This window comes from Mesorhizobium sp. M0058 (genome assembly GCF_040323095.1).
Taxonomy (GTDB): Bacteria; Pseudomonadota; Alphaproteobacteria; order Rhizobiales; family Rhizobiaceae; genus Mesorhizobium.
In genome coordinates, this window is record NZ_JAMYUQ010000001.1 from 334,760 (window position 1) to 390,928 (window position 56,169).

The window sequence follows — 56,169 nt, forward strand, 5'->3', positions numbered from 1 at the left end:
ATCGGCCTTCCCAGCTGCCGGGGCGGCCTTCTTCGGGACGGCGGCGGGCTTTGAAGCAGCGGCTTTGGGCGCGGCCTTGGCGGCGGCAGGTTTGCTGGCCGCTGGTTTTGCGGCCGCGGATTTGGCCGCAGCTGGTTTGGCCGCGGCGGGTTTGGCGGGGGCCGGTTTCGCGGCCGGGGCGGACTTGGCCTTTGCCGCTGTCGATACCAGCGCGGCCGGCGCCGAACTTGAAGGCTTGGCGGATGGAGCCGATGTTTCACGCAGCCGGCGTTCGAGATCGGCGCGGGTCTTGCCGCAGGCGTCGAGTTCGCCAGTCAGGCGATCGGCGTCGGCGCGCAGTCTGTCACGCTCGCTGCGGGTGCGGTCGAGATCGCCGCGCAGGCTGTCAAGTTCGCCGCGCAGCCGGCCCCAGATAAACCAGCCAACCAACACACCTACAAGGAACGCCAGGACAATGTAAAAGAAGGTCATCGTCTCTCTCCAGTCGGATCCGTCCGCCGCCGTCCCAAGTCATGACCTTGGCAGATCGGATCATCCAATGTGGTTCGGCGGCTCAGGGAACAGCCGGTCTGTCGTCGAGTGTCGGCGTTCGGCTTTGCCGCCCATTGCCAACCGTCGCTGTCGCATTCGTCAGACCGCTGCCATGGGCCGGGATGCTGTCCGGCCTTAAGCCGCGCGCCCGGCTGAGCTTCGGTCGGAAAGCTATCATACGGCTTCGGGAAAGCTAACGGAAAATTTCGCCGGAGAGTTATTCAAGAACAGGTATTTAGAACAAGAACAGCGCTGCCGTCACATGCATCCCGGCTAAACTGTTCTGCGATTCTGCAAAGTCGAGGCCGCTGCTGAACCTGCCACTCTGCGCCATCGGTCCAATGGGTGCGCGCATTAACTGTCGAGCGCTTCCAACTCGTCGATCAGGCCGCCGATCACGCCAAGCCCGATCTGCCAGAAGGCGGGGTCGGTGGCGTCGAGGCCGAAGGGCGCGAGAAGCTCCGAGTGATGCTTGGTGCCGCCGGCGCGCAACATCTCGAAATACTTATCCTGGAAGCCATGCTCAGCGTTCTGGTAGACCGCGTAGAGCGAGTTCACCAGGCAGTCGCCAAAGGCATAGGCGTAGACGTAGAAGGGGGAGTGGACGAAGTGCGGGATGTAGGTCCAGAAGACCTCATAGCCCTCGCGCAGCTTGATCGCCGGCCCCAGGCTTTCGGCCTGCACCTCGAGCCAGAACTGGCCGAGCTTGTCGGAGGTCAGTTCGCCGTTCTTGCGCTCTGCATGCACCTTGCGCTCGAACTCGTAGAAGGCGATCTGGCGCACGACCGTGTTGATCATGTCCTCGACCTTCTGGGCGAGCATCGCCTTGCGCTCGCGCTTGTCGGTGGTCTGGTCGAGCAGCGAACGGAAGGTCAGCATCTCGCCGAATACCGAGGCCGTCTCGGCCAAAGTCAGCGGCGTCGAAGCCATCAGGGCGCCCTGGCCGCCGGCCAGCACCTGATGCACGCCGTGGCCGAGTTCATGCGCCAGCGTCATCACATCGCGCGGCTTGCCCATGTAGTTGAGCAGCACGTAAGGGTGCGCCGAAGGCACGGTCGGATGGGCGAAGGCGCCGGGCGATTTGCCGGGCCTGACCGGCGCGTCGATCCAGTTGCGGTCGAAGAAGACGCGGGCGATCTCGGCCATATCAGGTGAAAAGCGCTGATAGGCCGACAGCACGGTGTTCCTGGCGTCGTCCCAAGGGATCACGGCCTGCGGCGTCTCGGGCAAGGGGGCGTTGCGGTCCCAGTGGTTCATCAGCTCCATGCCGAGCCAGCGCGCCTTCATCGCGTAGTAGCGATGCGACAGGCGCGGATAGGCTTCGCGCACGGCCGACGCCAGCGCATCGACCACGCTGCGCTCGACACGGTTGGCGAGATGGCGTGAATCGGCGATGTCCTCGAAGCCGCGCCAGCGGTCGGAAATCTCCTTGTCCTTGGCCAGCGTGTTGGTGATCAGCGTGAAGGTGCGCAGGCTCTTGCGGAAGGTTGCGGCCAGCGCTTCGGAGGCGCGGCGGCGGACCTCCCCATCGGCGTCCTGGAGGCGGTTCAGCGCCGGCTCCAGCGTCAGTTCCTCGCCGTCTATGTCGAAGCGCAGATCGGTCATCGTCTCGTCGAACAGCCGGTTCCAGGCACCGCGTCCGGTGATCGATTTCTCATGGAACAGCTGCTCGACCCGGTCCTCGAGCTGGTAGGGCTTGTCCATTCTGAGGTCGAGCACCCAGGGGCGGTAATGGGCAAAGCCGGCGTCGGCGGCGAGGGCTGCTTCGAGCGCCTTGTCGTCGATCAGGTTCAGCTCCAGCGCGAAGAACAAAAGATGCGCGCTGGCGTCGGTCATCTTCTCCTGGATGTCGCCATAGAGCTTTGCGCGCTGCGGATCGGCGGTGTTGCCGGCATAGATCAGGCCGGCATAGGAGACGATGCGGCCGATCAGTTCCTCCAGCGCCTCATAGGCTGTCAGCGCCTCGCCAAGCCTGCCGGCGCTGCCGCGCTCGGCCTCCGCAGCCAGCGTGCCCTTCCAGCGGTTCTCGAAGGCGACGGCATCGGCCGCCGCCTTGGCAAGGTCGCGCTTCAGTTCGGGCGCCTCCATGCCGGAATAAAGATCGGCGAGATTCCATTCCGGCAGGTCGCCGAGTTCCGCCGCGCCCTGACCGGACGCTACCGCCGCAAGCTGCCGACCGAGAATCCTGCTCATCAACAATTACCTTCTGGAATCAAGGGGAAAGGACAAGCCGGTCAAATCCTAAGGAATTCGTTCACCGGGTTTTTTGAAACCTTGTTTAGAACCCTGTGCCAAGATGATCCATGGGAATTTCCCAGGCGGGCAACTCAAATCAGTCATGACAGGTTCCATTCTTATAGTCGATGACGATCCCGTGCAGCGCCGGCTGCTCGAGGCGGCGGTGACGAAATTTGGCCACAGCGCCATCGTTGCCGATGGCGGCGAGGCCGGTCTGAGCGCGCTTGACGGACCCAATGCGAGGGATATTTCGGCAGTCATCCTCGACCTTGTCATGCCGGGCCTAGACGGCATCGGCGTGCTGAAGGCGATGCGCGAGCGCGGCATCACTGTTCCCGTCATCGTGCAGACTGCGCAGGGCGGCATCGAAACGGTGGTTTCGGCGATGCGCCACGGCGCTTTCGATTTTGTCGTCAAGCCGGCGTCTCCCGACCGGCTGCAGACCGCGATCGGCAACGCGCTCAAGGTCGAGGCGGTCGAGGACGAGGTCAAGCGCACGTCGCGGCGTCGGGGCGGCCACCTGACATTCAAGGACATGATTACGCACAGCCCGGCGATGGACCGGGTGATCCGCCTCGGCCAGAAGGCCGCGGCCTCCAACATCCCGATCCTGATCGAGGGCGAATCGGGCGTCGGCAAGGAATTGGTGGCGCGCGCCATCCAGGGCAGCGGCGAACGCCGCACAAAGCCGTTCGTCACCGTCAATTGCGGCGCCATCCCCGACAATCTGGTCGAATCGATCCTGTTCGGTCACGAAAAAGGTTCGTTCACCGGCGCCACCGAAAAGCACACCGGCAAGTTCGTCGAGGCGCATTCGGGCACCCTGTTCCTGGATGAGATCGGCGACCTGCCGCTCGACGTGCAGGTCAAGCTGTTGCGCGCCGTGCAGGATGGCGAGGTCGATCCGGTCGGCGGCCGTTCCACCGTCAGGGTCGACATCAGGCTGATCTCGGCCACGCACCGCAACCTTCTGCAGCAGGTCAAGGACGGCAAGTTTCGCGAGGACCTGTTCTACCGGCTCAACGTTTACCCGATCGTCGTGCCGCCGCTGCGCGACCGCCGCGACGACATCCCCTATCTGGTCAAGCATTTCATGGACAAGGTGGCGCCGGCGGGCAATCGCCTGCACGGCATCTCGGATGCCGCACTGGCCATGCTGCAGGCCTATGATTGGCCGGGAAACATCAGGCAGCTGGAAAATGCCGTTTTCAGGGCCTCGGTGCTTGCCGAAGGCGATGTGCTCACGACTGACGAATTTCCGCAGATCCGGGCGCAGGTCGACGGCACCGTCAATCTCGACGCCGATGCGTCCTTGTCGGACCCCGGCATGGCCTTGAGCACCGGATCGCAAGGCGATGGCGCGCAGACTGACGACGCCGGTACTGCAGCTGCCGAGCCCGCCCCTCCGGCGAGGCTGCTTCAGCGTTTCGGCACGCTGCGGGCGCTGGACGAGCGTGGCAATGTGCGTGCGCTGGCCGATGTCGAACTCGAAATGATCAAGCTCGCCATCGACCATTATAACGGCCAGATGAGCGAGGTCGCACGGCGTCTCGGCATCGGCCGCTCGACGCTCTACCGCAAGCTCAAGGAATACGGCATCGACCCGGAAACCGGCCGCCTCGACCGCCTTGCCTCCTGAACGCCGAATTCCACAGCTTGCCAACGCAAGGCCGGGACCAGCTTGCCATGCCACATCCGGCGCTGCATAAGGGTTGGGGCGGGAATATGGCTGATGCGGACAGCGTTGTTCACGCATTAAGGCCAGCGGTAACAGATCGTGTAGCGGGAAAAGGCTGAATCTTGATCTAAACCAGCAGTTTACCAAGAAATCCTGTGTATTATTTTTGACGGAATATCGCCACGGTGTTACCGCATTTCGGCTTCAATAAGCGATGATTAACCATTAGGATCGATATTCGGATGTGAGAACCACGCATCCGTTTGGACAAATCCGGGGACAAACGGCAGCCTGCAAGGCCTTTTGATTTGAACAAAGTCGAACGACACAGAAACGGGCGGCGAGATCACATGGGCGTCTGGCCGAGATGGCTGGCAGCGTTGATCGTTGCGTTCGCTTTCCTCGCCGCAACTGCTGCCGGCGCCAGCGCTGAAACGCGCTCGCTCAAGCTCTATCACCTCCACACGCACGAAAAGGCCGAGATCGTCTACAAGCGCAATGGCCGCTACGATCCGGCAGGCCTCAGGAAGATCAACATCATCCTGCGCGACTGGCGTCGCAACGAACCGACCAAGATGGATCCGCGCCTGCTCGATCTGGTGTGGGAAGCTTACCGGCAGGCCGGCGCCACCGACTACATTCAGGTCGTTTGCGGCTATCGCTCGCCGTCGACCAATTCGATGCTGCGCAGCCGCAGCCGCGGTGTCGCCAAGGAAAGCCAGCATATGCTGGGCAAGGCGATGGACTTCTACATTCCGGGTGTGCCGCTGAAAAAGCTGCGCAACATCGGCCTGAAGATGCAGGGCGGCGGCGTCGGCTACTATCCGTCGTCGGGTTCGCCCTTTGTCCACATGGACGTCGGCAATGTGCGGCATTGGCCAGGCATCAGCCGCCAGGAACTGGTCAGCCTGTTCCCCAATGGCAAGACGCTGCATGTGCCGAGCGACGGCAGGCCGTTGCCGGGTTATGACCAAGCGCTCGCCTCCTACAAGGCGCGCAAGGGCGCCGGTTCTCCTGCCATCATGATGGCCAGCGCAGGCGGCAGCACCAAGAAATCCGGTGGCTTCCTGTCCGCGTTCTTTGGCGGTGGCGGTGAAGACGAAGCCGACGACAGCGCCGATGTCGCTACCGCCGCGCCGCCGCCGAGAAGCGTGAAGCCGGTGCTGGCTGCCACGAGCAACAACAACAGCAATCTGCCTGGCATCGCGATCGTGTCGCCGCAGAACGCCAAGCGCGCCAACATTCCGCAGCTTGCCGACGACAGCGCTGACGATGCGGAGCCGCAGGACACGCCGGAGACGATCATCGCCGCGCTGCCCGCCAAGGAAGTGCCGCTGCCCGCTTTCGCACCGCGGCCGAAGGCCGATGTCGGCGCGCAACAACCTGAGACCGTGCCGTTCGGCGTGGCCGATGCCACCACCGAACAGACGGTGGCGACGGCGCAGGCGCCGGCCAATGTGCCGTTCGGCACGGCCGATGCGAGCAATGCCGACCAGGGGGCCGATCAAGCTGCCGCTCCGGCGCAGGTCGCGGTCAACGTCCCGTTGCCGACCTGGCGTCCCGACCGCTCTTCGCCGCCGGCTGAGCTTGCGCCGCAGGACAAGGGCGTTCTGCTGGCGCTGGCCGATACGGCTGCCCACAAGCAGACCGCAACCGACGCGTTCTCGGTGCTGCCGTCGCAGCGTCCGGACGAGGTCAAGGCGGTTCTCGAACAGGCCAGCGCCGCCGATACAGCCGGTGCTACCGACGACTATCAGGTTGCGTCGCTTGAGCCGCGCTCGGCGTTCAACGATCCGTCAGGTGTCGATGCCGCATCGCCGCGCGGCGCTATTGCTGCCCGTCCCGCCGGTACCGATCCAGCCTCGGTGATCGGCGCCGGCGTCAAGACGACACGCAAGGAAGCCAGGGCTTCGGCCCGCGACCTGAAGCCAGGACCGAAGGCAGTGGTGGTGGCGGCCGAACCGCAGGCGGCCCGCTGGGCGCTGAGCAGCGGCGACAACATCGCCACCGTTTCCAGCCCGACGACAGCGCCGCGCTATGCCTACAACATCGTGCATACGCCGCCGAGCGAGGTCTACACCGCAGGCTTCCAGGCGGACAACCAGATGGCCGATGCCAACCGCTTCACCGGCAATGCCGTAAAATTCCTTTCGGTCGCCCGCTTCCAGACGAAGTAAGGGCGTGACCGGGGCGTTATCGACTCGAAGCCGCGCTGGGCAACCTGTGCGGCTTTTGTTTTTAGCGAGATCTCGAGCACTGGCTTCCATCGCCACAGAATGCTAACCACCAAGCTGCATTCCCGCTTCGTCTAATGGTAGGACAGCGCCCTTTGAAGGCGTGAATCGAGGTTCGAGCCCTTGAGCGGGAACCAAAATCTCAACGCGTAGCAAACCCGGTCGGCGCAGCTGGCGGGTTTTTGTGCCGAGTGCAATTCCGGGAACACTGTGATTTTCCCGGGAAAGCGCGGAGCGCTTCCCTTGGGATTGCGCAAAGATAAAGTAGCGGAGGTTATTTTCCGAGCTTGCTCGCGCTCTGTGCGAGCGCCTCGATCTCATCCCACTTGCCGGCCTTGACCAACTCGTCCGGCGCCACCCACGAGCCGCCGACGCAGATAACGTTGGACAGGCTGAGATAGTCGGCGGCGTTCTTGGCCGAGATGCCGCCGGTCGGGCAGAATTTCACGTCGGCCAGCGGCGAGGCAAAGGCCTTCAGCGAGGCGATGCCGCCGGATTGTTCGGCCGGGAAGAATTTCAGGAACCGCAGGCCGGCCTCGCGGGCAGCCATGATCTCGCCGGGCGTGATGGCGCCGGGCAGCAAGGGAACGTCGCTGTCCTTGGCCGCCGCCAGCAACTCGCGCGTGATGCCGGGGCTGACGATGAACTTCGAGCCAGCCGCCGCTGCCTGGTCGAACTGCTTGGCATCGAGAATTGTGCCGGCGCCGACAATGGCGCCCTCGACCTCACCGGCCACGCGGCGGATCGCTTCCAGCGCATCGGCGGTTCTCAACGTGATCTCGACCGCCGGCAGGCCGCCGGCGGCCAGCGCCCGGGCGAGCGGGACGGCGTCCGCGACATTGGCGATCTTCAGCACCGGAATGACCGGCTGGCCATTGAGCAGCGACAGGAGCTTTTCGGTCTTGCTGGGCATTGGCTTTTCTCTCCCTGGGTGATTTCAACCGATTAGCAGAAGGCCGATTCCGAGTCCACGAAACCCGGCCTGCCGCGATGTCACATGTCGGCCAACGAGCCTGCGGGCGAATACCGACGAAGTGTCTTTAGCTCTGCCTTGAATCCGCTTTGACCACGGTCTAGTGGCTTGGCGATGACCAACCATGAACCCGTGCGCGTCGCCGCGCTCTACAAATTTGCGAGGCTGGGCGACTTCGACGCGCTGCGGGTCTTGCGCACGCCGCTTGCCGCCTTCTGCTGCGGGCGCGGCATCAAGGGCACGCTGCTTCTGGCGCAGGAGGGCATTAACGGCACGGTCGCCGGCAGCGAAGCCGACATAGCCGACCTGATCGCTTATCTCGAGGCCATCGAGGGTCTTGCCGATCTCGAGGTCAAATACAGCACTGCCGCCGAAACGCCGTTCCATCGCATGAAGGTGCGGCTGAAGCGCGAGATCGTCACCATGGGCGTCGAAGACCTCGACCCGGCGACGGGTGCGGGGACCTATGTCGCGCCGGCCGACTGGAACGCGCTGATCTCGGACCCCGGCACCATCGTCATCGACACACGCAACGCGTACGAAGTGTCGATCGGGACGTTCGAGGGCGCGGTGGACCCGCGCACGTCGAGCTTTCGCGAATTCCCGGCCTGGGTGGAAAAACACCGCGACCAACTCGACGGCCGCAAGGTTGCGATGTTCTGCACCGGCGGCATCCGCTGCGAAAAGGCGACGGCCTATGTGAAGTCGCTCGGCTTCGAGGATGTGTTCCATCTCAAGGGCGGCATCCTCAGATATCTTGAAGAGGTGCCGGCCGAAGACAGCCTGTGGCAGGGCGAGTGTTTCGTCTTCGACGAGCGGGTCTCGGTGTCGCATGGGTTGACCGAAGGCGAGGCCGAACTCTGCCGCGCCTGCCGGCATCCGCTGACGCCGGAGAACCGGCTGTCGCCGCATTTTTCCACCGGCGTGTCATGCCCGCATTGCTACGAGGCACGCTCGGATGAGGATCGCACCCGCTATGCCGAGCGCCAGCGCCAGGTCGAACTTGCGCAGGCGCAGGGCAGGGGACATATCGGCAGTTAAGTGCCGCCGACGCCCTGACTGGATCACCACACGACAGAATAGCGGTCGATCACCCACAGCCATGTGCCGTCGGCCTGCCGGCGCGCGACCTCTGAGGTTATCGAGCCGTCGGCAAGCCTGGTCGACGTCAACGCGAGGTCGCCGTTAATGGCCGCCGGGCGCTGCTCGCCGCGCTGGAATTTTCGCCAGCTCGCGGCAAAGGCTTCGAACAAAGCGCGGATCGCCTCATGGCCACGCGTCAATTCGGCTGCTCCGGTGTCGATGACGGCATCGGGTTCGAACAGCGCTACCATGCCCTCAATGTCTCCCGCCCATTGCCGATCAATTAGCAGGCGCTCCAGATCCTGGGGATCTCGTGCTTGGTCGCGGTCTGGCTGATCGGTCACGGCAAAACTCCTCCCTCGCCGACGTTGCGGCGACACTAACCGAAGCCGAGGCGGGTTTCGACACATCGAATTTGATTTGCGGCATTGCCGGCGCCGATAGCAAAGCGCCGGTCCGTCATTGTAATGTCAACAATCGGGACCTACGTCTGCAACGTCCAAAACCTGCCCGTCCACGTTGGCGCGGGCCCTTTTCTGGAGGCACCATGTTCGACCCCAAGAAGCTTCTCGACGATCTGCTCGGCTCGCAAGTTCCCGGCACAACCGGCACCGTTCGCGACAAGGCCGGGCAGGCTGTGCAGATGGCCAAGGACAATCCGCTGGCCGCCGGTGCGCTGGCCGCGGTGCTGCTTGGAACCGGCACGGGACGGCAGGTCACCGGCACGGCCGTGAAGCTCGGCGGACTGGCTGCGATCGGCGGTCTCGCCTACAAGGCCTACCAGAATTACAAGGCCGGCAATGCACCCGAGCAGGCGCCGGCGGCCGGCCAGCCGGAATTGCTGCCGCCGCCCGCCGACACCGGCTTTCATCCTTCACAGGCGCCACAGGGGGAGGACGAGTTCACGCTGACCCTGGTGCGGGCGATGATCTCGGCGGCCAAGGCCGATGGCCATGTCGATGACGCGGAACGCCAAAAGATCGCCGGCAAGCTCAGTCTGGCCGGCATCGGCACGGAAGCGGAAAAGTTTCTGATGGCCGAGCTGGACAGCCCGCTCGACCTCGATACGCTGGTCGCAGGCGCCAAGACCGATGAGCAGAGGCTCGAGCTCTACACGGCGTCCCGACTGACGATCGACCCCGATACGCGCGCCGAACGCGGCTATCTCGACCTGCTCGCCGGCCGGCTCGGCCTGCCGGATGCGCTCGTCGATCATGTCGAGGCGACGGTGTCGGCGGCCAAGGTGCCGGTTCCGTCAGGCACGGCGCCGAACCCGCGCTGGTAGACAACGCAGCCGCGGCGGGAAAAGCGTTAACTTCTCGTTTACCGAGGAAGCGCATGATTTTAGTTAGTCGGATCGGCTTTTCCTCCTCCCAAGCCCGGTTCAGATCAGGGGGCGGTCGCCAATGACCGCCCTTTTTGTCGGACCGATCACATAAAGCGCGTGGCGCTTCATGTTTTTGTCCGGATGCATGTCGTTCTCTCAGAACCGGGGCCACTTTTGAGCGACATGCATTAGTGTCCGGCTTGCCATGATCGCCCTCATTTGCGATGGGTCGGTGCATTCGGATGCACCCCGATCTGTGCCGGGGATGCGCGGCGCGCAGGAGCAAAATCCATGACAGCCCTCACAGAGAAAACCGCCATCGTCACCGGCGCCGGCACCGGCATCGGCAAGAGCGTCGCCACGGCGCTGCTCAAGGCGGGCTGGAACACGGTGTTTTGCGGCCGCCGCAAAGCGGTGCTCGACGCCGCCATTACCGAAGCCGGGAAAGCGGACGCCAAGGCGCTGGCAGTTGCCTGCGACATCAGCAAGGCCGGCGAAGTCGATGACCTGTTCGAGACGGTGGCCGCAGCCTTCGGCCGCGTCGACCTGCTCTTCAACAATGCCGGCATGAGCTACAAGTCGACGCCGATCGACGAGATCCCGGTCGAGGTCTGGAACGATATTGTCGGCGTCAATCTCACCGGATCGTTCCTATGCGCCCGCGCCGCCTTCGGCGTCATGCGCAAGCAAAAGCCAATGGGCGGCCGCATCATCAACAATGGCTCTGTGTCGGCCTATGCGCCACGGCCGGGCTCGGTGCCCTACACCGCGACCAAGCACGCCATATCGGGGCTGACCAAGACGCTGGCGCTCGACGGCCGGCCCTATGACATCGCCTGCGGCCAGATCGACATAGGCAACGCGCTGACCGATATGGCGCACGCAATGACGGTCGGCGTGCCGCAGGCCAATGGCACCATCGCCGCCGAAGCGGTGATGGACGTCCAGCGCGTCGCCGACGCCGTCGTCCACATGGCCAGCCTGCCGCTCGATGCCAATGTGCTGTTCATGACGGTGATGGCGACCAAGATGCCGTTCGTGGGGCGTGGGTGAAGAGCCGAAGGCCTACCTCTTCAAAAACGACTCGATCCGCTCCAGCGCGCGCAAGATGTTCTCTTCGGAATTGGCGTAGGAGAGCCTGATGTAGCCTTCGCCGAGAATGCCGAAATCGGGGCCGCCGATCAGCGCCACGCCGGCCTCCTCGAGCAGTGCCGAGGCGAGCTTCTTGGCCTTCCAGCCGGTCTTCGAAACATTCGGGAAGGCATAGAATGCGCCCTTGGGCGTGATGCAGGAGACGCCGGGCAGCGCGTTCAGCCCCTCGACCACGATCTTCCTGCGGTTGTCGAAGGCGCGCATCATCTTGTCGACATCGTCCTGCGGGCCGTCGATGGCGGCGATGCCGGCGAACTGGCTCGGCGCGTTGACGCAGGACCAGCAATTGACCGCCAGCTTGCGCACCTTGTCGTAGAGATGCGCGCCCTTGTCGCCATTCGGCCAGATCGACCAGCCCATGCGCCAGCCGGTCATCGCCCATGTCTTCGACCAGCCGTTGAGCACGATCAGCCGGTCGCGAATTTCCGGAAAATTGAGCAGCGAAAAATGCGTCTCGCCGTCATAGGTCATGACGTCGTAGATTTCGTCGGAGAGGATAGCGACCTGCGGATGCGCTTGCAGCCCCTCCACCAGCTTCTCGATCTCGGCGCGCGGCGTGACGCCGCCGGTCGGGTTGGCCGGTGAGTTGAGGATTAGCAGCCTCGTCTTCGAGGTGATCAGCCCCAGCGTCTCCTCGGCCGAGAAGGCAAAGCCGTTCTCTTCGCGGATCGGCACCGGAATGGGCGCGGCGCCGGTGAACTCGATCATCGAGCGATAGATGGGAAAGCCAGGGTCGGGATAGAGGATCTCGGCGCCGGGTTCGCCGAACATCAGGATCGCCGCGAACATGGTCGGCTTGCCGCCGGGCAGGATCATCACATTTTCCGGCGAGACCTCGACGCCGGTGGTGGCCAGCGTGCGCCGCACCACCGCTTCGCGCGTCGCCAGCAGGCCGTTGGCCGGGGTGTAGCCATGGTGACCGTCGCGCAGCGCCTTGATCGCTGCGTCGACAATGTGCTGCGGCGTTTTGAAGTCGGGCTGGCCGATGCCGAGATTGACGATATCGCGGCCCTGTTGAGCCAGTGCGGTCGCCCGCGCCAGCACGGCAAAGGCGTTTTCCTCGCCGAGGCGGTCGAAGGCCGAAATCGTGTGGAGCATTTTTCCCGTCCGTGTGGTTCTTGCTGTTAGGTCGCGTTTTTGTGAGCGTCTGCTCACAAAAGTCAAACGGATTGGAGTTTTGCGTGTCGGAAAATCTCAAAGATTGGCAAGCGCGTCCGCGGCCCGAGCGCAAGCCCATTGACGGGCGCTATGTCCGGCTCGAACCGCTGAGCGCCGAAAAGCATGGCGACGGCCTTTACGAGGCGTCGTCGGTGCCTGACATTGACGGCCGCTTTGCTTGGCTGCCCGACTACCCGCCGCAAACCCGCGCCGATTTCCAGCCATGGCTGGACAAGGTCGAGGCGAGCGAGGATCCGCTGTTCTTCACCGTCATCGACAAGGCCAGCGGCAAGGCCGCCGGGCGACAGACGCTGATGCGCATCGATCCCACCTATGGCGTCATCGAGATCGGCAACATCTATTGGGGGCCGCTGATCTCGCGCAAGCCGGCAGCGACCGAGGCGCAGTTCCTGTTCATGAAGTATATTTTCGACGGGCTCGGCTATCGCCGCTACGAGTGGAAATGCAACAACCGCAACGAGCCGTCAAAGCGCGCGGCGGAACGGTTCGGCTTCAAGTTCGAGGGCATTTTCCGCCAGCATCTTGTGGTCAAGGGTGAAAACCGCGATACGGCATGGTACTCGATCATCGACAAGGAATGGCCGGCGCTGCGCAAAGCCTATGAGGCATGGCTCGATCCTGCCAATTTCGATGGCGAAGGCCGGCAGAAGCGGCGGCTCGAGGATTTCCGCGCCGAGTTCGGCGCGTAACAGGAGTTTCTTCCGATGGCGCACAGCCATGATCATGGTTTGCATGCTGGGCATGGCGCCGGCCACGTGCATGGCTCGACCGACAAGAAGCGTGTGCTGATCGCAGCCTGCCTGACCGCCGGCTTCATGGTGGCCGAAGGGCTTGGCGGCCTTTTGACGGGATCGCTGGCGCTGCTGGCCGACGCCGGCCACATGCTCGCCGACTCGATTGCGCTTGGCCTTGCCTGGTACGCCTTCCATCTTGGCGGGCGGCCGGCGACGGTGCGCCTCACCTACGGCTTCGGCCGAGTCAAGACGCTGGTTGCCTACACCAACGGCATTGCCATCTTCGCCATTGCGCTGTGGATCGTCTACGAAGCCTGGGGCCGGCTGATGACGCCGGCGCCGGTGCTGGGCGGGCCGATGCTGGTGGTGGCGATCGCCGGCCTTCTGGTAAACTTCGCCTCGTTCTTCGTGCTGCATGGCGGCGACCACGACAGCCTCAACATGCGCGGCGCCATCCTGCATGTGCTGGGCGACCTGCTCGGCTCGGCGGCGGCGATCGTGGCGGCGCTGGTCATACTGGCCACCGGCTGGACGCCGATCGATCCGATCCTGTCGGTGCTGGTCTCCCTGCTGATCCTGTCCACCGCGTGGTCGCTGATGCGCGAAGCCGCCCACGTCCTTCTCGAAGGCGTACCGGCAAGCCTCGACCGCGACCTCATCGCCAAGGACATTGCCGGCACCGTCAAGGGCGTGCGCGAAGTGCATCACATGCATGTCTGGTCGCTCGACGGGTCCAGCAACATGGCGACGCTGCATGCCTGCCTCAACGATGGCGTCGATCCGCACCAGGCGGTCAGCGCCATCAAGAAGCGGCTCGCCGCCGAACACGGCATCAGCCACGCCACGGTTGAACCGGAATTCGGCCAGTGCGCCGACAGCCATGACGAGCACGATCATGACCACGACCATGGTGCGCCACCGCATCACGGCCATTATCACTGACAGGGAATTTCATGGCATTGACATCCGAGTTGACGAGTTCCCGCTGTGGCGGGACGGCATGATGGACCGCGACACGCGAAACGCGCTGATTGCCGCAGCCTGGATCATGCTGCTGTTCGGCATCGCGGCGTTCTATCTGCCGACCGTGATGCTGGCCATCGGCAATGTCTCGACCGTACTTGCCGGCATCGTCGGCATCGCCTTCGTGCTGGCATTCTTTCTGGTGTTCTGGTTGCGGGGCCGCAGCCAGAACAAGGGCAAATAAGAGGCTTTGAAATGCGCATCCTGATTACTGGCGCCGCCGGCATGGTCGGCCGCAAACTTGTCGACCGGCTGGCCAGGGACGGCACGCTCAACGGCCGCAAGATCACCGGGCTCGACCTGCACGATATCGTGCCGCCGCAGGCGCCGGCGATGGACGGCGTCAGCATCGCCACGCATACCGGCGACCTTGCCGACGCCGGTGCTGCCGAGAGCCTGGTCGCCTCACGCCCCGACGTCATGTTCCATCTCGCCGGCATCGTGTCGGGTGAGGCGGAAGCCAATTTCGATCTCGGCTACCGCGTCAATCTCGACGGCACACGGGCGCTGTTCGACGCCGTGCGGCTGGCGGGCTTTTCGCCGCGCCTCGTCTTTACCTCGTCGATCGCGGTGTTCGGCGCGCCGTTCCCGGATGTGATCCCGGACGATTTCCACCCGACGCCGCTGACCTCCTACGGCACGCAGAAGCAGATGAGCGAAGCGCTGCTGGCCGACTATTCCAGGCGCGGCTTCTTCGACGGCATCGGCATAAGGCTGCCGACCATCTGCGTGCGGCCCGGCAAGCCGAACAAGGCGGCGTCAGGTTTCTTCTCCGGCATCATCCGCGAGCCGCTGAGCGGCCACGAGGCGATCCTGCCGGTGCCGCGCTCGGTGCTGCACACCCATGCCAGCCCGCGCTCTGCGGTCGGATTCCTGATCCATGCCGCCGGGCTCGACGGTGCCGCTGTCGGGCCGCGCCGCAACCTCACCATGCCCGGCGTTGCCGTCACCGTCGGCGAGCAGATCGAGGCGCTGGAGCGCACTGCAGGCGCCGAGGTGGCGAGCCTGATCCGTGAGGAGCCCGACGAAACGATCTGGGCGATCGTCAAGGGTTGGCCGACGCGCTTCGAGGCGCGCCGTGCAAGGGACCTCGGCTTCAGCGCCGAAAACAGTTTCGATGAAATCATCCGCGCTCATATCGAGGATGAGCTGGGCGGAGATATCGCGGGTCAGGCCTGACCCGCCGAGGTCACACAGCTCCGGACAGGCTCGCCGACAACAGCAACAGCCCGAACAGGAAGACGAAGGCGGCGCCGCCGATTTCGACGACTGTGTGGATGCGGTTGCCCATGCGGCCGTCGCCGGCGAAATAGACCGCCCAGTTCTTGGCTGTCACCGCGATCGTCGCCAGCGCCGAGACTGTGATGGCGGTGCCGATCGACATCGCCAGCACCGAGAGCAGGCCGCCGAGCCACAGGCCGTTGAGCAGCGCGAAGCTGAGCACAATCAGCGCGCCGGAGCAGGGACGGATGCCGACGGCGGCTACTGCCGACCAGGCCGTGCGCCAGTCGAAGCGATCGCCCGACAGCAGCGCCGGATCGGGCGCATGCGAATGGCCGCATGTGTCGCAGACCTCGCCGGCTGGGTGATCGTGATGAGCGTGGTCGTGATGGGAATGATCGTGCGTGTCGTGGTCGTGCGCGGCGTGATCGTGATGATCATGCGAATGGTCGTGATGCACATGCAAGGCGTGCGAATGCGAATGCGCCGCGTGGCTGTGACCGGCATGCGAATGGCCGCTATGGGAATGACCGGCGTGGGCTGCCGACAAGCTGTAGGCGGGCGCCCTGCCGAACCAGCGCTGGACCGTGAGCCCAAGCTTGCGCCACAGCAGCCAGGCGCCGAACAAAGTGACGAAGACATAGCTCATGATCTCCATGAACCAGGCTGCGTCGGTCATCGAGATCGCGGTGCCGCGCAGGACGAAATAGGCAAGCAGCATCACCAGGATCGCGGTCAGGCCCTGCAGCAGCGCCGAGACGAAGGAGAGCAGGATACCGCGCCTGAGCGCCACTTCATTGGCCACCATGTAGGACGAGATCACCGCCTTGCCGTGGCCGGGGCCGGCGGCGTGGAAAATGCCGTAGGCGAAGGACAGGCCGATCAGCAGCCACATCTTGCTGCCGTCCTCGCGCATTGCTTTCATCGCCGTGGCCAGTGCGCGGTAGAATTCCTGCTGGCGCAGATTGATCCACATCAGGATGTGGGCGAACGGGCCGGTCGTGGGCGCCATGCCGTCATTGACACCGATGCCGAGTGAGCTCTGGGCATGGGCCTGCCCGAGAAAGTGCGTCATCAGCAGGGCAGCGGCCACGAGGCCGAATGCCAAACGCAGGGACGGTTTCATCACCGGATCTATCCTTCTGGCGGGCAATTCAGTTCGAGCTTGGTGGCGAAGATCTTGCTCATGTCGGTGCCTGTCGGGTCGTTGAAGAACGCGTCCGTCAGGGTCTTCTGGTTTTCCTTGATCGCCTCGTCTGGATCAGGCCGGATGACGCTCTTGGTGCAGTTCGAGGGCAGGCCTTCCACCGTGATGTTGCTATCCTCGGTGAAGTCGATCGCTGTGTAGAAGGTTGGATCGTAGACGCCGAAATCGATCTTGCCGGCGAGCTTGATCGGCACCTTGGGTTCGGATTCGAACAGGATGATCAACTGGTCGTTGTCGAAATTGGCCATCAGATGCGGTGGCGGCGTCATAGGCACGTCCTTGCCGTCGACGGTGACGAGCTGGAAATAGTTGAATTCGGCCAGCGAGGCATGAACTGTGTCGGCGACATCCTTCAGCTCCTTGTCGTCAAGCTTCAGGTCGGAGTTCTTGTCGAACTCCATCATCACCGTACTCGAAAACAGATCATCGAAACGCCAGAGGTGACGCAGCGCTTTCACACTTTGGTGATCCGGCGAGAGGATCACGTCGAGGCGGGCCTCGGCGAAGACATGAGGATGCGCGCCAGCCGCTCCGACGGAGGCAAAAGTCGTCGCCAGGGCCGAAGCCAGCATGATTGCGTGCCGTTTCAGATGCATTCTCGGTCGCTGTTCCATCGGCCTCGGAGAGATTTCGAGAGGTTACCAGAAACGGGGCGAAATTGGGACCGCGGCACGGCAGGACCGGCTCAAGCGCTCTCGCGGTTCTTGAACCATTGCACCAGGAAATCGACGAAGACACGGACCTTGGCCGGCAGATAGCGGCGGTGCGGGTAGACGGCGAAAATGCCGCTGCCCGACTGGATGCGGTCGTCGAGCAAGGACACCAGCAGCCCGGATGCGAGGTCGGGTGCGGCGATGAAATCCGGCAGGATGGTGAAGCCCAGACCGGACACGGCGGCGGCTCGCGCGGCCATCGGGCTGTTGACCTCGATCGGACCCGATACGTTGACACTGACAGACTCCTCGCCATCGCCCCTGAAGCGCCAGTTGGCGAGCGAGCGGCCATTGGTGTCGACGATGCAGGGCAAGTTGGCGAGATCCTGCGGGCGCGTCGGCTTGCCGTGCTTGGCGATCAGCTCCGGCGAGGCGCAAAGCTTGATCGAAAACGGCCCCAGGCGGCGGGCGATCAGCGATGAGTTCTCCAGCCGCGAGATGCGCACGGCAAGATCGAAACCTTCCTCGACCAGATCGACAAAGCGGTCGTCGAGATGGATGTCGAGCACGATGTCGGGATGCTGTTTGGCGAAGTCGATGAGCGACTGGCCTATCGGCGCGTCGGCGAAGGTGCGCGCCGCGGAGAGCTTGATCCTGCCGCGCACGTCGCCGGAGGATTCGCGCACGGCGTCGGCTAGGCTGTCGACCTCGCGCACGATTTCCGAAGCGCGGCTGTAATAGGTATGGCCGGCCTCAGTCAACGAGAACTGCCGCGTGGTGCGGTTGAGCAGCAGCGCGCCGAGTTCGTCCTCGAGTTCGCGCACATATTTCGACAGCAGCGCCTTGGAGCGACCGATCTTGCGCGCGGCCGCCGAAAAGCCTTCGGCCTCGACGACGTCGATGAAGGCGCGCATGCGGGTCAGTGTATCCATCATCAGGCCTTTCGTGCCGCATCGAGAATTCGCCGGCCGAGCCGTATCAGGGCAATGTCGCTGCCGGGAGGGCCGAGCAGCGAGAGGCCGAAAGGGGCACCGTCAACCGAGCCCAGCGGCAGGGTGATTTGCGGAAAGCCTGACAGACCCGAAAGGCACAAAAGATGCAAGGCCCTTTCGCGGTAGGCCTGGAGCTGCTGCGGCTCGCTTTTGACCAGAGGTGCGGGGCCTGGAACGGTGGGCAGGACAAGAAACCCGTCCTGGCCGAGCAGCGCGGCTAGCTCGGAGCGGAACGTCAGGCGGCGCACCGCCTCGGCCCGCGCGGTCTTTTCGTCGATCGTGCGGCCAAAACCAAAGCGCTCCTCGACGCCCGGCCCGAGATCGCGCTCGCCAGAAATGATCCAGGCGCCATGCTGCTGCCAGGCCTCGGCGGCCTGGAGGCGGCGAAAGCACCAGTAGAGCTCGTCGGGGAAGGAGGCGAAGCTGTACTCTTCCGGCGCCGGCTCACCGATAAGACTGGCGGCCAGCGCTCTCATCCTGGCATATTCGGCTGCCTCAGCGGGGCCGGCCACGAAAGCGTCCAGCCAGCGGATCGAAAGCGGCCGGGTGAGCGGATACGGATGCGGGTCGCGGCCGAGCAGCAATTTGCCGATCGTCTCATAGGTCTCGATGTCGTCGGCGAACCAGCCGAATGTGTCGAAGCTCGGCGCCAGCTTCATCGTGCCTTCGAGCGAAATGCGGCCATGCGTGGTGCGCAGCCCGATCAATCCGCAAAAGCTCGCCGGGGCGCGGATCGAGCCGCCGGTGTCCGAGCCGGTAGCGATATCGGCAAGCTTGCCGGCCACCGCCGCCGCCGAGCCTGACGAGGAACCGCCGGTGACGCGATCGGGAGCGGCCGGGTTCACCGGAAACGGAAAATGCGCGTTCTGGCCCATCAGCGAGAAAGCGAACTCGTCGGTCTGCGTCTTGCCGATGAAGCGCGCGCCGGCGTCGAGAATCATCTGCACGGCCGGTGCCGTGCTGGACGCGGCATGCGCCTCGTCGAACTTCACCGGATTGCCGCAACCGGTGCGGTAGCCGGCGACGTCGTAAATGTCCTTTACCGCCAGCCTGAGCCCGGCCAGCGGCCCCAGTTCCGCATTGGCGACCGGCATGCGGCGCAGGTCAAGAAAGGCGTTGAGCGGGCCGTGCGTGCCTGGCATCGTTCGATATCCGTATACAGGCCCAGCATTGTTCGATGCCGGAAATTTTACAACCTGGGATACGATTTTTATTGATTGTGAAATCTTTCGATCTTATATCGCGCTTGCCCAAAGTCGCACGTGCCTGTGGGTGTCCGCCGATCCTCGAATGGTGAGGGAAATCGGTAAGGTAACTGGAGCTAACCCCTCCAGTCGGTCTAGCGGCCAACCGCCAGCCCGAGGACACCTTGAAGCAACGACGGTGCGGGCCTTTCTGGTGTTCTGCCGGTCGTCCAAAGACCGGGGTTACTGAAGAGGCACACCTTCATTGCCGGCAGTGCGGACGGGTCTCCCATCCAAGCCAAGGCAGACAAAGCGAACCGAGGCCGGGCAAGGCCAAGGTTCACCGCCGCGAGACGGCGTTTCATGGTTCCGGGGTCTCCACCGGCTGGTTCCATGAACTTCCGTCCCGCCTTTGTTTGACCGCGCGTCGCGAGGCCGAGAGCCCGCGTCCGCAGCCTTATTGCGCGCCGCAAGGCGTTAATGGAGAGACCCCGATGGCCACTCAGCGCATCCTCGACTTCCTCGCCACCCGACGTCCGTCCGGCCCCTGCCTCGTCGTCGACCTCGATGTCGTGCGCGACAATTTTCGCGCCTTCGAAAAGGCGCTGCCCGATTCCCGGATCTACTATGCGGTGAAAGCAAATCCGGCGCCGGAAATCCTGCGCCTGCTTGCTGCGATGGGCTCATCCTTCGACACCGCTTCCGTTGCCGAGGTCGAGATGGCGATGGACGCCGGTGCGCCGGCGGACCGTATCTCCTTCGGCAACACCATCAAGAAGGAGCGTGACATTGCACGCGCCTACCAGCTCGGCATTCGGCTGTTTGCCGTCGATTGCGTCGAGGAAGTCGACAAGATCGCCCGCGTCGCTCCCGGCGCCCGCGTGTTCTGCCGCGTGCTGACCGACGGCGAAGGCGCCGAGTGGCCGCTGTCGCGCAAGTTCGGCTGCGTGCCGGCGATGGCCGTCGACGTGCTGCGCCATGCCAGGACGCTCGGCCTCGACGCCTATGGCGTGTCGTTCCATGTCGGCTCGCAGCAGACCGACCTGACGGCGTGGGACCGTGCGCTGGCCGACGCCAAGAAGGTGTTCGCCACGCTCGCCGATGAAGGCATCGTCCTCAAGATGGTCAATATGGGCGGCGGTTTCCCGACGCGCTATCTGCGTGACGTGCCGGCGGCCCAGGCCTATGGCCAGGCCATCTTCTCGGCGCTGCGCAAGCATTTCGGCAATGCGATCCCTGAGACCATCATCGAGCCGGGTCGCGGCATGGTCGGCAATGCCGGCGTCATCAAGTCGGAAGTCGTGCTGATCTCGAAGAAGGCCGAAAACGACAATGTGCGCTGGGTGTTCCTCGACATCGGCAAGTTCGGCGGTCTGGCCGAGACGATGGACGAGGCGATCCGCTATCCGATCGTCACCCGCCATGACGGTTCGGAGACCGCACCTTGCGTGCTCGCCGGCCCGACCTGCGATTCGGCCGACGTGATGTACGAGAAGACGCCGTATCCGCTGCCTCTGTCGCTGACCATCGGCGACGATGTGCTGATCGAAGGCACCGGCGCCTACACGACCACCTACTCGGCGGTCGCCTTCAACGGCTTCGAGCCTCTCCGATCCTACGTGATCTGACGGCTTCGGCCTTCAGATCACCCCAGGCGGACGTTTGCGTCCGCCCGGGTTCGCCTGTGGAACAAGCTCCGCTCGTGAAGGATCGCGGAAATGGACATTGTAAATTACATTGACGGTGCCGTGGGAATCTCCCCCCTCGAGGGGGAGATGGGCAGGCAGGCCAGAGGGGGTCGTCTCGCGTGAAGCGCCGGCATCCCTCGTCCACGACGCGGTGTCGCGTCAGGTCGTGCCGACCCCCTCTGTCGCCTTCGGCGACATCTCCCCCTCGAGGGGGGAGAGTGCCCGCGCCATTGTTGTCGTCGCCGAAATTGCGGCAGACATTGCATCGCGTGAAGCGTTGCTCGATCGCGCCATGGGGCCGATGCGGCGCAAGAAATCGTCGGAGAAGCTGCGGCGTGGCCGCCGGCCTTCCGAAGGCCTCGCCTTCGTGGCGCGTGATGCGGCGGGCGCGGTGATCGGCACTGTGCGGCTGTGGGATGTAAGGCTGGGCGAGGGCGGCCCGGCGGCGCTCCTACTCGGGCCGCTCGCCGTCGATCCGGCGCTGAAGAACGCCGGCATCGGCTCAGCGCTGATGCGCCACGCTTTGGCCGAGGCCGCGCGTCTCGGCCATGCCGCGGTGCTGCTGGTCGGCGATGCGCCTTATTACGGTCGCTTCGGCTTTTCGGCGGAGAAGACCGGCGCGCTAGCCATGCCTGGTCCGTACGAGCGGCACCGCTTGCTGGCGTTGGAGCTGATCGAGGGTGCGCTCGACGGCGCGCATGGCACGCTGAGGGCTGCAGGTCGCAAGCTCAAGGCACAGAGGCTGTCGCTGGCCGCCTGATTGTCCAAAAACAAACGCCGCCGGTCCTTTGCATTTCAGCGAGGGCGGCGTTTTGTTTTTGCGAAGGGCTCAGCCGATCAGCTGGCTGAGCGCCATGGCGACCGACATATCGCCTTCGACCTTTATCTTGCCGGACATGAACGCCATGGTCGGATTGAGGTCGCCGGCGATCAGCGAATCCAGATCGTCGAGCGACAGCTTGATGGTGCAGTCGGTCGGCGCATCGGTGTTTGAGACGGTCGCGCCATCGATGACGATGACGCCGTCGGTGCCGGTGTCGAACTTCACGGAATGTTCGAACCCGGCGCTCGCCACGCGCGACCTCATCTTCTCGGCAATGTCCTGAACGCTCATGACTGTTCTCCTGGTCTCGTTGCGTTTTGCCGCGCTTCAGTGACCGGCCTCCGCCGAAGTCGCTGTCTCGCGCGTACCGCGATCCTGGTCGCTTGGCGCATATAGCTTCGAGTTGACGTAAACGTCAACGCGCGATGCGTCATCTCGTTTCAGTCGGAAGGAATGCGGCAGAGACATTCACCCTGCGATGAAGGTTAGTGTTCAGCAGCGGACTTCGCCGCCTCGGCCTGGGCCGATTCCGCCGGGGCCGGTTCGGTCGGCGTGGCCGGATCCTTGCGGCGGCGCATGGCGTTGTCGCGGATTTCGTCCTTGGTCAGGAAGTTGACCTGGTCGATCAGCACTTCATGCACCAGGTCGGCGCCGACGCGCGCGTTGACGGTGTCGCGTATGGCCTTGCGGAAGGCATCGAGATCGATGGTTTCCTTCTTGGTGAAGTCGATCTGAGGATTGGAGTAGAGATAGGAATAGACCTGATCGGTCATCAGGGCTTCGGCCGGAATCGACATCTTCTTTATCTCGGCCGGCTCGACCGTGTAGACGAGCTTGGTGAGGAAATAGCCGTCGATCTTGGAATCGCGGATCAGCGGCACCGAGATGATGTCGGTCTTGACGTAGTCGAGGCCACCCAGCATCGGTTTCGGCGTCTCGCCGACGCCGCGCTCACCGGCCGCCTGGAACGAATAGAACACGGCGCCCAGCGTGGCGGCGCAGATCCAGATCGCGGCGGCGATGAATTTGATCACCGGTTGTTCCCGCCTGGTGCCGAGATCATCAGCTCGCCCAACCGAATTCGCCGGCCGAATAGGTGCCGTCGGCTTCGGCGCGCTGAATGGCGTTCTTCAACAGCGTGGCGACTTCGTTGACCGCGTTGAGGTGGGCGAGGATTGCAGCCTCGTTTTTCGCGAGCTTCTGGCGCAGCCGCGCCAGACTGTCGCGATGCTGTTCCAGGAATTCGATCTCGTTGGCGCCCTTCATGGCGCGGGTCAGCTCATAGAGGTAGCGGCTCTTGCGGGCGTTGGAGGCCTTGAGGTCATAGCTGGTGTCGTTCTTCAAACCGGCCGTCTCTTCCTCGACCGCTTCCTCGATGCGGCCGATGATGGCGGCAAGGTTGCCCGGCCGTGCAAACGGGATCGGCGCTTCGGACGTACGCGCCGGCAGGTTGGAAGAGTATTTTGAAAAATCGGCCATTGAAAATCCTGGTCTAGATCTTGATTTCGGTTTTGATGGTCGTCTCGTCGCCGGTCATCGACCGTGCGGCCTTGCGCTGCAATTCCTCGACCAGCGAGGTGGACAGCCGGGTCTGCTGGTCGATCTCGGTCTTGTGCGGCCCGGTTGACACCGGGCCGATCGGCACGGTGCGCTTGCCGTCCTTGTAGTGGTCGGCGAGCAGCGATTTGGCGATGCCGATCCCGCCGCGCTCGGCCATGACGTCGGCGACACGCTCGGCAAGCTGCGATTTCCACATGTCGCCGGCCAGCCCCTTGCCGTAGACGCCCTCGGTGTCCTTGGGCAGCATGTTTTGGATGAAGGTCTGCAAGACCATCGCCTCGAACTTCTTGAACTTGCTGGCGGGATCGGCATTTGCGGCGGCCGTGTCGGCGGTAGCGCGCGACAGGATCGAGCCGGCATCGACCGAAGCAGCCATGTCGACAGAAAAATTACCGCCAACGCCGTTGGCCCGCTTGGCCAGCGCGGCACGGGCAGCCTCGATATCCGCCGGGTCGACGGCTCGGGCAACATCGAGAACGATGTCACTGGGTGGAGAAATCGCCAAGAAAGTCCGCCTCTTTGCCGGGTTTCCTGAGCGACCATGCCGCAACAAGCTTGTGGCAGGCTTGCCGGTTTGAAATCCTTCGCCGGATGCTGGGCCATTGCTATCAGCAGCGGCAAGTCCGGCTGGGTCGATGCGATCTGGTCGTTTGCGGTGGGCGCTGCCGGCGTCGCCATGGTCAGATCGTAGGTGGCGTAGGCGCAGAGGCCGAACACGGCGCCGTACACCCAATACAGCCCGCCGCACGGAACGAAACCGAACGCCGTCCGCAAGTGACGCGGCTTTAACTTTCGATTATTCCTGCCCGCGCTTCTGCGCGATCAGATCGAGCCGGTCGCGGTCGGAGCGTTCGCGTTCGTCCTGTCGGCGCACGTCCTTGTAGGCGCGCTCGACCATGTTGGTGCGCGCCGTCGCAGTGGCGATGAGCGTGACCTCCTGCCTGGCGCTTTCCAAGCTCGCTTCCTGCCGGACCAGCGCATTGGCGATGCGGCGATGGTAGAGGTCAGGGAACAGCACCGCCAGCGACTGATCGGCGTCGAAATGCTGGACAAGTTCCCTGGCTTCGGTCTCGGCGGTTGCGGCCGCCGCCAGGAAGGCCGCATGGCGCGTCTCGTGCAGGGCCTTCAGCTGCTCCTGCACCTTGACCAGTTTCTTCAGCCGTTCCTTGCGCGTGCTCATCTCACCTCGCCAGCGTCAGGTCGACAAAGCCGTCGACGAACAGCGACAGCATGGTGCCGATGGCGAAGTAGAAGATGATCATGCCGCCGGCGATGACGAAAGGCAGCGAGATAAAATAGACCGGGATCTGCGGCGTCAGCTTGTTGACGAAGCCGATCGTCAAATTGACGAGAATGGCATAGGCGATGAACGGGCTGCCGAGCCGGATGACCAGGAAGAAGGCGTCCGACACCGTGTCGGTGAGATCGACCAGGGCGGCCTGCGGATTGAAGAAGACGTTGACCGGCGCCACCGTGTAGGAGGCGACCAGAGCGCGGATGATCTCGTGGTCGAAATCGAAGACGAAGAGCAGCAGCAACGCTGAAAACGAGATGATGGCGGCGAGGGCCGCCTGCGGCTCCGGCTCCTCGATGGCGGGGCCGCCGGTGCCGCCATAGCCGATCAGCATGGCGATGGCCGAACCTATGAAGCGCAGCGCCTCCATGTAGAGCCTCGTCATCGCGCCGATCAGCCCGCCGACCAAAAGTTCGGAGATGATCATCGGTGTCAGCACCTGCGGACGCGCATCGACGAAGGGAAAGATCTTGTCCCACAGGAAGGCGAGCAGGCCACCGGTGGCGGCGATCGACACGAACAGCCGGACCTGGACCGGCACGCGGGCGCTGGACAGACCCGGCACCAGCATGAAGCAGGCGCCGATGCGACAGAAGGCGAGGAAGGCGGCGATGACGACGCCTTGCGACAGGATGTTCACGAGATCGTCCCGAGCACCTTGATCTCGACGCCCTTGGCGATTTCGACATGGGAGAGAACGGGAAGCGTCGTGAACAGGCGCTCGATGATCATGCGCACATAAGGCCGCGCATCGGGCGCGGTGACGAGGACAAAACGCTCGCCGGCCTCGAGATGCTTGCGGATCGCCTTGGTCGCGTCCTGGCCGAATTCCTCCAGCTGGCGCGGGTCGATGTCGAATTCGCGCACCTCGCCCTTGGCGTCGCGCTTGAGGCTCTGGTGGAAGGCGAGGTCCCAGCGGTTGCCGAGGCGCAGCACCTTGAGCATGCCGCCCTCGGAGAGATCGCCGCAGATCTGCTGGGCCATGCGGATGCGGACATGCTCGACGATCTGCTCGGTGCGGCGCACATGCGGCGCGATCTCGGCGATAGCCTCGATGATCAAATGCAGGTTGCGGATCGATACGCGTTCGGCCAGCAGCAATTTCAGCACCGCCTGCAGGCCGGGATAGGAGATGTGCGAGGTGCAGATCTCGTCGGCGAGCTTGCGGTATTCCGGATCCTGGCGCTCGAGCAGCGCCTTCATGTCCTTGTAGGACAGAAGCTGCGGCAGGTTGTTGCGGATCACCTCGGACAAATGGGTGAGCAGCACCGACATGTTGTCGGCAAAGGTATAGTTCTCGCGCTTCAGATCCTCGGCGAAGGTTTCGAGCACCGAGAAGGCGCGCATGCCGAAGGCCGGCTCGCGGATTTCCTCGCCGGGAACGTCGGGCAAATCCCGGTTCCCCAGCAGCACCATGATCTCGCCGACGCGCATCTGGTATTCGGCGACGACGGTGCCGTGGACCTTGATCTGATAGCTTTTCGGCGGGATGCCGAAATCGTCGGCGACGCGCACTTCCGGCACGACGAAGCCGTATTGCGTGGCAAATTTCTTGCGCATCTTGGCCATGCGGAACACCAGTTCCTGATGCGACACCAGCAGCCGCGTCGACAGCTGCTTGCCGATCAGAAGCTCGATCTCGGCGGTGGTCAGCGAAGCCTTGACCGAGTTCTTCTCTTCCTCGACTTTGTTCGCCTTCTCCAGATCCTTGATCGCTTCGGCGGCGGCAGCCTCGCGGTTGGCGCGCATCGGGATGACGTAGCCAAGACCGGCCATGCCTGCAGCCAGCGTGAAGAACGGGAAGAACGGCAGGCCGGGCATCAGGCCGAGCAGGACGAGCAGCGAGGCCGCGACATAGAGCGCGCGCGGATGCGCGCCGAGCTGGCCGAACACCGCCTGGTTGGTCGAGCCGCGCGTGCCGCCCTTGGACACCAGCAGGCCGGCGGCGAGCGAAACGATAAGCGCCGGGATCTGGGTGACCAGGCCGTCGCCGACCGACAGCTTGATGAAGACATCGGCGGCTTCGCCCATGCCCATGCCGTGCCTGATGTAGCCGATGGCGATGCCGCCGACGATGTTGATGGCGGTGATGATGAGGCCGGCAATGGCATCGCCGCGCACGAATTTCGAGGCGCCGTCCATCGAGCCGAAGAAGGACGATTCTTCCTCGAGTTCTCTGCGGCGCAGTTGCGCTGTCTTGTCGTCGATCATGCCGGCGGACAGGTCGGCGTCGATCGACATCTGCTTGCCGGGGATAGCGTCGAGGGTAAAGCGGGCGCCGACTTCGGCAATACGGGTGGCGCCCTTGGTGATGACGATGAAGTTGACTACGATCAGGATCATGAAGACGATCAGGCCGATGACGAAATCGCTGGCCATCACCAGTTTGGAGAAGCCGGCGATGACATAGCCGGCGGCGTGCGTGCCCTCATTGCCATGCGACAGGATCATGCGCGTGGTGGCGATGTTGAGCGACAGCCGCAACATGGTGGCGATGAGCAGCACGGTCGGGAAGGACGAGAAATCGAGCGGCCGCTGGATCCACAGCGCCACCATCAGGATCAGCACCGACAATGCGATCGAGAAGGCGAGGCCGATGTCGATGAGGAAGGCCGGGATCGGGAGGAACAGCACGGCCAGGATGATGACGATGCCGATGGCGAAGAAGACATCGCGGCCGTTCTTGGCCACTGTTCCTGTCGCTAAGCTTTCGCTGACTGCCATGTCGTCCCCAATCACAAGCCTGCCGAGCACGCGACAGCCCTTCGAGCCTAACCGGTCAAGCTTGCGCGAGGGTGGGAGGACTGGTTAGTTGCCAGGACGACAGAGGCCTTGAGGAGAGAGATCATGCTGGTGATCATCGGCACCATTCGCTTGCCGGCGGAACGGCTCGACGAGGCAAGGCCGGCCATGCGGCGCATGATACTGGGCAGCTGGGCGGAGCCCGGCTGCATCGAATACTCCTACGCGCAGGACGTGCTCGACGCCGGGCTCATCCATGTAATCGAGGTGTGGAGCGACAGGGCCGCGCTCGACGCGCATTCCGCTCGCCTCACATCGCCGATTGGCGGGCGAGCTGGGCATCGCTCGGCATAGGCGAGCGCAACCTCATGCTCTACGAGGCCGGCGAGCCGAAGCCGATCTGAGGACCGGGCACAGTCAAGAAGGCGTAGGCCCAAGAAAGTCTAGCAGGCGTTGACCTGTCTGCAGGACCATCCGCCGCCATCGGTATCGTGGCAGTCTTCATAGCTGCCGTAGCAGGTGTTCGTCGAATTGCGATACCAAGGGTAGCCGCCAGGACAGCAAACATCTTGTTGTGCAGTCTGGATAAATTCCTTTGCCGGCCGGCTTTGGTTTTCCGGATTGCCTTCCGCCAAAAAAAGAGACATCGGGTGTGACACAACAGACCTAACCGGCATATCCATGCTTGAATTGCTCACCGCAGACGAGCTCAAAAAAATCATGCCAACAGCTAATGAAAAAAATCCCCGCGCACTCATCTTCTCCTCCTTGAGGGAAATGGAGACGGGCAAAAATAACACAGCTGCGTCGATTGCGTAAGCGATCGCTCATATACCTCGACACGCTCGCGGGGAATTGAAGCGGGGCGGCAAGCCTGACTGCGCCTCAGCGCCAGAATGGCGCCGCAAGCAGCCGGCATTATGTCGGCGTGCTGATCGTCGCCGAACTGCACAGCGATCCGTTCGATGGTGAGACGCCGGTGCTGGCGCCGGCCAAATTCCGGCATGCGGTGCTGGTGCCGACCATGAACGTCCAGTCCACCGCCGAAACCATCCAGCGCGCCGTCGCGGAGGAACTGGCGGTGGTCGAGAATTTCGACAACCGGGCCGTTGTCGGGCTTTTGACCGAGGGCCATCTGATACGGCGCTACGCCGAGGAACTCGACAAGGCGCGGCGCGACCTGTCGGGCGAAGACTAGGCCTCGGCCGGCATCTTAAATGTCCCTACTCGGCGCTTGCCACGTGTACAGTGTCACTGTACAAATTGTTCAGTGGGAGAAAAAGACGGGATGAGCACCGACCAGGCTCCGGTCAAGAATGGCGTCGCCTCGACGGCGACGCATGCCCATCAGATGCTGGGCCAGCGGCTGAAGAGCCTGCGTCTCGGCCGGCGGCTTTCGCTGCGCGAACTCGCCGAGCTGACCGGGACCAGCGCCAGCTTCATCAGCCAGCTCGAGCGCGGCCTGACCGGCGCCAGCACCGCCTCGCTCAACCAGATGGCCTCGGCGCTTGGGGTGAGCGTGGCGATGCTGTTCGAGGATAGTGCCGCCGGGCAGCGCGGGGTCTTGCTGCGCAGCGAGCGGCCGAGCCTGCCGCCCAGCGACGGCTGCCGCAAGATGCTGCTCTCGCGTCCCCCTTTAAGCGACATGGAAGTCTATGTCGGCGAGTTCGAAATCGGCGGCTCGACCGGCCCAGCGCTCTACACCCATGGCGACGCGCACGAGATGCTCGTCGTGCTGCGCGGCATCGTCGAGGTTTCGCTCGGCGATGTCAGGCATGTGCTGGAAGAGGGCGACAGCATCGAATACGCGACATCGACAGCACATCGCTCAGAGAACATCGGCAGTGGCCGAGCCGAGGTGATGTGGATCATTGCGCCACCGACTTCGGTGCGCGCCGAACTCGATCAATACAGGGCCTGGAAACCGCTCGCAGCCAGGTAGGTTCAATCCATGCGGGTCAAATGGGAGAACAATAATCATGCTGAAAACAAGGCATCTTGGCCTTGGCGCCGTGCTGGCGCTCGGCGTTCTGGCAACCGCAGCGTTCGCGCAGGAAAAGCCTGTCGCGGGTGAGGTCAAGGAAGGCTCGCTCAAGGGCAAGACGCTGACGCTCGTCTCCTATGGCGGCATCTACCAGGACGGCCAGGCCGCCGCGCTCAAGGAGTTCGTCGAAAAGTCCGGCGCCACGCTGCTCAATGACGGGCCGACAGAGATCGCCAAGCTGCAGGCGCAGGTCGAATCCGGCAACGTCACCTGGCACGTCGTCGACACCGCCGACCTGCCGCCTTACGTCTATTGCGGCAAGCTGTTCCAGAAGCTTGATTTCAGCAAGCTTGACGTCTCCAAGGTGCCCGAGGGCCAGGTCGGCGAATGCTCGGTGCCGGCCATGAACTACGGCGTCGTGCTGATGTACAACAAGGAGAAGTATGGGGATAACCCGCCCAAGAACTGGGCCGATTTCTTCGACACGGCAAAATTCCCCGGCACGCGCGCGCTCGACGGTTCGGGCGACCCGACGGGCGGCCTGCTGGAGCAGGCGTTGAAGGCGTCTGGCGGCGACCCGAAGGCGATGACGGCGGCCGACATCGACAAGGCCATCGATGTCATCCGCAAGCTCGGTCCCGACACGATCTATTGGAAGACCGGCGCTGAGTCGCAGCAGCTTGCCGAATCTGGCGAAGCCGACATGCTGATGATGTGGACCGGACGTGCCATGACGGCGGTGAAGAACGGCGCCAAATATGCGCCGGCCTGGCAGGACTGGCTGGTGGTGATGGACCAGATGACCATTCCGGTCGGCGTCAAGGATACGGATGCGGCTTATGCGCTGCTCAATGCCTATCTCGGCAAGGGGGCGCAGGAGATCCTGGCGCAGCAGACCTCCTATACGCCGATCAACAATGACGCGCAGCCCAAGGTCGATGCGTCGGTCGCCGCCTTCCTGACCAACACGCCCGAGCGCCAGAAGCAGGGTTACAAGCAGAACATCAAGTTCTGGGTCGAGAACTTCCCGGTGGCGCAGGAGAAGTGGTCGGCGCTGATGGCAGGCAACTGAACAGCCAAGTGAGAGCCAGGCCGTGAGCGCGTCCGAACCCATCGCCCAACCCGCCGCCCATGCGCGGCCGGGTCGGGCATGGCGGCCGTTCGCGCTCACGGCGCCGGCGCTCATCCTGCTCGTCGCGGTGATCGGGTATCCGCTGCTCACCATCGTGCTGCGCAGCCTGTCGGAACCTGAGTGGGGGCTGCAGAACTATGCCTGGTTCTTCGGCGCGCCGGTCAACCTGACAGTGCTGCAGCGGACTTTCGTCATTTCGGCCTGGGTGACGCTGGTCTGCGTCATCGCGGCCTATCCCTATGCCTATCTGATGACCGCGGTCGGGCCGCTCGTCCGGCTGGTGCTTGTGCTTTGCGTGCTGATCCCGTTCTGGGTGAGTGGTGTGGTGCGAACGCTGTCATGGGTGATCCTGCTGCAGGATTCGGGCGTCATCAATTCGTTGCTGCGCTCGGTCGGGTTCGGCGGCGTCAAGCTGATCCGCACCCAGACCGGCGTGGTCATCGGCATGGCGCAGGTGCTGTTGCCGTTCATGATCCTGCCGCTCTATTCCGTGATGCAAGGCATCGACCTCAGGCTGATGCGTGCGGCGCAAAGCCTCGGTGCGCGGCCGTCGCGCGCGTTCTTCACCGTCTATCTGCCGCTGTCGCTGCCCGGCGTCTATGCCGGCGCGATCATCGTCTTCATCCTGTCGCTCGGCTTCTACATCACGCCGGCTTTGCTCGGCGGCCCGCGCTCGACCATGCTGTCGACGCTGGTGCAGACGCAGGTGCTCAGCCTGCTGCAATGGGGCAGGGGCGGCGCCATGGGCGTCGTTCTGCTGGTCACCACCTTCGTGCTGCTGGCGCTGGCAGCACCCGTGATGCGGTCCAGTCATCGGGAAGCGGGGCGGCGCTGATGGAGATGAAGCCGCTCACCCGCGTTCTTCTCGGGCTCGTCTGCCTGCTGGTGGCGATATGGCTGGTGGCGCCGACGCTGGTCGTGGTGCCGATGTCGTTCAACGAAAACAAATCGCTGGCGTTTCCGCCGCAAGGCTTTTCCTGGCAGTGGTACCAGAATTTCGCCACCAATCCGGACTGGTCGAACAGCTTCCTGAACTCGCTGAAAGTCGCCTCCATCGTTGCCGTCCTGGCAACGGTGCTCGGCACGCTTGCCGCCTTCGGCCTCGACCGCATGAAGGCGCGGCCGGCGAACCTTTTGCGTATGCTGATGCTGACGCCGATGGTGGTGCCGGGCGTGGTGCTGGCGATCGGCATCTATGCCGTCTATCTCGACACGCAGCTCGTCGGGACGCTGCTCGGCTTCGTGCTGGCCCACACCATCCTTGCGCTGCCCTTCGTGCTGATCGCGGTCTCGGCCAGTCTCGAAGTGTTCGACCGCCGGCTGGAGACAGCCGCCGCGAGCCTGGGCGCCAGCGCACTGACCACGTTTCGCACGGTGACGCTGCCGCTGATCGCGCCGGGCGTGCTCTCAGGCCTGCTGTTCGCTTTCGCCACCTCGTTCGACGAGATTGTCGTGTCGCTGTTCATCACGAACCCCTATCTCAAGACATTGCCGGTGCAGATTTTTGCCTCGATCACGCGCGACGCCGATCCGACGGTGGCGGCTGTCGGCACGATCCTGCTTTTCGCGACCACGATCCTGATCGGCGGCGGCATGCTCCTTCTTGGCCGCGAGCGGAAAGGACGCCAATGAATCCGAAGCCGACAAGCAAGGGCGCGGCGATCGATCTCGAAGCGATCAGCAAGGCCTATGGCGGCTTCAAGGCGCTGGACGGCGTGTCGCTGCGCATCGAGCCCGGCGAGTTCATGACGCTGCTCGGCCCCAGCGGCTCGGGCAAGACGACGACGCTCAACGTGATTGCCGGTTTCACCGATGTCACCAGCGGCAAGCTTCTGGTCGGGGAAAAAAGCGTCGTCGGCGTGCCGGCGCACAAGCGCAACATCGGCGTCGTCTTCCAGCATTACGCGCTGTTCCCGCATATGAGCGTCGGCCGCAACGTCGCCTATCCGCTGACGCTTCGCGGCGTCGACCAGGCGACGAGGCAGACACGCGTGGCAAGGGCGCTCGACATGGTCAAGATGGGCGATTTCGCGCATCGCTATCCCAGCGAATTGTCGGGCGGCCAGCAGCAGCGCGTGGCGTTGGCACGCGCCATCGTCTTCGACCCGCCGCTGCTCCTGATGGACGAGCCGCTCGGCGCGCTCGACAAGAAGCTGCGCGAATGGCTTCAGCTCGAGATAAAGCGCATCCATCGCGAACTCGGCACCACCTTCGTCTATGTCACGCACGATCAGGAAGAGGCGCTGGTGCTGTCGGACCGCATCGCCGTGTTCAACCGCGGGCGCATCGAGCAGGTCGGCACCGGCCGCCAGCTCTATGACGAGCCGGCAACGCTGTTCGTCGGCCGCTTCATCGGCGATTCCACCGTGCTGCGCGGCAAGGCGCGCAGCGATGGCAACAGCACCGCGCTGAGCATCGCCGGCGAGACGGTGACGGTACCGCGTAAGCTGTCGGGAGAAGCCAGTCCGGTGATGCTGCTGCGTCCCGAAAAGCTCGCGATCCGAAGAGCCGGCCAAAGTGCTGCCAATGGCGCCAACCGCCTGTCGGGGACGATCGCGGAAGCCATCTATCTCGGCTCGGAATCGAAATACGAAGTTAAGCTCGCCGACGGCTCGGCCGCGATCGTGCGCTCACCACTGACCGGCGAGAGTTTTGGCCTCGGCGACAAGGTCGAGCTCTGCTTCGACGGCACCGACGCCAAGCTGCTGGCGGACGACGCAAGCGCCGACACCACACTCACCTGATTCCATCTGGCCTGATCCCATCTGGCCTGATCCCATCTGAAAGTCATTCCATGCAAGCCAAGCGCAACGGCGACATATCGTTCTGGTATGCGGATCTGGGGGCGGTTCCCGTTCCGCGCCCGCCCTTGCCTGGAAACATCGAGGCCGATGTCGCCATTGTCGGCGCCGGCTATACCGGCCTGTGGACCGCCTACTATCTGAAAAAGGCGAAGCCATCGCTGCGCGTCGTGATCGTCGAGCGCGAATTTGCCGGCTTCGGCGCTTCGGGGCGCAATGGCGGCTGGCTGTCGGGCGGCTTCAGCTGGTCGCGCGAAAAATATCTCAAGACATCGAGCCGGCAAGGCGTGATGGCGATGCAGGCTGCGATGGCAGGCTGCGTTGACGAAGTGATCCGGGTCGCGACCGAGGAAGGCATCGACGCCGACATTCGCCGCGTCGACAACCTGACGGTGGCCACCAACGCAGCGCAGTTGGAGCGCGTGCGCGAAGAATGCGAGACGATCCGTTCCTGGGATGTCGACCCGAACCGCGTCGAGATGCTGAACGCCGCCTCAACGCGCACGCGCATCAACATCCGTAACGTCATGGGCGGCTTCGTCGTCCATGGCCAGGCGCGGGTGCAGCCGGCCAAGCTGGTGCGTGGGCTTGCCGATGCCGTCGAGCGGCTGGGCGTGCCGATCTATGAGAAGACGACGGTGACAAGCATCGCCAAGGGCAGCGTGACAACAGACCGCGGTACGGTGCAGGCGGAGACGATCATCCGCGCGACCGAGGGTTTTACATCAGGCATCCCCGGCGAGGAGCGGACCTGGCTGGCGCTCAACAGCGCGCAGATCGTGACTGAGCCGCTGCCCGCCGACCTGTGGCGCGACATCGGTTGGGAAGGGCACGAACTGCTCGGCAATGCGGCGCATGCCTATTGCTATGCCCAGCGCACGCGTGAGGGACGCATCACGATGGGCGGACGCGGCGTGCCTTATCGCTACGGCTCGCGCACCGACGTCAACGGCCAGACGCAGCAGGCCACGATCGACCAGCTGCACACGATCCTGACGACGCTCTTGCCGCAGACCAAGGGATGCCGCATCGATCACGCCTGGTGCGGCGTGCTCGGCGTGCCGCGCGACTGGTGCACCACGGTCGGCCTCGATCCCGCGACCCGCATCGGCTGGGCCGGCGGCTATGTCGGCCTCGGCGTGTCCAGCTCCAACCTTTCGGGGCGCACGCTGGCTGACCTTGTTCTCGGGGCAAACACCGAGCTGACGAAGCTGCCCTGGGTCAACCGCAAGGTCAGGCCATGGGAACCGGAGCCCTTCCGCTGGCTGGGCGTGCATTCGATGTACCAGCTTTATCGCATTGCCGATGGCCGCGAGGCGGCAGGGCTTGCGCGCACCTCGAAGCTGGCCGCGTTGGCCGACAGCATCACCGGCCACTAAAGCCATTTGTTCTCACGCAATTCCGGGGCAGACCCCTTTCCTGGAATTGCTCTTATCCATGGAGCTAGACTTGATCGATCTTTCGACCTTCCACGATCTCGCCAAGGCCGAGATCGGCGCGTTCTCTCCTAAGCCAAGCTCGATTGAAGGCGATCAGGTCGAGGCCGTGCGCTCGTTCTTTCAATCGCCTGACGGGACTGTCGATGTCGGCATCTGGGAATGCACGCCCGGCCGCTTCACCGCCGATCGTTCGGACTCGTCGGAGATCTGCCACATCATTTCGGGGCGCGTGGAACTGAGCCGCATCGATGGCGAGGTGCGGGAACTCGGTCCGGGCGATCTCCTCGTCCTGCCGCAGGGCTGGAAGGGCGAGTGGCTGATACGCGAGACCACGCGCAAGCTCTACATGATCCAGAGCGCCGGCTGACCGGCGCTACGGCTATGGCGAGCTCAGTGATCGATCGGCCCCTTCGGCGAGACCAGCGCGGTGCCGGCGGTCGTCGGGCGCTCGATCAGGCGGCGCACGCGCGGCGGTTCGTCGCCGCTGTGCAGCGCCCGCACCCGCTCGCCGACGACCGCGTCGGCATGGGTGGCGCGCCGGTTGTGGCGGATGTATTCCAGCCAGGTCGGCGTGTGGTAGTGTTCGATCCAGACTGCGGGATTTTCTAGGTCCCGAGCCAGCGTCCAGTTGCGGGCGCCGTCGCGGCGGCGGATGCGCCCGCGCTCGGCCATGGTGGCGAGGAATTCGGGCACATCTTCGTCGCGGATAATGTACTCTATCATGATGGCGATGGGGCCGCTGCGCGGCTTCAGGTCGAGGCCGAGATGCGGCTCCTTGAAGCGGTTGAGCGGGTCGAGGTTGAGAGTCGTCTGCTGCGGCAGCGGCAGGAACAGGCCGATGGCGCCGCCAACAAGCATCGCGATGGCCGCCGCAATCAGCGCGGTTTCGGCGCCATGCGCATCGGCAACGACGCCCCAGATCCAGCTGCCCAGCGCAATGCCGCCGAAGGTCGCCGTCTGGTAGACCGACAGCACCCGGCCGACGACCCAGCGCGGCGTCGACATCTGCACCGTGACGTTGAAATGCGACAGCGCGATCACCCAGCAGGCGCCGCCGATGAGCAAACCCGCCGCAGTCTGCCAGGCATTGAGGCTGATGGCGGCATTGAAGGCGCAGACGGCAAAGCCGGCGAAGGCCATCCGCACCATCGTCTCGCTGGACAGCAATTGTCTGAGACGCACGCTTATCAGCGCGCCGCCGACGGCGCCGATGCCGAAGGCGCCGAGCATGATGCCGTAGGTCAAGGCATCGCCCTTGACGACGTCGCGCGCCACCAGCGGCAGCAGCGCCAAAACCGCGCCGGCGCTGAAGCCGAAGGCGAAGCCCCTGACCAGCACCTTGCCGATGTTGGGCGACATGGCGACATAGCGCAGGCCGGCGCCCATGGCGGCGCCCAGCGTCTCGCGCGGCAGCGTCGAGACCGGCAGCTCCGGCTTCCAGCGGAAGAGCACGATGATAAGACCTATATAGCTCAGCGCATTGGCGGCGAACGCAGCAGCCGCACCAGCGGCGGCAACGATGATGCCGCCGATCGCCGGGCCGACGCTGCGTGTCAGGTTGAAGCCCAGTGAATTGAGTGCAACCGCGGCCGGCAGCTTGTTGCGCGGCACCATGTCGCCGACCGATGCCTGCCAGGACGGGTTGTTGAGCGCCGTGCCGCTGTCGATCAGGAAGGTGAAGGCAAGCAGCGTCCACGGCGTCATCCAGCCGTTCCAGGTGAACAGCGTTAGAAGTGCAGAGACGACCAGCATGAAGATTTGGGCGATCAGCATCACCTTGCGCCGGTTGAAGCTGTCGGCGATGGCGCCGGCGACGAGTGCAAACAGCATGATCGGCAGAGTGGCCGAGGCCTGGACCAGCGCCACCTGATAGGGCGACGTGGCGATGGTGGTCATCATCCAGGCGGCGCCGACGCCCTGGATCAGGCCACCGAAATTCGACACCAGACTGGCCGACCAGACGGCGCGGAAGATGCCGTGCCGGAACGGCGCCAGCGCCGAAACGCGTTCGCTGTCCGGCTCGTCATCGATCATCAGACCTGTCCCACCTTAACGTGCTGGTTTCGTCCGCCGGGACGACAATCATGGCATCCGTTTGAAATAGAGCACGACATCCAAAAGGGCGAACGCGTCTTCGAAAAAGATCATGATCCAACAACAGGATAGCAAGGCGAAAATACGTCAGCCGGGAAGGGTTCGCTACCCAGAGCGATGTTCTCATTGGTCCACTGCTCGGGCTGTCGGCCGCGCGCGAAGTCAGCTTCTGTCCCGGGCAGCGGTATGCAAGGCTTCGGTCAGCGTGCCTGTCGTCTCGCCGCCGGCGTGAAGGCGCAGGAAAAGCTCCATGCCGACAAGCCGCAGCCTGGACGGTTGCTCGCGCCGGGCCAACTGGACCATGTCCTCCAAATTGGCGGCGGGCCATTTCAAGGCATCGCGCAGGAAACCGCCGCGTAGCAAAGTCTCCGTGCCGGCCGAAAATTGCGACGACATCTCGAAGCCGATCTTGCGCGCATGGACGTTCTGGCGCGGAATATGCTTTTCAGCGACCTTTCGCAAAAGCCATTTTCCTGTCTTGTCGCGGTATTTCTGCCGCCTCGGCAAATGGATGGCGAAGTCGATCAGGCGGTTTTCCAGGAACGGGACCCGCAGTTCCACGGACGCCGCCATGCTCAGCCGGTCGTGCCGGTGCAGGATGTCCTGCAGATGCGAATAGAGGTCGTAGAGGCAACTACCGAGAAAGGCGCGATCGGCGGGCGGCGTCACCGGCTCCAGCCGGTCGAAGATCTCGGTTTGCAGGAAATTCAGCTCCGGCGACAAAGCACGCAGGACCATGCTGCGATCCATTTGTGAGTGGCTTCCAGCCGAGACCTTGTAGGGGGCATGACGCTGTTGCTCGAATCTCCGGTCGAGCGAGCGCTTCGAATGGACCAGGAGCCGGGGCCACGACCAGGAACGCCACTTCTTCATGCTCAAGGCCTGCAATGGGTAGCCGCCAAACAATTCGTCTGCGCCTTCGCCGGTGAGCAGCACCTTGACGCCATCGGCCCGGCATTGTTCAGCAAGCGCCAGCAGCGCGACATGGCTGGCGTGCCAGCCATCGCTTTCAAGATGCCAGATTACCCTTGGCCAAAGTTCGAAAAACCGGTTCCTGTCGACCTGCACCCGGCGCAAGGGCACGCCCACATGGCGGCCGGTGCGTTCGGCGTCTTCGGCCTCGCTGTGACCGAGCTGCGGGTCGACGACATAACCATGGACTTCCGGCCTGAACCGCTTTGCCAGCGCCGTTATCAGGCCGGAATCGACACCGCTGCTGCAGGCGGTGGCAACGCTGGTATCGGCGATGCAGTGAAGTCCGACGCTGTCCTTGAGCAACGCCTCGAGCGTCGCCATCTGTTCAGCATCAGCGGATGCATCGCCGGTAATGCGCGCGGTCTCCAGCACGTCCAGCACATGCCAGAAGCGGCGCTTCTCGATAACGCCATCGGTGATCTTCCACAGGCCGGCGGGCGGCAGGCGCTCGATGCGGTCGAACAGGCTGTAGCTGGAATCGCGGCTCTGCCAGGCAAGCCGCAAGGTGATCTCGCGGCTGTCGATGTCGCGCGGAAAACCGTCGCAGGCGAGGATCGCCTTGTCCTCCGAGGCGAACAGGATTCGCTCCGGCGTGTCGGCCACCGACATCGGCTTGATTCCAAGACGGTCACGCGCAAGCCACAGCGCACTGTTGCGAGCGTCGAAATAGGCGAAGGAAAACATGCCGTCGAACAGCGGCACGGCTTTTTCGGGACCCCAGTGATGCAAGGCTTCGAGAACCACTTCGGCATCGCAGATGGTTCGAAAGACGACGCCTTGGGCCTGCAGCGTTTCGCGCAACGAGCGGTAATTGTAGACCTCGCCATTGTAGACGAGAACGCCATCGCCGGAAGAAGTCAGCATCGGCTCACGGGCGGCGGGCGAGGGATCGATGATGGTAAGTCGGCGGTGACCGAGCGCCAGCCGATTGTTGTGCCAGCTGTCATGATCGTCGGGGCCGCGATGTACCAGCGCCTGCATCATGCTGGCGACATCCGACAGGTCGTTGGCGTCGATCGGGTTTCGTTTGCGCCAGACGCCGGCTATTCCGCACATGGCCTGCCGGTGAGTTCTGCCTGAGTCATGGCCTGCAATCTAGCCGGAACACAGCCGCCTGCAAGCGCTGCCTAGAACCCGTTTTCGATGCGCTCGAAGATGACGTTGGTGAAGGCCGAGATCTGGCTGCCGATGAACGGACCGGTCAGCGCCACGACCAGCATGATGGCGACGATCTTGGGCACGAAGGTCAGGGTGATTTCCTGGATCTGGGTCAGGGCCTGGATCAGGGCGATGCCGATGCCGACCACCATGGCGACCAGCACCACCGGCGCGGACGCGACGAGCACCGTCCACACCGCATACTGGACGATGTCTAGGGCGTCGGCCTCGTTCATGTGAGCGCGCCTCTATGGAACTGTCTAGCTGGCCGGCTTTATCGAAACGCCCGCGCCGACCGGCACTTCGGTGCCGTTCTGCAGCACGGCGATCACGCCGTTGCTTGCAAGCTTGACCGAGGCCACGACGCCGGTCGTCTTGCCGTCGGCCGAGGTGATCGAGCGGCCGATCAAGGCATCGGCCTGCGACAGCGCCGACGACTGCATGATCTGGTCGAGCTTGGTGTTGGTCTGCACCGATTGCTCTACCTGCGAGAAGGTGGCGAGCTGGGCGACATACTGTGTCGAATCCATCGGTTTCGTCGGATCCTGGTTCTTCATCTCGGCGATCAACAGCTTCAGGAACGACTGGTAGTCGACCGCTGTCTTCGACGTCTGCTGGGTACCCTGGTTGGCGCCCGTGGGGATCGTCGTCGTCATGTCCACATTCATCAGCATTGTGCTCCCACGGCCAGCGGGCGCTTCGCACCCTGAACATCGTCATTGCCGCCAAGTGCGCGGCGTTCGAGCGGATAAAGCGCACGGATAGCCTTCAGCGCTTCATAGATATGGCCTTCGCCGACCATGCGGTCGATCTGCTTCAGCGCGCCACTGATCTGCTCATCCTCGAAGCTTGCCAAAAGCAAGGGCAGCGAGCGGCGGAACATGGCGCGCGCCTCGATGGCGCCGGCCGGGTTCATCAGCATCACCTGCAGGATGAAATAGAGCTGCTTGAGCGGCGTCGAGGCATCGTCGGCCTGGATGACATGGTTCTCGAGCAGGAACTGGACGTCGTTCATCAGCTCGACGGTGACCTTGCGGTCGACGCGGATGACGGCGCCGTTGATGTAGATCTTCTCGTTCGGCTTCAGCGATATCTTCAGCGTGTTGGTCATTGAATGCCGTCCCGGATGATCTGGGACACTTCGATCAGCCCTTCGAAATTGTCGGTGCGGCCCTGGCGGATGTCCTCGGCCTCGCGCAGCAGCCACAGGCCGATGGAGATGAGGTTGGCGCGCAGTTCCTTGGGCAGGACATTGTCGCTGGAACCGAGATCCTCGACGAAGGTGGTCCAGACCCGGTTGGTGAAGTGCAGCGCCTCGACCGCTTCCATCGAGGTGTGGCCGACCGCCGCCGCCGCCGCCAGCATTTCGATCGAGCGGGTCAAAAGCTGCCGCTCGCGATCTTTCGCATCGGCAACGGAGTCGGTCTGGATGTCGGCGTAGGAGAATTGGTACATCGTTTGGCTCTACCGTTGCGGTTGAGATTGTCAGGTCAGGTAGTTCAGCAGGCTCATCTGCTGCAGGCGCGCGGTCAGCGCGAAGGACGTCTCGATATGCTGCGTCAGATCCGCGACGCGGGTGGCGGCCTCGGCCGGATCGACGCCCTCCAGATCGAGGATATGGCGCTCGAACAGGTCGACCTGCGTCTTCATGCGGTCGCTCGCGTCGGAAACACGCTTCTCGGCAAGGCCGGTCTCGGCCTGCAACTGGCCGAGTCCGCCCAGCGCCTCGCCGACCATCGCCTGGGCGCGACCGACGACGGTGGTCTTCGCCGCCTGGCTGATGTTGCCGGAGAGCAGGCCGGTGACCAGGGCGGAAGCCATGGCGAGCTTGCGGATGCTGTCTTCATTGGCGCTGGCCGAGGTCTGGGTGGTTTCGCCCAGCGAAATGCGGCTGACGATCTGCTGGTCGGTGGCGTTCGACCAGTTGGCCTGCCAGCCGGCGCCCATGAACTGCGGCACGACATTGCTGGTGATGAAGCCGTCCATCTGGGCGGCGGTGATGTTGGCGGCGAGCGGATCGGTCTGCGTGAAGCCGAAATACGACGAGAAGGAAGCGTCGAACGCCGCCTTGGCCGGCGAGCCGGCGGCGGTGAAATCGTCGATCGGCTTGACGTCGGTGTTGGTGCCGGCAAACAGATATTCGCCGTTGACGCTGGCATTGAGGATAGAGGTCATCTGCTGCACGGCGGCCTTGCCGGCTTGCTGCGTGATGGTGCTCGAGGAATTGCCGGCGGCGGTCAGTGCGGTCAGCAAATTCTGCGCAGTGTCGGAAAGCTGGCCAAGCGCAGCCTGCGTCGAGGACAGCCGAGCGGTGACCAGCGAATTGGAATCGATGATGACGTTCAACCGGTCGAGGTCGCGCGAGAAGGTGACCGCCTGCGAGGTGCGCGCGCCGAGCGCCAGACCGACATCGGCGACGGTGCCGGTCGTCGATTCCTTAGTGGCTTTGACCAGTTCGCCCTGCATGCGCATCTGCTGATAGCGCGCGGCGTTGGAGAGAGCGGCTGAGGAGACGGATGTGGCTTTCATGGCTTATCCCACGGCATCGAGCAGGGCCGACAGCATGTCGTCGACGGTTTTCATCATGCGCGCCGAGGCCTGATAGGTGTGTTCGAGGTCGAGCAGCAGCGACATCTCCTGGTCGACATTGACGCCGGTGTCGTTGGACAGCGCCTCGGCGGTGCGCGATGCCAGCGCCTCCTTGGCGTCGGCGTTGCTCGAGGCCTGCTGGCGCTGGCCTTCGAACCAGCCAATGGCATTGGCGGCGTAGTCGGAGACGCTGGACGTGACGGTGATGCCGGCCGCAGCGTCGAAAGGCATCGGCTTGTCGAGCTTGTCGCCATAGCCGATCAAGAGCTGCGAATAGGAGGCGTTGCCGGCAGTGTTGGCGATATAGGCCGCACCATTGGCGCCGCCGTCGCGCAGCAGCACCGGATTGCCGCCGACGCTCGAGTCCATTGCGGCGTTGACCTTGATCGAGCCGGCAAGCCCGTCGATCAGCGTGCCGGCGGCCGGAATGGCGGGCGCACCCGACCAGGTGAACAGGCCGGTTCGGTCGGGCTGCGAAGGTGCTGTTTCGGCAAAGGCGGTGATGAGGCCGCGCGCCACTTCGTCGAGCTGGCTCTGCATCGTGGCCGCGACGCCGTCGCGCAAGGTGATGAGCCCGGCGAGCTTGCCGTCGGCGCTGGTGTTGCCGCCAGCCCCGGCGCTGACCGGCACATTGTCGATGTAGATGGTGTTGCCTGGTGTGCCGGCCGTGTAGCCCGCCGACGGGGTGAAACTTACCGAGCGCGGAATGGTCTCGAACAGTGTCGTGCCATCCTTGGTGGTGATGACCATGTCGTTGTCGCCACGCGTGAAGGTCGACACCGGCACATAGTCCGCGATCTTCTTCAGCAAAGCGTCGCGCTGGTCGAGCGCGTCGGATGCGTCGGTACCCGAACGGGTTGCGGAGATGACCGCCTTGTTGGCGTCCTGGAACTGACTAAGCAGCGAGTTGAGATCGTCGACCGCCGTCGATATCTCGCCATCGGCCTGGGTGCGGAAATCCTGGATCGCGTTGGTGCCGTCGTTCAGAGCGCGCACCACCTGCTGGGCCGCGTCGATGACGCTGGAGCCGAGGTTCTGGTTCGATGGCGTAGCGGCGTAAAGCTGCAGCGCGTTCTGCAGCTTGCCGATCGCGGTCGAGGCAGAGGAGGCGTTGTCGACGCCGTTGACGGCAACGGCGAGGCGGTCAATTCCGCTGTAAAGCGTGCTCTGGCCGCTCCATGCCGATTGCGCGCTGAGGTTCTGGCGAAACAGCAGGGCGTTGGTGGCGCGCTGGATCTCGACCGAGCGGGCGCCGGGCGCGCTGCTGACGACGACCGCCGTGCGGCGGGCATAGTCGGGGTTGCTGGCGTCGGCAATATTGCGGGAAAGGACGCTGGTCTGCTTCGATGTGGTCTGAAGCGACTGTTGGGCTATGGTCAATGCGGAAGTCAGCGACATGCGGGTCTTTCACGAGGCCAGTGGGGAGGGGATGACGTCTCTGCCCTGTCGGCGGCGTCGGCGTTCGGAAACCTGCAATTCCAGACCACCCCGGCCGGTTTGCCGGTGTGGCCTTGAATTCGAAATCCGCGCACCGCGCTGCTCTGGTTTGGGTTCATTCCCCTGGCGCCCGTCGTTTATCTCTTCAGGTTGACAAGGACATCCATGAGGTCGGAACCGGTCTGGAACACTTTCGAGTTAGCGGTGTAGCTGCGCTGCGCCGCGATCATGTTGGTCAATTCCTCGGCGATATCGACGTTGGAATTTTCCAACGCGCCGGAGATGATGCTGCCGAGCTTGCCTTCATTGGCGAAGCCGATGCGCACGGTGCCGGAGTCGGTGGACTGCGCATAGACATTGCCAGGCAGTGCGGTGAGGTTGTCGGCGCTCTGGACGTCGGCCAGTGGGATCTTGAACAGCGGCTTGGTCGAGCCGTCCTGATACTGGGCGTAAATGACTCCGTCCTCGCCGATCTGGATCTTTTCGATCGTGCTGGGCGCGTTGCCGTTGACCTTGGCTTCGGAGACCGTGAAGCCGGTGCCGAGCTGAGTTAGCTTGGACAAATCGAGGTCGAGCGACGCACCGCCCGGTACGGGGATGGTAATCGAATCGACGGCGCCGGTGAGTTTGCCGGTGGTGGTGTCGAAGGTCAGGTTGGCCGTGGCCAGCGCGCCGCCCGTATAGGGAAAGGATGTGCCCGGCGTCGCCTGGGACTGGTCGAACACAGAGACCGACCAGGTGCCGGTCCCGGTGTTGGTGAAATAGAGGTCGAGCAGCTTCTTGTTGCCGAGATTGTCGTAGGTGACCATCGAGGATTTCGACGTGTATTCCGCCGTCGGGCTGTTGGTGGACGGCAGCGGACCGGCGGGCGGCGTGGCGCCGGCCGGCAGATTGGCGTTGAAGTTGCCCGCGGTGCTGGGCGTCGCGGTCATTTCCTGGTCGGAGATCTGGACCGGCACCAGCCCTTCGAAACCGTTGGCGGTGGCAGCCGGTGTGCCGTTGGCGTAGCTGTAGGCCATCAGCTGGTAGCCGGCGGCGTTGACCAGTCTGCCCTGAGCGTCGGGAACGAATGCGCCGGCGCGGGTGAGGAAAGGCGTTCCGCTGGGGTCCTGGACGACGAAGAAACCGTTGCCGTTGACCGCAAGGTCGGAAACCGAGGTCGTGTACTGCAGCACGCCCTGGGCGCTGATGGCCGAGCGGATGGTGGTGTTGACGCCGCCGGAATTATAGGCGCCGCCGACCTGCGGCATGATCAGCGTCGAAAACTCGGCCGAGGATCGCTTGTAGCCGGTGGTGTCGGAATTGGCGATGTTGTCGGCTGTGGCCGAAAGGCGGTTGGCCTGCGCGTTCATGCCGGAAACGCCGGTCCGCATCATTCCGTAAAGGCTCATCGAACGTCTCCTCAATGCCCAACATCGTTGGGCCCATCTGTGGTCGCGAGGATATAATTTCTGTCTTGCGCGAGGCTGGCGCAGACCGCCATCAGAACACCAGCCGGTAGCCAAGGAAGCGCTTGGAATCTATCGGGTCCTGGCCGAGCTTTTCGCGCAGCTTCTTGCGCAATTTGGAGATGTGGCTCTCGACGACGTTCTCCTCGACCTCTTCGTCGAAGATGCCGTAGATGGCGTTGAAGACCTGGGTCTTGGTGACGCGGCGTCCGCGGTTGCTCGCCAGATATTCGAGGATGCGGCGTTCGCGGCGCGGCAGAGGCAACGGCTGGCCATCGATCTCGGGATCGCGGCCGTCCATGAAGATGCGCATGGCGCCGATCTCGGTATAGCTGACGTCCTCATGGGCGCGGCGGCGGATGGCGGTGATGCGGGCCAGGATCTCCCGGATATGGACCGGCTTGCGGATGACGTCGTCGACACCGCTCTCGAACAGCCGCAGCGTATTTTCAAGCGAGTGCTGTTCGCTGAGCGCGATAACCGGAGCGCCGGTGCGGTCGCGGATCTGGCGTGGCGAGATGGCGCCTTCGCGGCAGTCGCCGATGAGGAAGGCTCGGACCGATCGCAAATCCGTGTCGGCGGCCGATGTCACCCACTCGCCGAATTCACCGGACGCGAAGCCTGCACAGGCGACGCCCTCACGATCGAAAAGTGAATTATAGCCTTCAGTTACGAGCTCACGCTCGTCAACGATTACAATCATCGGCCCCGCCTCCGAATCAGATCATCTGCCCCGTGGGAAGAGCCGTAACCGGTGCCGGGAATCCTGAACAACCATCATTTCTTGTAGCTATTTTCTTGGGAGTTATTTCGAGTTTCGAAATAACCGCAATCAGGAGGTTGTATCGTTGGTTGCCGAACGGGTGACGTGGCACGTCACCCGCCGGGCGTGGATTTGCAGCCGTTCGCAAGAGATGATTCACCTAATGGTTGCAGAAGTTGCGGGCGTTCGGGGTCCATTTGCCGAAGCCGGTGGCGACCATATTGGCGATGACGCGGCAGACATAGAATTTCTGCGCGGGGTCATTGTCGGGGCCGGCGTGGTAGCGGGCGACGGCCATCGACCAGCTGACATGACGCGCATGCAGGCTGGCCAGGAAGCGCGCGGCATAGTCGACATTCTGGCGCGGGTCCAGCATGTCGTCGACGCTGCGGAAATGCGCGGCGTGATAATGATGGTTGATCTGCATGCAGCCGAGATCGATGAGTGTCTTGCCCTCGCGCCGGGCTGCTTCGAAGGCGGCCAGGGCCTCGGTGCGGTTCCTTGGAAATACCGCTTTCCCCTCTATATTCAACGCATTAGGCTGCAGGCTTCCCTTCTTGCCGGTCTCGGTCAGTCCGACCGCATAGAGGATGCCGGCCGGCACGCCATAGCGATCGGCGGCACGCAAAATCTCGGGCTCGCAAGGGTTGGTGGCGGCGGTGGCCGGCTTGGTGGCGAGGCTAGATAAACATATCGTCGCCAGCACGCTCGCGAGCAGGCGCGCCAGCGCGGCCGAATTCCTGGGCATCGTCATTGCGGTTTCTTCCCGACTGGTGGCCGCCCGAACCCGTATTGTTGCCGCTCGAGTTTCCGGGCTGAAAAGCGGACTGGTCGCGGCCTTGCGGCATTGGATGCGAGTTCGCTGCATCGCTGCGGGCCGCTGCGTGGATCGCTATCGAGGGTTGCAGGATGGTCACCTTGTCGACATCGAAGCCGAGCCCGCGCAACGACTTCACGATGGCGTCGCTGTCGGTGGCGAGACGGCGGTAAGCCTCATGGGTTTCGGGCTTCAATTCTATCGAAAGTTGTTCTCCGGAAAGCCTGAGACTGGCGGTGACCATGCCGAGCTCTGCCGGGTGAAGCTCGATCTTCAATATATGTGTCGGAACGGCAACAGAACCGGCCGTCTGGGCGGTCGTCGACGGCGTCGAAACCGCTTGCCGCAGGCCGTTATCCGAAGCCAGCGCGTCGATAAGCGCCGAAGTCGTTTGGTTTATCGGACTATGCGCCGGCGCGGGGAAGCTCTGTTCGGCGACAATGTCGACGCGCGCAGCGAATGGCGGCTGTTTTCCCTGTGTGGACGATGCCGCGGAATGGGCTCCATCGACGGACTTCGCCGACGGCGCGGACCGTTTTGCCTCGGGTGCCGAAACGTCGCTTGCCGTCTGGCCCGCCGGTAGAGGAGGCGTCGGACCATCCTGGTGCGGCAGTTTGCCGGACTGGAGCCCGATCGCGGGCAGCTTTTGCCCCTGATCCTGTGCGGAAACGCTGGTACCGGGCTTGGCCCGTTCCGATCGCGTCGTCGTGTCGAGTCTGTTGTCAATGCCGGACGCTGCGCGGTGTCTCTTCAGAGGCGACGTCTGTGCAGAAGTGGCCTCGCCAGCGGGCGCCGGTTGCCCAGTCTGTCCATTCGTCGCGATGCCGTTCCCGCTTGTCCGGACCGTTGAGAAATGCCTGATATCGTGCAGCGCCAGCACCAGTGGCAAATGATCCTGCAGCGATCCTGCATCCGCGTCTCGTCCGGCCACCTCAGCGTCCTTGGATGGTTTGTCCGGGCCACTATCGGCATGTTCTTTTGCGGCCTTGCCGGCAGCGGATTTCGTCCCCGTTTTGCCAGACTGGGTGTGTGGGATTTCGCTTTTGCCGGGACCGGCAGGGCTGCGTTTGGCCCAATGCAGCTCGTGCGACGCGGCCTCAATTGCTCCCTGGCCTATCGGTGTCGGCGCATCGTCGTCGCCGCGCACCATGTCGCCGAAGCTTTTGTCGCCGCCCTTGGCGTTTGAGGCCGACTGCTTCGATCCGGCGTGCGCGGGAGCCGGCAGGGCCTGGCCAACATTGGTGGTCATTTCGGGGCTGCTCCAAGCATCTGGTCGATCAAATCGAGCTGGTGACGCGTCCTCGCCATGGCGGCGTCGGTGGGATCGGTAGGCTCTACTGCGGCGGGGGCCGGCACCGATGCCGGCACGACCGGAGCCGCATCGCTGGCCGAGGCGACTGCAGGCGTTTCCGCCGCCTTTGGCTCGGGCGTGCTCGGTGCCTGCGCGGCCGGCTCACTTGCCGCCTTCGGTTGGTCGGTTGCGGGCTGTTCACTCGACGTTGTGGCGGCTGGCTGTTCCGGCATCGCGCCTTCGACCGGCGGCAGCTCTGGCTCGTCGGGTCTTTCCACGGCCGCGGTCTTGACCGGCTCCTGCCTGGCCGCGGCAGGTGCGGGCTTTTCGGCAGGCAGCGGCGCCGGCGGGGCGATGACTTCACCCGCCACGGCCTGCGCGGCATCGAGCAGGTCGCGGTCGCTTTGCGAAAGCTGGTTGCGATCGATCTTGTCCAGCTTGGCGCGGACCTCGCCGATGGTGCCGGACGTTACCGTGGACAGGCTGGAATAGAGCTGGGCGCGCGGATCGTCCTGATTGTGGATGCCGTCGCGGCCCCGTTCAGCCCTGGCCGAGGCAAAGGCGGAGAGATCGGCAAAGCCGTCGATGGCGGCGCGGCGGGCGATGCGCAGATAGATCACCTTCTCGCGTTCTGGATCCATCATTGCGGTGATGTCGGCGAGCTTGTCCTGGCTGATTGCCATGTGCAGCGTGATGACGCCGGAGACGAATGCGTCGGCGAACTGGCTGGCATAGGGCGAATAGAGGTAGTCTTCGACATATTGGGTTGAGGCAAGCGCGAAACGCGCACCGTCGCCTTGCGCGGCGGCGATGCCGACCGAGCGGCGCAGCGCTGCTTCCTCGACCAGCGTGCCGGGGCTGAGCAGGCGAGCATCGTCGAGCAGCGCAAGCGCGCTGACCGGTTGTTCAGTGGCGAGAAGCGAGCCCTTGACCAGCGCCAGAAAGGCACCGAGATCGGCGGGCAGGGTCATCGGATCGATCGGCTTCAGCGCCTCGATCGCAGCCGCTGGCCGGCCGTTCAGATAGTCGACAATGCCCTTGGCGATGGCCAGGCTTTGCGGGTCGGTCTTGGCGCGCGACACCGCCGCCTCGACGGTGACGGGGTTGCCGCCACTCATGCCATAGACCAGCAAGGCGCGAAAATTCTTCGGGTCGCTGAAATCATCTGCGTCCGCCGCGCGCAGCCTTGTGTCGGCCATTTCGAGCAGCTTGGCCTGCATCGGCAGCGCGGCGTGATCGCCGGCGGCTATGCGGTCCTGCACAAGCTGCAGCGAGCGCACCAGCTGATAGGGCTGCAATGCGTCCTCGGCGAAGGCCGATGGCGGATGGACAGCGCTCAGCAGCAGCAGCCCGACGGCGCGCCCGATGATGGCGGCGCGCCTCATCCGTCGGTCGCCATCAGGATTTCGATGCGGCGGTTCGCTGCAGCCATCGGGTCGGCCGCGATTTTCGGCTCGCGGTCGGCGAAGCCGGCGACCTCGGTGATGCGGCGCTCGTCGACGCCGCCGCGCACCAGCATGTAGTAGGCGGAATGGGCGCGCGCCGTGGACAGCCGCCAATTGTCGTAAGTGTCGCTGCGGAACGGCCGCGCGTCGGTGTGGCCGTTGATGCTGATCGTGCCTTTCTGCTCGTTGACGATGCGGCCGATCTTTTCCATCGCCAGCACCAGTTCACGCCTAGGCACCGCCGATCCGATCTCGAACATGCCGAAATCGAACTGGTCCGTGATCGAAATGACGACACCCTCGTCGGTGGCTTCGACGGAGACGCCATCGTGCAATTTGTCGCCTGGCTTGAAGGCCTCGGCCAGTTCCTGCTTGACCTGCGCCGCGGCTTTAACAGTGGCGGCCGTCGGCGCCTTTTCCGCGGCTTCGGGTTTGGGTGCGGGTTGTGCTTCGGCGGCTTCGGCCTTTGCAATCTGGGCCTTCGCTGCTTCAGCCTTGGCCTCTGCCTTGGCTTCTGCCTTGGCTTCAGCCTTGGTCAGTGGCTTATCGGAAACGGATTTCGCCAGCGGCTCGAGCGGCGCCGCGGTCACTGGCGGCGCGGCCGGCACGGCCTTCACTTCCGCCACTTGCGTCTGTGCCGCCTTGGCACCCGGCTTCAGCGGATCGCCTTCGATCTTGGTGCGTTCGGCGGTGGCTTCGGCGCCTGGTGCAGCCACCTGCTGCGACCAGAAATCCGGCGCGAACGGGTCGCGGTAGGATTGGCCGCCGGATGCGCCGGTAGCCGGGCCGGACGCCTGCGCGCCGCCATCGCCCTTCTCGCTGACATTTTGCATGACGCCGGTGTCGGTGGCGATTTCCGACAGCACCGCATAGGGATCGGCAAACAGATGCTCGTCGGAAAGATCGGTCTTCGGCGCCGATTCCTTCGATTGCTTCTTGTCGGAAGTACCGGCGCCGCCGATGCCGTCCTGTCCGGCCTTGCTGGTCTTGTCCCGCGGGTCGTCGGCCGTCAGCCCGACCTTGCTCGGACCATCGCCGAGGTCTTCAAGGCCCTTGCGGCTGGCGTTGCGATCGACCAGCTTGACCGGGTTGAAATAGCTGGCAACGGCGGCCTTGGTCTGCTCGTTGGCGGCGTTGATCAGCCACATGACGAGGAAGAAGCACATCATGGCAGTCATGAAATCGGCAAAAGCAATCTTCCAGACGCCGCCGTGGTGGGCGTCGTCGTGGTCGTCGTGATTGCGCCGCACGATGATGATCTCGTGCCTGGGCTCAGCGGCGTCGGCAACGCTCATGACGTCCACTCGTTCATAGGAGGGCCCTCGCTCATGATAGGGCCTCGGACAAGGCGGCCGACCATTCGGCAATGCGGGTTTCGAACACCGCCTCGTCAATGGCGACGGTAAGGTCGAAGCCGGGTGCCTCGACGAAATCGAGATTGGCCGCGCGTGGGCCGAGCGAAGCCTTCAGCGTCTCGAACAATGACAGCGGCCCGCGCACGGCGATGCGCACCGCCTCGCTGTCGCCGACCGCTTCGCGGATCGTGCCGGCAAGGGCTTCCAGCGAACGCTTCTGCAGATCGTCGCTGACGAGGCCGCCAATGATGCGCGCAATGGTGGCGCCGACGAGGTCGCTGACCTTCGCCTCCATGATCTCGATACGGGCAGTGACTACCGCGCCGAGATCGCCGCCGAAACTTTCCAGAAAGGCCTTTGCTTCATCGGCGTTGGCTTGGCTCTGCGCCTCGAGCGCTGCCTGGTGGGCGATGGCAAGGCGGGCTTCAAGGGCGGCTTCGGCATCGATGACCGCTTCGGCGATCAGCGCGCCGATGTCGGCCTGCGGCGCCGACGTCTCCGGCCTTGGCTCGGCCATGGCCGCGAGCGAGGGCTGGCCGGCACGCTGGCTGCGTGCGCCGAAATCCGGCAAAAGGTCGAAAAGCGCTGCCGAGGCCATGGTCTATACCGCTGCTTCCTGGGCCGCCCATTTGCGCAGGATCTGCGCGGTGCGCTCCTCATTGATGTCGACCATGCGGGCAAGCCGCTCCTGTGGCGCCGGCCTGATCTTCTGGCGAAGATCATCGAGTGGAGTCGGGCCGGGGCGGCTGCCGGGCAAGGCAGCCGGCGCCGGTTCGGCCCTGGCGGCTTCGGGTGTCGGCAGTGAACGCTGGACGTCGTCGAAGCTCGGACCGGCAAGTGCCGGCGTCGGCCGCGCGCTCAGCGCGGTGGCCATTGGCCTCAGGCCGAAGAAGGCGACCAGGAACACCACGACGATGAACGCGCCGGCATTGATCATCGTACCGGCATGGGTTCCGATCGACGCCATTATGCCCGGCTGCTCGACCGCCTCGCCGTCGAGCCCGTCGATGAACTCGACCGCCGAGACATCGATGATATCGCCGCGCTTGTCGTCGAAGCCGGTGGCCGAAGCCACCATCTTCTGGATGTCGGCAACGCGCTTGGCGATCTGCTCGGGCGTTGCGTCCTTGCCGAGGATGGTCATCAGCCGCTGCTGATTGACGACGACGGCGATCGACATCTTGGTAACGGAATAGCCGTTCGATACTGTAGCGATCTTCTTGGAGTTGATCTCGTAATTGGTGATCTCCTCCTTGCGGTCGTTCGCCGATGACGTCTGCGGACCGTCGGTGCTGGTCGCCTGGGTCTCGGGCAGGTTCTGCTCGACGGTGGCCGGGGTCGAGGCCTGCCTCTGGTTGCTGTTCTCGTTGGCGCGCACCGACTGCACGGAACGCTCCACGCGCGACTCCGGATCGAAGATCGTCTCTTCGGTCTGGCGGGTGTCGGTATTGACGTCGGCTTTGACGCTGGCGCGGAAATTGTCGGGGCCGAGATAAGGCGTCAGCGCGCGGCGGATGTTGTCGCCGATCTGCGCCTCGACGGTCTGCTCGACGCCGAGCGTGCGGGCAGCACTTGTGTTGGAGGGATCGTCGCCGGCGGCGAGAAGGTTGCCGTTGGAATCGAGCACGGTAACCTTGTCGGCCGACAGGCCCGGCACGGCGGCGGCGACGAGATGGCGGATCGACATGGCGCTCTTTTCAGCATCGATGCCGGAGTAGCGGATGACCACCGAGGCGGAGGGCTGCTGTTCGTCGCGGCGGAAATTGGCGCGCTCGGACATGACGATGTGAACGCGGGCCGCCTTGATGCCGGATATCGACTGGATGGTGCGGGCGATCTCGCCTTCCAGGGCGCGCACGCGGGTGATCTGCTGCATGAAGGAGGTCAGCCCGAGCGAGCCGACATTGTCGAACAGTTCGTAGCCGGCATTGGCGCTGGTCGGCAGGCCCTTTTCGGCGAGCAGCATGCGCGCCTGCGCGGTTGTGCCGGCCGGCACCAGCACGGAGGTGCCGTCGGAGCCGACGTCGAAGCCGATGCCGGCTTCGCCGAGCACCAGGCCGATCTGGTTCACGTCGGAGCGATCGAGCCCGACATAGAGCGTCTCATAGGCCGGGCGGTTGAGATAGACCGAGCCGATGCCGATGACGGCCATCACCAATGCGGCAATGCCGGCCAGCATGGCAAGGCGCCTGACGCCAAATGCCCTGAGATTCGAGATGATGCTCTGGATCTGTTGCGGCACGATTCAAGCGCTCCCAGCATGATATTCCGTGGGAACACTAGACCGCGAAGCTTGTGCGAAGATGATAGAGCATGTCGCCCGGAAGTGCAGCGGTTCCGGGTCAACGACATGCGTCAAAACACAGCCACAAAGCGAAAGGGCCGCGCTGTCGGCGCGGCCCTTCAATTCAAGAAGGAGAAAGCCGGGTCAGGCTTACTGCTTGAACAGCGCCAGGATCGACTGCGAGTTGCCGTTGGCGATCGACAGCGACTGGATGCCGAGCTGCTGCTGGACCTGTAGGGCCTGCAGCCGCGTCGATTCCTTGTTCATGTCGGCGTCGACCAGCGCGCCGACGCCCTTGTCGATCGAGTCCGACAGGTTCGACAGGAAGCTCTTCTGGGTATCGATGCGCGACTTGGCGGCGCCGAGATAGGCAGCGCCCGTGGACAGCTTGGCAAGCGCCGTTTCAACGGCGCCAAGTGCGGTGTCGATGGCTGCCGGAAGGACCTGGGTTGTGCTGGGATCGAAGAAGGTCGTCGCCAGCAGAGCGCCGACGATGCCGCCAGTGCCAGGAAGATCGAGAACCTGCGTGTCGGCCGCCTTGACGTCGATGGTGTCGATGGCGACGGTCGTGCCGGTGCGGTTATAGGACGCGACGATCTTCAGGTCGGAGGTCGCAGCAGCGTCGTTCTGCAGCAGGTTCGAGCCGGCATAGGAGGCGTTGGTGACCGACGACTTGATCTGGTCCTGGATGGCCTTGATTTCGGTCGCGATCTTCTGCTGGTCGTCCTTGCTGGCGCTGCGTGCAGTGACCAGCTTGGCCTTGATCAGGTCGACCTGGTCCTTGATGTCGGTGATGGCGGTGTAGGCGGTATCGACCTTGCCGGCGCCGAGGCCAAGCGCGTCCTGAACGGCCGAAAGCGCCTTGTTGTCGGACTTCATCGTGGTGGCGATCGACCAGTAGGCGGCGTTGTCGCTGGCGGTGGCGACGCGGTAGCCGGTCGAAATGCGTGACTGGGTGGTTTCAAGCTGCTTGTTGGTGTTGTTCAGGCTCTGCAGCGCGGTCAGAGCCGAAGCGTTCGTCATGATGCTAGCCAAGATATTTACCCCTTTTCAAACACTGGCGTGTCCCGAACACGCCGGATCAACTTCATCAAGGGGGTAGGCATAAGCCCATCGACCGTATGGTCTGCCCGCCATGGAATGGTTAACCATGACTACCGGGATATGGTTAACGGCCTGTTAAACCAAGCCATTCAGGGCGCTGGCCAAGAGCAAAAATCGGCAGCCATTTAGCAAGAAAATCAACAGCCGCAAAAAGAAATCGGGCCGCGCTGTTGGCGCGGCCCGACGGATGGTGTCAGTCGTAATGTCGAGAGATCAGCCGCGGAAGAGCGACAGGATCGACTGCGAGTTGCCGTTGGCGATCGACAGCGCCTGGATGCCGAGCTGCTGCTGGACCTGGAGGGCCTGCAGACGGGTCGATTCCTTATTCATGTCGGCGTCGACCAGAGCGCCGACGCCCTTGTCGATCGAGTCCGACAGGTTCGACAGGAAGCTCTTCTGGGTGTCAATGCGCGACTTGGCGGCGCCGAGCGAGGCAGCGCCGGTGGACAGCTTGGCAAGCGCGGTTTCAACAGTGCCGAGCGCGGTGTCGATGGCGGCGGGGGTAACCGCCGTGGTGCTCGGGTCGAAGAAGGCAGCGGCGAGCAGGCCGCCGACGATGCCGCCCGTGCCGGCGACATCGAGAACCTGCGTATCGGCAGCCTTGACGTCGATGGTGTCGATGGTGACGGTCGCGCCGGTACGGTTGTAAGCCGCAACGATCTTCAGGTCGGACGCAGCGGCAGCGTCGTTCTGCAGCAGGTTCGAGCCGGCGAAGTTGGCGTTGGCGACCGAGGACTTGATCTGCGCCTGGATGGCGTTGATTTCGGTCGCGATCTTCTGCTGGTCTTCCTTCGAGGCGCTACGGGCAGTGACCAGCTTGGTCTTGATCAGGTCGACCTGGTCCTTGACGTCGTTGATGGCGGTGTAGGCGGTGTCAACCTTGCCGGCGCCGAGGCCGAGGGCGTCCTGCACGGCCGAGTTGGCCTTGTTGTCGGACTTCATCGAGGTCGCGATCGACCAGTAAGCGGCGTTGTCGGAAGCGGTGGCAACGCGGTAGCCGGTCGAGATGCGGGCCTGCGTCTGCTCGAGGGATTTGTTGGTGTTGTTCAGGCTCTGCAGCGCGGTCAGCGCCGAGGCGTTCGTCATGATACTGGACATGGCTACTCGTACCTTGATTTTTACAGGGTGTTTTTGACATACCGGCTTTTCCGGTATGACGGAGCGGCATCATGCCAATGATCGTGAGACCCGATCACCCGCCATCTGCGAGCAATATGCGGGCAAGTCCCTACCAAAGGACTAAACGGGACGGTTAACCGGAAATATATTGCATAAAATTTTAGCAAGGCGCCAAGGGCGCGCGGACGGTCAGGTGAAGGAGCGCACCAGGCTGCCGACAAGCAGGTTCCAGCCGTCGATGAGGACGAAGAACAGGATCTTGAAGGGCAGCGAAACGACGGTCGGCGGCAGCATCATCATGCCCATGGCCATGGTGATGGTGGCGACGATCAGGTCGATGACGAGGAACGGCAGCACGATCAGGAAGCCGATCTCGAAGCCGCGGCGGATTTCGGAGATCATGAAGGCCGGCACCAGGATGCGCAGGTCGACGGTGTCCCTGGCAACGACCTGGCCGCGTTCGCGGGCGAGATCGGCGAACAGGTCGAAGTCCTTGTCGCGGACATTGTGCAGCATGAAGGTGCGGAACGGGTCCGAAATCTTTTCGAACGCCTCGGTCTGGCTGATCTGGTTGTCCATCAGCGGCTTGACGCCGGTGTTCCAGGCCTGGTCGAAGGTCGGCGCCATGACGTAGAAGGTCATGAACAGCGACAGCGAGATCAGGATCAGATTGGCCGGCGTCGACTGCAGGCCGATGCCGGCGCGCAGGATCGAGAAGGCGATGACGAAGCGGGTGAAGCTCGTCACCATGATCAACAGGCCCGGCGCCACCGACAGCACGGTGAGCAGACCGAACATCTGGATGATATAGCCGACGGTGGCGCCGTCGGCCTTGCCGATGCCGCCGAGATCGAGCTGCTGGGCGGCGGCGACAGAGGTGGCGGCGACGACGATCGCGGCGGCGAGGACGAGTTTTCTCATTCGAGCAGCAATGTCCTGATCAGAACCTGTTTGGCATGGCCACCGCTGCGGATTGCGGCGCGCTCCTCGAGGTCGGCTTTCAAATGCTGGTAGCCGCTGGCGCCTTCGATCTGATGCATCTTCAGGGTGCGGACCATGGCAAGCAGGTCCTGGTGAATGCTTTCGGTAAGTTCCGGCGGCTGCGGCGCATCGTAGACCACCGACGCTTCCAGCCTTATCCAGGTGTCAGCAGGCGAAGCCAGATTGGTGGTGATCGGCGCCAGCTGGACAAGCGTCGGCCCCGTGCCGGGAGCATGTTCGGCCGCCTTGCTCGGTTGCTCGGCATTGGACTGGTTCTCCGGTGCGGCGGGCATAGGCACCGGTCCCCCGACGCCCTTCAGATAGCCGCCGGACATCCAGCCCATGCCGATCGCGGCGCCCGTCACCGCCAGCAGCATCGCAAGCTGGATGACAAGCGACGGGCCCTTTTTTTGCTGAACCTGTTCGACATTTGCCAC

56 protein-coding genes, 1 tRNA gene and 1 pseudogene (1 of these 58 running past the window's edge) are annotated in these 56,169 nt (G+C 63.7%); 21 read left to right on the plus strand and 37 right to left on the minus strand.

The window, feature by feature from the left end; genetic code table 11:
* Both NKJ75_RS01690 and NKJ75_RS01695 read right to left on the minus strand, forming a co-directional pair.
* Positions 1–471 carry the 5' portion of a helix-hairpin-helix domain-containing protein gene (locus NKJ75_RS01690; RefSeq protein ID WP_023751323.1) on the minus strand. It extends 246 nt beyond the left edge of the window, so 471 of the gene's 717 nt are visible here — the first part of the coding sequence; the start codon lies at positions 469–471; the stop codon falls past the left edge of the window.
* A 414-nt stretch (positions 472–885) separates the two neighbouring features.
* On the minus strand, positions 886–2,724 hold the full coding sequence (locus NKJ75_RS01695) for a M3 family oligoendopeptidase (protein WP_352499072.1): 1,839 nt from the start codon (positions 2,722–2,724) through the stop codon (positions 886–888).
* A 145-nt stretch (positions 2,725–2,869) separates the two neighbouring features.
* On the opposite strand from NKJ75_RS01695, the gene NKJ75_RS01700 reads away from it, so the two are divergent.
* The 3 genes from NKJ75_RS01700 (at position 2,870) to NKJ75_RS01710 (ending at position 6,818) form a co-directional block, all read left to right on the plus strand.
* Positions 2,870–4,408 (plus strand): sigma-54-dependent transcriptional regulator, encoded by a 1,539-nt coding sequence (locus NKJ75_RS01700; RefSeq protein ID WP_023825450.1) that lies wholly within the window; start codon positions 2,870–2,872, stop codon positions 4,406–4,408.
* Positions 4,409–4,797: 389 nt separating this feature from the next.
* A complete protein-coding gene (gene mepK / locus NKJ75_RS01705; protein WP_023686395.1) occupies positions 4,798–6,624 on the plus strand; it encodes a peptidoglycan L,D-endopeptidase MepK in 1,827 nt (608 codons plus the stop codon).
* Between the two features lie 120 nt (positions 6,625–6,744).
* Positions 6,745–6,818, plus strand: a tRNA-Gln gene (locus NKJ75_RS01710).
* A gap of 137 nt (positions 6,819–6,955) precedes the next feature.
* Here the strand turns inward: NKJ75_RS01710 and NKJ75_RS01715 are convergent.
* Positions 6,956–7,594 carry a 2-dehydro-3-deoxy-phosphogluconate aldolase gene (locus NKJ75_RS01715; protein WP_352499073.1) on the minus strand — a complete coding sequence of 213 codons (639 nt, stop codon included), beginning with the start codon at positions 7,592–7,594 and terminating at the stop codon, positions 6,956–6,958.
* 174 nt (positions 7,595–7,768) lie between these two features.
* Here NKJ75_RS01715 and trhO point away from each other — a divergent pair, with 174 nt between their 5' ends.
* Positions 7,769–8,695: an oxygen-dependent tRNA uridine(34) hydroxylase TrhO gene (gene trhO, locus NKJ75_RS01720; protein WP_352499074.1), complete on the plus strand. Its 927-nt coding sequence runs from the start codon at positions 7,769–7,771 to the stop codon at positions 8,693–8,695.
* Positions 8,696–8,718: 23 nt separating this feature from the next.
* Here the strand turns inward: trhO and NKJ75_RS01725 are convergent, their stop codons facing one another.
* On the minus strand, positions 8,719–9,081 hold the full coding sequence (locus tag NKJ75_RS01725) for a YybH family protein (protein ID WP_023671936.1): 363 nt from the start codon (positions 9,079–9,081) through the stop codon (positions 8,719–8,721).
* 203 nt (positions 9,082–9,284) lie between these two features.
* Between NKJ75_RS01725 and NKJ75_RS01730 the strand changes: the two genes are divergently transcribed.
* Positions 9,285–10,022, plus strand: a complete 738-nt coding sequence (locus NKJ75_RS01730) for a tellurite resistance TerB family protein (protein WP_023671935.1) — start codon at positions 9,285–9,287, stop codon at positions 10,020–10,022.
* A 333-nt stretch (positions 10,023–10,355) separates the two neighbouring features.
* The gene (locus NKJ75_RS01735) at positions 10,356–11,117 is read left to right on the plus strand and encodes an SDR family oxidoreductase (RefSeq protein ID WP_023671933.1); all 762 of its coding nucleotides are present in this window, start codon (positions 10,356–10,358) and stop codon (positions 11,115–11,117) included.
* A 12-nt stretch (positions 11,118–11,129) separates the two neighbouring features.
* Here the strand turns inward: NKJ75_RS01735 and NKJ75_RS01740 are convergent, their stop codons facing one another.
* Positions 11,130–12,314, minus strand: a complete 1,185-nt coding sequence (locus NKJ75_RS01740; RefSeq protein WP_023671932.1) for a pyridoxal phosphate-dependent aminotransferase — start codon at positions 12,312–12,314, stop codon at positions 11,130–11,132.
* 83 nt (positions 12,315–12,397) lie between these two features.
* Between NKJ75_RS01740 and NKJ75_RS01745 the strand changes: the two genes are divergently transcribed.
* From NKJ75_RS01745 to denD, 4 genes are read left to right on the plus strand one after another with little or no spacing between them, the layout of a single operon-like run.
* Entirely contained in the window at positions 12,398–13,084 is a 687-nt protein-coding gene (locus tag NKJ75_RS01745) for a GNAT family N-acetyltransferase (RefSeq protein WP_023671931.1), read from the plus strand.
* A gap of 15 nt (positions 13,085–13,099) precedes the next feature.
* Positions 13,100–14,071, plus strand: coding sequence for a cation diffusion facilitator family transporter (locus NKJ75_RS01750; RefSeq protein ID WP_352499075.1), 972 nt, complete (start codon positions 13,100–13,102; stop codon positions 14,069–14,071).
* Positions 14,072–14,129: 58 nt separating this feature from the next.
* A complete protein-coding gene (locus tag NKJ75_RS01755) occupies positions 14,130–14,336 on the plus strand; it encodes a hypothetical protein (RefSeq protein ID WP_352499163.1) in 207 nt (68 codons plus the stop codon).
* A gap of 11 nt (positions 14,337–14,347) precedes the next feature.
* Positions 14,348–15,331: a D-erythronate dehydrogenase gene (denD, locus tag NKJ75_RS01760; RefSeq protein WP_352499076.1), complete on the plus strand. Its 984-nt coding sequence runs from the start codon at positions 14,348–14,350 to the stop codon at positions 15,329–15,331.
* Between the two features lie 10 nt (positions 15,332–15,341).
* Here denD and NKJ75_RS01765 read toward each other — a convergent pair whose 3' ends face one another.
* The 4 genes from NKJ75_RS01765 to NKJ75_RS01780 all read right to left on the minus strand — a co-directional run bounded on the left by NKJ75_RS01765 (position 15,342) and on the right by NKJ75_RS01780 (position 19,367).
* On the minus strand, positions 15,342–16,499 hold the full coding sequence (locus NKJ75_RS01765) for a nickel/cobalt transporter (protein ID WP_502903825.1): 1,158 nt from the start codon (positions 16,497–16,499) through the stop codon (positions 15,342–15,344).
* Positions 16,500–16,507: 8 nt separating this feature from the next.
* On the minus strand, positions 16,508–17,176 hold the full coding sequence (locus tag NKJ75_RS01770; RefSeq protein ID WP_023671926.1) for a DUF1007 family protein: 669 nt from the start codon (positions 17,174–17,176) through the stop codon (positions 16,508–16,510).
* Between the two features lie 89 nt (positions 17,177–17,265).
* On the minus strand, positions 17,266–18,165 hold the full coding sequence (locus NKJ75_RS01775) for a LysR family transcriptional regulator (protein ID WP_023671925.1): 900 nt from the start codon (positions 18,163–18,165) through the stop codon (positions 17,266–17,268).
* A 2-nt stretch (positions 18,166–18,167) separates the two neighbouring features.
* Positions 18,168–19,367: an amidase gene (locus NKJ75_RS01780; RefSeq protein WP_023740970.1), complete on the minus strand. Its 1,200-nt coding sequence runs from the start codon at positions 19,365–19,367 to the stop codon at positions 18,168–18,170.
* Between the two features lie 536 nt (positions 19,368–19,903).
* Between NKJ75_RS01780 and odc2 the strand changes: the two genes are divergently transcribed.
* A complete protein-coding gene (odc2, locus tag NKJ75_RS01785) occupies positions 19,904–21,037 on the plus strand; it encodes an ornithine/lysine decarboxylase (RefSeq protein WP_023671923.1) in 1,134 nt (377 codons plus the stop codon).
* A 256-nt stretch (positions 21,038–21,293) separates the two neighbouring features.
* Positions 21,294–21,857, plus strand: a complete 564-nt coding sequence (locus NKJ75_RS01790) for a GNAT family N-acetyltransferase (protein WP_031203857.1) — start codon at positions 21,294–21,296, stop codon at positions 21,855–21,857.
* A gap of 69 nt (positions 21,858–21,926) precedes the next feature.
* Here the strand turns inward: NKJ75_RS01790 and NKJ75_RS01795 are convergent, their stop codons facing one another.
* The 7 genes from NKJ75_RS01795 to flhA form a co-directional block, all read right to left on the minus strand.
* Positions 21,927–22,211: an SCP2 sterol-binding domain-containing protein gene (locus tag NKJ75_RS01795; protein ID WP_023714024.1), complete on the minus strand. Its 285-nt coding sequence runs from the start codon at positions 22,209–22,211 to the stop codon at positions 21,927–21,929.
* 194 nt (positions 22,212–22,405) lie between these two features.
* Entirely contained in the window at positions 22,406–22,954 is a 549-nt protein-coding gene (locus NKJ75_RS01800; RefSeq protein ID WP_023714023.1) for a hypothetical protein, read from the minus strand.
* A gap of 28 nt (positions 22,955–22,982) precedes the next feature.
* Positions 22,983–23,399, minus strand: coding sequence for a hypothetical protein (locus tag NKJ75_RS01805; protein WP_023671919.1), 417 nt, complete (start codon positions 23,397–23,399; stop codon positions 22,983–22,985).
* Between the two features lie 13 nt (positions 23,400–23,412).
* Entirely contained in the window at positions 23,413–23,985 is a 573-nt protein-coding gene (locus tag NKJ75_RS01810) for a rod-binding protein (RefSeq protein WP_023703994.1), read from the minus strand.
* A gap of 291 nt (positions 23,986–24,276) precedes the next feature.
* A complete protein-coding gene (locus NKJ75_RS01815) occupies positions 24,277–24,660 on the minus strand; it encodes a hypothetical protein (RefSeq protein ID WP_023740974.1) in 384 nt (127 codons plus the stop codon).
* Between the two features lies 1 nt (position 24,661).
* Positions 24,662–25,414: a flagellar biosynthetic protein FliR gene (fliR, locus tag NKJ75_RS01820; RefSeq protein WP_023683278.1), complete on the minus strand. Its 753-nt coding sequence runs from the start codon at positions 25,412–25,414 to the stop codon at positions 24,662–24,664.
* Complete coding sequence (gene flhA / locus NKJ75_RS01825; protein WP_023671908.1) at positions 25,411–27,498, minus strand: flagellar biosynthesis protein FlhA; 2,088 nt, start codon at positions 27,496–27,498, stop codon at positions 25,411–25,413. Before flhA ends, fliR begins: the two co-directional genes overlap by 4 nt.
* Before the next feature lie 123 nt (positions 27,499–27,621).
* Here flhA and NKJ75_RS01830 point away from each other — a divergent pair.
* Positions 27,622–27,920: pseudogene (locus tag NKJ75_RS01830) on the plus strand (putative quinol monooxygenase).
* Positions 27,921–27,959: 39 nt separating this feature from the next.
* Here the strand turns inward: NKJ75_RS01830 and NKJ75_RS01835 are convergent.
* Positions 27,960–28,274 (minus strand): hypothetical protein, encoded by a 315-nt coding sequence (locus NKJ75_RS01835; RefSeq protein ID WP_352499077.1) that lies wholly within the window; start codon positions 28,272–28,274, stop codon positions 27,960–27,962.
* A gap of 170 nt (positions 28,275–28,444) precedes the next feature.
* Between NKJ75_RS01835 and NKJ75_RS01840 the strand changes: the two genes are divergently transcribed.
* The 8 genes from NKJ75_RS01840 to NKJ75_RS01875 all read left to right on the plus strand — a co-directional run bounded on the left by NKJ75_RS01840 (position 28,445) and on the right by NKJ75_RS01875 (position 35,239).
* Positions 28,445–28,714: a hypothetical protein gene (locus tag NKJ75_RS01840; RefSeq protein WP_023740977.1), complete on the plus strand. Its 270-nt coding sequence runs from the start codon at positions 28,445–28,447 to the stop codon at positions 28,712–28,714.
* Between the two features lie 90 nt (positions 28,715–28,804).
* The gene (locus tag NKJ75_RS01845) at positions 28,805–29,458 is read left to right on the plus strand and encodes a helix-turn-helix domain-containing protein (protein ID WP_027049833.1); all 654 of its coding nucleotides are present in this window, start codon (positions 28,805–28,807) and stop codon (positions 29,456–29,458) included.
* A 37-nt stretch (positions 29,459–29,495) separates the two neighbouring features.
* The gene (locus NKJ75_RS01850) at positions 29,496–30,572 is read left to right on the plus strand and encodes an extracellular solute-binding protein (RefSeq protein WP_352499078.1); all 1,077 of its coding nucleotides are present in this window, start codon (positions 29,496–29,498) and stop codon (positions 30,570–30,572) included.
* Positions 30,573–30,594: 22 nt separating this feature from the next.
* Positions 30,595–31,467: an ABC transporter permease gene (locus tag NKJ75_RS01855; RefSeq protein WP_352499079.1), complete on the plus strand. Its 873-nt coding sequence runs from the start codon at positions 30,595–30,597 to the stop codon at positions 31,465–31,467.
* On the plus strand, positions 31,467–32,264 hold the full coding sequence (locus tag NKJ75_RS01860; RefSeq protein ID WP_023744220.1) for an ABC transporter permease: 798 nt from the start codon (positions 31,467–31,469) through the stop codon (positions 32,262–32,264). Before NKJ75_RS01855 ends, NKJ75_RS01860 begins: the two co-directional genes overlap by 1 nt.
* Positions 32,261–33,376, plus strand: a complete 1,116-nt coding sequence (locus NKJ75_RS01865; protein WP_023744221.1) for an ABC transporter ATP-binding protein — start codon at positions 32,261–32,263, stop codon at positions 33,374–33,376. Before NKJ75_RS01860 ends, NKJ75_RS01865 begins: the two co-directional genes overlap by 4 nt.
* Before the next feature lie 50 nt (positions 33,377–33,426).
* Positions 33,427–34,812 (plus strand): NAD(P)/FAD-dependent oxidoreductase, encoded by a 1,386-nt coding sequence (locus NKJ75_RS01870; RefSeq protein WP_023744222.1) that lies wholly within the window; start codon positions 33,427–33,429, stop codon positions 34,810–34,812.
* A 58-nt stretch (positions 34,813–34,870) separates the two neighbouring features.
* Positions 34,871–35,239 (plus strand): cupin domain-containing protein, encoded by a 369-nt coding sequence (locus NKJ75_RS01875; RefSeq protein ID WP_081725355.1) that lies wholly within the window; start codon positions 34,871–34,873, stop codon positions 35,237–35,239.
* 23 nt (positions 35,240–35,262) lie between these two features.
* Here the strand turns inward: NKJ75_RS01875 and NKJ75_RS01880 are convergent, their stop codons facing one another.
* The 20 genes from NKJ75_RS01880 to NKJ75_RS01975 form a co-directional block, all read right to left on the minus strand.
* Positions 35,263–36,906 (minus strand): MFS transporter, encoded by a 1,644-nt coding sequence (locus NKJ75_RS01880; RefSeq protein ID WP_023744223.1) that lies wholly within the window; start codon positions 36,904–36,906, stop codon positions 35,263–35,265.
* Positions 36,907–37,128: 222 nt separating this feature from the next.
* Complete coding sequence (gene asnB, locus NKJ75_RS01885; protein WP_352499080.1) at positions 37,129–38,997, minus strand: asparagine synthase (glutamine-hydrolyzing); 1,869 nt, start codon at positions 38,995–38,997, stop codon at positions 37,129–37,131.
* 71 nt (positions 38,998–39,068) lie between these two features.
* Positions 39,069–39,335: a flagellar biosynthesis protein FliQ gene (gene fliQ, locus NKJ75_RS01890; protein ID WP_023671896.1), complete on the minus strand. Its 267-nt coding sequence runs from the start codon at positions 39,333–39,335 to the stop codon at positions 39,069–39,071.
* A 24-nt stretch (positions 39,336–39,359) separates the two neighbouring features.
* Positions 39,360–39,767, minus strand: coding sequence for a flagellar hook assembly protein FlgD (gene flgD / locus NKJ75_RS01895; protein WP_023671895.1), 408 nt, complete (start codon positions 39,765–39,767; stop codon positions 39,360–39,362).
* Positions 39,767–40,210 (minus strand): flagellar biosynthesis repressor FlbT, encoded by a 444-nt coding sequence (gene flbT / locus NKJ75_RS01900; RefSeq protein ID WP_023744226.1) that lies wholly within the window; start codon positions 40,208–40,210, stop codon positions 39,767–39,769. The genes flgD and flbT overlap by 1 nt, the downstream gene beginning before the upstream one ends.
* The gene (flaF, locus tag NKJ75_RS01905; protein ID WP_023671893.1) at positions 40,207–40,554 is read right to left on the minus strand and encodes a flagellar biosynthesis regulator FlaF; all 348 of its coding nucleotides are present in this window, start codon (positions 40,552–40,554) and stop codon (positions 40,207–40,209) included. Before flaF ends, flbT begins: the two co-directional genes overlap by 4 nt.
* Before the next feature lie 30 nt (positions 40,555–40,584).
* Positions 40,585–41,628, minus strand: coding sequence for a flagellar hook-associated family protein (locus NKJ75_RS01910; RefSeq protein WP_023683291.1), 1,044 nt, complete (start codon positions 41,626–41,628; stop codon positions 40,585–40,587).
* A gap of 3 nt (positions 41,629–41,631) precedes the next feature.
* Positions 41,632–43,086: a flagellar hook-associated protein FlgK gene (gene flgK, locus NKJ75_RS01915; protein WP_023744228.1), complete on the minus strand. Its 1,455-nt coding sequence runs from the start codon at positions 43,084–43,086 to the stop codon at positions 41,632–41,634.
* Between the two features lie 176 nt (positions 43,087–43,262).
* Positions 43,263–44,516 carry a flagellar hook protein FlgE gene (locus tag NKJ75_RS01920; protein WP_023691731.1) on the minus strand — a complete coding sequence of 418 codons (1,254 nt, stop codon included), beginning with the start codon at positions 44,514–44,516 and terminating at the stop codon, positions 43,263–43,265.
* A gap of 91 nt (positions 44,517–44,607) precedes the next feature.
* On the minus strand, positions 44,608–45,276 hold the full coding sequence (locus NKJ75_RS01925) for a response regulator transcription factor (protein WP_023683295.1): 669 nt from the start codon (positions 45,274–45,276) through the stop codon (positions 44,608–44,610).
* Positions 45,277–45,496: 220 nt separating this feature from the next.
* Positions 45,497–46,084, minus strand: coding sequence for a transglycosylase SLT domain-containing protein (locus tag NKJ75_RS01930; RefSeq protein ID WP_373432824.1), 588 nt, complete (start codon positions 46,082–46,084; stop codon positions 45,497–45,499).
* Positions 46,017–47,402, minus strand: a complete 1,386-nt coding sequence (gene fliK / locus NKJ75_RS01935) for a flagellar hook-length control protein FliK (RefSeq protein WP_023686354.1) — start codon at positions 47,400–47,402, stop codon at positions 46,017–46,019. The genes NKJ75_RS01930 and fliK overlap by 68 nt, the downstream gene beginning before the upstream one ends.
* Positions 47,399–48,829: a MotC family chemotaxis protein gene (locus tag NKJ75_RS01940; protein WP_352499081.1), complete on the minus strand. Its 1,431-nt coding sequence runs from the start codon at positions 48,827–48,829 to the stop codon at positions 47,399–47,401. The genes fliK and NKJ75_RS01940 overlap by 4 nt, the downstream gene beginning before the upstream one ends.
* Positions 48,826–50,184, minus strand: coding sequence for a MotB family protein (locus tag NKJ75_RS01945; RefSeq protein ID WP_352499082.1), 1,359 nt, complete (start codon positions 50,182–50,184; stop codon positions 48,826–48,828). Before NKJ75_RS01945 ends, NKJ75_RS01940 begins: the two co-directional genes overlap by 4 nt.
* A 31-nt stretch (positions 50,185–50,215) precedes the next feature.
* The gene (locus NKJ75_RS01950) at positions 50,216–50,842 is read right to left on the minus strand and encodes a hypothetical protein (protein ID WP_352499083.1); all 627 of its coding nucleotides are present in this window, start codon (positions 50,840–50,842) and stop codon (positions 50,216–50,218) included.
* Positions 50,843–50,845: 3 nt separating this feature from the next.
* Positions 50,846–52,486, minus strand: coding sequence for a flagellar basal-body MS-ring/collar protein FliF (gene fliF / locus NKJ75_RS01955; protein ID WP_352499084.1), 1,641 nt, complete (start codon positions 52,484–52,486; stop codon positions 50,846–50,848).
* 192 nt (positions 52,487–52,678) lie between these two features.
* The gene (locus NKJ75_RS01960) at positions 52,679–53,563 is read right to left on the minus strand and encodes a flagellin N-terminal helical domain-containing protein (RefSeq protein ID WP_023683302.1); all 885 of its coding nucleotides are present in this window, start codon (positions 53,561–53,563) and stop codon (positions 52,679–52,681) included.
* Positions 53,564–53,845: 282 nt separating this feature from the next.
* A complete protein-coding gene (locus tag NKJ75_RS01965; protein ID WP_023683303.1) occupies positions 53,846–54,730 on the minus strand; it encodes a flagellin N-terminal helical domain-containing protein in 885 nt (294 codons plus the stop codon).
* Positions 54,731–54,940: 210 nt separating this feature from the next.
* Complete coding sequence (gene fliP / locus NKJ75_RS01970; RefSeq protein ID WP_023710973.1) at positions 54,941–55,672, minus strand: flagellar type III secretion system pore protein FliP; 732 nt, start codon at positions 55,670–55,672, stop codon at positions 54,941–54,943.
* Positions 55,669–56,169: a flagellar basal body-associated FliL family protein gene (locus tag NKJ75_RS01975; protein ID WP_352499085.1), complete on the minus strand. Its 501-nt coding sequence runs from the start codon at positions 56,167–56,169 to the stop codon at positions 55,669–55,671. The genes fliP and NKJ75_RS01975 overlap by 4 nt, the downstream gene beginning before the upstream one ends.

Coding starts and splice junctions, on each gene's coding strand:
- NKJ75_RS01950 (WP_352499083.1), bottom strand. CDS start 50,842: ATGGCCTCGGCAGCGCTTTTCGACCTTTTGCCGGATTTCGGCGCACGC.
- NKJ75_RS01925 (WP_023683295.1), bottom strand. CDS start 45,276: ATGATTGTAATCGTTGACGAGCGTGAGCTCGTAACTGAAGGCTATAAT.
- NKJ75_RS01795 (WP_023714024.1), bottom strand. CDS start 22,211: ATGAGCGTTCAGGACATTGCCGAGAAGATGAGGTCGCGCGTGGCGAGC.
- NKJ75_RS01815 (WP_023740974.1), bottom strand. CDS start 24,660: ATGAGCACGCGCAAGGAACGGCTGAAGAAACTGGTCAAGGTGCAGGAG.
- fliQ (WP_023671896.1), bottom strand. CDS start 39,335: ATGAACGAGGCCGACGCCCTAGACATCGTCCAGTATGCGGTGTGGACG.
- flgD (WP_023671895.1), bottom strand. CDS start 39,767: ATGAATGTGGACATGACGACGACGATCCCCACGGGCGCCAACCAGGGT.
- NKJ75_RS01730 (WP_023671935.1), top strand. CDS start 9,285: ATGTTCGACCCCAAGAAGCTTCTCGACGATCTGCTCGGCTCGCAAGTT.
- flgK (WP_023744228.1), bottom strand. CDS start 43,086: ATGTCGCTGACTTCCGCATTGACCATAGCCCAACAGTCGCTTCAGACC.
- NKJ75_RS01775 (WP_023671925.1), bottom strand. CDS start 18,165: ATGGATACACTGACCCGCATGCGCGCCTTCATCGACGTCGTCGAGGCC.
- NKJ75_RS01695 (WP_352499072.1), bottom strand. CDS start 2,724: ATGAGCAGGATTCTCGGTCGGCAGCTTGCGGCGGTAGCGTCCGGTCAG.
- NKJ75_RS01765 (WP_502903825.1), bottom strand. CDS start 16,499: ATGAAACCGTCCCTGCGTTTGGCATTCGGCCTCGTGGCCGCTGCCCTG.
- trhO (WP_352499074.1), top strand. CDS start 7,769: ATGACCAACCATGAACCCGTGCGCGTCGCCGCGCTCTACAAATTTGCG.
- flhA (WP_023671908.1), bottom strand. CDS start 27,498: ATGGCAGTCAGCGAAAGCTTAGCGACAGGAACAGTGGCCAAGAACGGC.
- denD (WP_352499076.1), top strand. CDS start 14,348: ATGCGCATCCTGATTACTGGCGCCGCCGGCATGGTCGGCCGCAAACTT.
- NKJ75_RS01945 (WP_352499082.1), bottom strand. CDS start 50,184: ATGAGCGTTGCCGACGCCGCTGAGCCCAGGCACGAGATCATCATCGTG.
- NKJ75_RS01865 (WP_023744221.1), top strand. CDS start 32,261: ATGAATCCGAAGCCGACAAGCAAGGGCGCGGCGATCGATCTCGAAGCG.
- fliP (WP_023710973.1), bottom strand. CDS start 55,672: ATGAGAAAACTCGTCCTCGCCGCCGCGATCGTCGTCGCCGCCACCTCT.
- flaF (WP_023671893.1), bottom strand. CDS start 40,554: ATGTACCAATTCTCCTACGCCGACATCCAGACCGACTCCGTTGCCGAT.
- flbT (WP_023744226.1), bottom strand. CDS start 40,210: ATGACCAACACGCTGAAGATATCGCTGAAGCCGAACGAGAAGATCTAC.
- NKJ75_RS01805 (WP_023671919.1), bottom strand. CDS start 23,399: ATGGCCGATTTTTCAAAATACTCTTCCAACCTGCCGGCGCGTACGTCC.
- NKJ75_RS01850 (WP_352499078.1), top strand. CDS start 29,496: ATGCTGAAAACAAGGCATCTTGGCCTTGGCGCCGTGCTGGCGCTCGGC.
- NKJ75_RS01870 (WP_023744222.1), top strand. CDS start 33,427: ATGCAAGCCAAGCGCAACGGCGACATATCGTTCTGGTATGCGGATCTG.
- NKJ75_RS01845 (WP_027049833.1), top strand. CDS start 28,805: ATGAGCACCGACCAGGCTCCGGTCAAGAATGGCGTCGCCTCGACGGCG.
- NKJ75_RS01700 (WP_023825450.1), top strand. CDS start 2,870: ATGACAGGTTCCATTCTTATAGTCGATGACGATCCCGTGCAGCGCCGG.
- NKJ75_RS01940 (WP_352499081.1), bottom strand. CDS start 48,829: ATGAGGCGCGCCGCCATCATCGGGCGCGCCGTCGGGCTGCTGCTGCTG.
- asnB (WP_352499080.1), bottom strand. CDS start 38,997: ATGTGCGGAATAGCCGGCGTCTGGCGCAAACGAAACCCGATCGACGCC.
- NKJ75_RS01910 (WP_023683291.1), bottom strand. CDS start 41,628: ATGAAAGCCACATCCGTCTCCTCAGCCGCTCTCTCCAACGCCGCGCGC.
- NKJ75_RS01750 (WP_352499075.1), top strand. CDS start 13,100: ATGGCGCACAGCCATGATCATGGTTTGCATGCTGGGCATGGCGCCGGC.
- NKJ75_RS01715 (WP_352499073.1), bottom strand. CDS start 7,594: ATGCCCAGCAAGACCGAAAAGCTCCTGTCGCTGCTCAATGGCCAGCCG.
- fliK (WP_023686354.1), bottom strand. CDS start 47,402: ATGACCACCAATGTTGGCCAGGCCCTGCCGGCTCCCGCGCACGCCGGA.
- NKJ75_RS01755 (WP_352499163.1), top strand. CDS start 14,130: ATGATGGACCGCGACACGCGAAACGCGCTGATTGCCGCAGCCTGGATC.
- NKJ75_RS01835 (WP_352499077.1), bottom strand. CDS start 28,274: ATGAGTGCGCGGGGATTTTTTTCATTAGCTGTTGGCATGATTTTTTTG.
- NKJ75_RS01930 (WP_373432824.1), bottom strand. CDS start 46,084: ATGCCCAGGAATTCGGCCGCGCTGGCGCGCCTGCTCGCGAGCGTGCTG.
- NKJ75_RS01860 (WP_023744220.1), top strand. CDS start 31,467: ATGGAGATGAAGCCGCTCACCCGCGTTCTTCTCGGGCTCGTCTGCCTG.
- odc2 (WP_023671923.1), top strand. CDS start 19,904: ATGGCCACTCAGCGCATCCTCGACTTCCTCGCCACCCGACGTCCGTCC.
- NKJ75_RS01770 (WP_023671926.1), bottom strand. CDS start 17,176: ATGCATCTGAAACGGCACGCAATCATGCTGGCTTCGGCCCTGGCGACG.
- NKJ75_RS01880 (WP_023744223.1), bottom strand. CDS start 36,906: ATGATCGATGACGAGCCGGACAGCGAACGCGTTTCGGCGCTGGCGCCG.
- NKJ75_RS01920 (WP_023691731.1), bottom strand. CDS start 44,516: ATGAGCCTTTACGGAATGATGCGGACCGGCGTTTCCGGCATGAACGCG.
- mepK (WP_023686395.1), top strand. CDS start 4,798: ATGGGCGTCTGGCCGAGATGGCTGGCAGCGTTGATCGTTGCGTTCGCT.
- NKJ75_RS01965 (WP_023683303.1), bottom strand. CDS start 54,730: ATGTCCAGTATCATGACGAACGCCTCGGCGCTGACCGCGCTGCAGAGC.
- NKJ75_RS01780 (WP_023740970.1), bottom strand. CDS start 19,367: ATGCCAGGCACGCACGGCCCGCTCAACGCCTTTCTTGACCTGCGCCGC.
- NKJ75_RS01740 (WP_023671932.1), bottom strand. CDS start 12,314: ATGCTCCACACGATTTCGGCCTTCGACCGCCTCGGCGAGGAAAACGCC.
- NKJ75_RS01735 (WP_023671933.1), top strand. CDS start 10,356: ATGACAGCCCTCACAGAGAAAACCGCCATCGTCACCGGCGCCGGCACC.
- NKJ75_RS01875 (WP_081725355.1), top strand. CDS start 34,871: ATGGAGCTAGACTTGATCGATCTTTCGACCTTCCACGATCTCGCCAAG.